Source organism: Segatella paludivivens DSM 17968 = JCM 13650 (assembly GCF_000373185.1).
Taxonomy (GTDB): Bacteria; Bacteroidota; Bacteroidia; order Bacteroidales; family Bacteroidaceae; genus Prevotella; species Prevotella paludivivens.
The window spans coordinates 1-57,671 of record NZ_KB890635.1 but is presented as its reverse complement, the minus strand read 5'-3'; the positions used below and the strand labels follow the sequence as shown (position 1 = coordinate 57,671).

35 protein-coding genes (1 of these 35 running past the window's edge) are annotated in these 57,671 nt (G+C 37.8%); 22 read left to right on the top strand and 13 right to left on the bottom strand.

All coding sequences use genetic code 11. The features are described from left to right. The 8 genes from B045_RS0104645 to B045_RS0104610 form a co-directional block, all read right to left on the bottom strand. On the bottom strand, positions 1-2,848 hold the 5' portion of the coding sequence (locus tag B045_RS0104645; protein ID WP_025883960.1) for a SusC/RagA family TonB-linked outer membrane protein. It extends 224 nt beyond the left edge of the window; 2,848 of the gene's 3,072 nt are visible here — the first part of the coding sequence; its start codon is at positions 2,846-2,848; its stop codon lies beyond the left edge, outside the window. A 41-nt stretch (positions 2,849-2,889) separates the two neighbouring features. Then, a complete protein-coding gene (locus tag B045_RS0104640) occupies positions 2,890-4,239 on the bottom strand; it encodes an NHL repeat-containing protein (protein ID WP_018463106.1) in 1,350 nt (449 codons plus the stop codon). Positions 4,240-5,039: 800 nt separating this feature from the next. Further along, positions 5,040-9,074, bottom strand: a complete 4,035-nt coding sequence (locus B045_RS0104635; protein ID WP_052328424.1) for a hybrid sensor histidine kinase/response regulator transcription factor — start codon at positions 9,072-9,074, stop codon at positions 5,040-5,042. Positions 9,075-9,527: 453 nt separating this feature from the next. Then, a complete protein-coding gene (lpxA, locus tag B045_RS0104630; protein ID WP_025883964.1) occupies positions 9,528-10,310 on the bottom strand; it encodes an acyl-ACP--UDP-N-acetylglucosamine O-acyltransferase in 783 nt (260 codons plus the stop codon). A gap of 100 nt (positions 10,311-10,410) precedes the next feature. Beyond that, positions 10,411-11,811, bottom strand: coding sequence for an efflux transporter outer membrane subunit (locus tag B045_RS0104625; protein WP_018463103.1), 1,401 nt, complete (start codon positions 11,809-11,811; stop codon positions 10,411-10,413). Between the two features lie 10 nt (positions 11,812-11,821). Then, complete coding sequence (locus B045_RS0104620) at positions 11,822-15,085, bottom strand: efflux RND transporter permease subunit (RefSeq protein ID WP_025883966.1); 3,264 nt, start codon at positions 15,083-15,085, stop codon at positions 11,822-11,824. Positions 15,086-15,111: 26 nt separating this feature from the next. Further along, on the bottom strand, positions 15,112-16,305 hold the full coding sequence (locus B045_RS0104615) for an efflux RND transporter periplasmic adaptor subunit (RefSeq protein ID WP_018463101.1): 1,194 nt from the start codon (positions 16,303-16,305) through the stop codon (positions 15,112-15,114). 255 nt (positions 16,306-16,560) lie between these two features. Next, the gene (locus B045_RS0104610; RefSeq protein ID WP_018463100.1) at positions 16,561-18,009 is read right to left on the bottom strand and encodes a CCA tRNA nucleotidyltransferase; all 1,449 of its coding nucleotides are present in this window, start codon (positions 18,007-18,009) and stop codon (positions 16,561-16,563) included. Between the two features lie 102 nt (positions 18,010-18,111). Here B045_RS0104610 and B045_RS0104605 point away from each other — a divergent pair, with 102 nt between their 5' ends. From B045_RS0104605 to B045_RS0104575, 7 genes are all read left to right on the top strand, one after another. Beyond that, the gene (locus B045_RS0104605; protein WP_018463099.1) at positions 18,112-18,519 is read left to right on the top strand and encodes a hypothetical protein; all 408 of its coding nucleotides are present in this window, start codon (positions 18,112-18,114) and stop codon (positions 18,517-18,519) included. A 79-nt stretch (positions 18,520-18,598) separates the two neighbouring features. Then, positions 18,599-19,147 (top strand): DUF1599 domain-containing protein, encoded by a 549-nt coding sequence (locus tag B045_RS0104600; protein ID WP_018463098.1) that lies wholly within the window; start codon positions 18,599-18,601, stop codon positions 19,145-19,147. Continuing rightward, entirely contained in the window at positions 19,134-21,245 is a 2,112-nt protein-coding gene (locus tag B045_RS0104595; protein ID WP_018463097.1) for a BT_3928 family protein, read from the top strand. Before B045_RS0104600 ends, B045_RS0104595 begins: the two co-directional genes overlap by 14 nt. A gap of 114 nt (positions 21,246-21,359) precedes the next feature. Further along, complete coding sequence (locus B045_RS0104590) at positions 21,360-22,079, top strand: SPOR domain-containing protein (protein ID WP_018463096.1); 720 nt, start codon at positions 21,360-21,362, stop codon at positions 22,077-22,079. A 26-nt stretch (positions 22,080-22,105) separates the two neighbouring features. Next, positions 22,106-22,699 carry a GTP cyclohydrolase I FolE gene (gene folE, locus B045_RS0104585; RefSeq protein ID WP_018463095.1) on the top strand — a complete coding sequence of 198 codons (594 nt, stop codon included), beginning with the start codon at positions 22,106-22,108 and terminating at the stop codon, positions 22,697-22,699. Positions 22,700-22,775: 76 nt separating this feature from the next. Next, positions 22,776-23,414, top strand: coding sequence for a DUF4840 domain-containing protein (locus B045_RS0104580; protein WP_018463094.1), 639 nt, complete (start codon positions 22,776-22,778; stop codon positions 23,412-23,414). A gap of 16 nt (positions 23,415-23,430) precedes the next feature. Beyond that, positions 23,431-24,183: an exodeoxyribonuclease III gene (locus B045_RS0104575; protein WP_018463093.1), complete on the top strand. Its 753-nt coding sequence runs from the start codon at positions 23,431-23,433 to the stop codon at positions 24,181-24,183. Positions 24,184-24,784: 601 nt separating this feature from the next. Here B045_RS0104575 and B045_RS0104570 read toward each other — a convergent pair. Further along, on the bottom strand, positions 24,785-26,170 hold the full coding sequence (locus tag B045_RS0104570; RefSeq protein WP_025883972.1) for a metallophosphoesterase: 1,386 nt from the start codon (positions 26,168-26,170) through the stop codon (positions 24,785-24,787). Between the two features lie 197 nt (positions 26,171-26,367). On the opposite strand from B045_RS0104570, the gene B045_RS0104565 reads away from it, so the two are divergent. Next, positions 26,368-27,447 carry a helix-turn-helix domain-containing protein gene (locus B045_RS0104565; RefSeq protein ID WP_018463091.1) on the top strand — a complete coding sequence of 360 codons (1,080 nt, stop codon included), beginning with the start codon at positions 26,368-26,370 and terminating at the stop codon, positions 27,445-27,447. Positions 27,448-27,739: 292 nt separating this feature from the next. On the opposite strand, the gene B045_RS0104560 is transcribed toward B045_RS0104565, so the two are convergent. Further along, positions 27,740-28,249: a toxin-antitoxin system YwqK family antitoxin gene (locus B045_RS0104560; RefSeq protein ID WP_025883974.1), complete on the bottom strand. Its 510-nt coding sequence runs from the start codon at positions 28,247-28,249 to the stop codon at positions 27,740-27,742. Positions 28,250-29,148: 899 nt separating this feature from the next. Here B045_RS0104560 and mgtA point away from each other — a divergent pair. Then, positions 29,149-31,833, top strand: coding sequence for a magnesium-translocating P-type ATPase (mgtA, locus tag B045_RS0104555; protein ID WP_025883976.1), 2,685 nt, complete (start codon positions 29,149-29,151; stop codon positions 31,831-31,833). Positions 31,834-32,073: 240 nt separating this feature from the next. On the opposite strand, the gene B045_RS0104550 is transcribed toward mgtA, so the two are convergent. Together B045_RS0104550 and B045_RS0104545 are read right to left on the bottom strand one after the other, a co-directional pair. After that, the gene (locus tag B045_RS0104550) at positions 32,074-34,515 is read right to left on the bottom strand and encodes a glycoside hydrolase family 95 protein (protein WP_026234336.1); all 2,442 of its coding nucleotides are present in this window, start codon (positions 34,513-34,515) and stop codon (positions 32,074-32,076) included. 102 nt (positions 34,516-34,617) lie between these two features. Continuing rightward, the gene (locus B045_RS0104545) at positions 34,618-38,157 is read right to left on the bottom strand and encodes a family 43 glycosylhydrolase (protein ID WP_044067621.1); all 3,540 of its coding nucleotides are present in this window, start codon (positions 38,155-38,157) and stop codon (positions 34,618-34,620) included. A 706-nt stretch (positions 38,158-38,863) separates the two neighbouring features. Between B045_RS0104545 and B045_RS15765 the strand changes: the two genes are divergently transcribed. From B045_RS15765 to B045_RS0104515, 7 genes are all read left to right on the top strand, one after another. Beyond that, on the top strand, positions 38,864-38,989 hold the full coding sequence (locus tag B045_RS15765; RefSeq protein WP_262502984.1) for a hypothetical protein: 126 nt from the start codon (positions 38,864-38,866) through the stop codon (positions 38,987-38,989). A 768-nt stretch (positions 38,990-39,757) separates the two neighbouring features. Continuing rightward, entirely contained in the window at positions 39,758-39,985 is a 228-nt protein-coding gene (locus B045_RS15590; RefSeq protein ID WP_018463085.1) for a hypothetical protein, read from the top strand. Beyond that, positions 39,930-40,808, top strand: a complete 879-nt coding sequence (locus tag B045_RS0104535) for a sensor histidine kinase (protein ID WP_238312161.1) — start codon at positions 39,930-39,932, stop codon at positions 40,806-40,808. The genes B045_RS15590 and B045_RS0104535 overlap by 56 nt, the downstream gene beginning before the upstream one ends. A gap of 28 nt (positions 40,809-40,836) precedes the next feature. Further along, on the top strand, positions 40,837-41,577 hold the full coding sequence (locus B045_RS0104530; protein ID WP_018463083.1) for a LytR/AlgR family response regulator transcription factor: 741 nt from the start codon (positions 40,837-40,839) through the stop codon (positions 41,575-41,577). Between the two features lie 77 nt (positions 41,578-41,654). Continuing rightward, a complete protein-coding gene (gene ilvA, locus B045_RS0104525) occupies positions 41,655-42,869 on the top strand; it encodes a threonine ammonia-lyase (RefSeq protein WP_018463082.1) in 1,215 nt (404 codons plus the stop codon). Between the two features lie 8 nt (positions 42,870-42,877). Then, positions 42,878-43,252, top strand: coding sequence for a RidA family protein (locus B045_RS0104520; RefSeq protein WP_018463081.1), 375 nt, complete (start codon positions 42,878-42,880; stop codon positions 43,250-43,252). Positions 43,253-43,437: 185 nt separating this feature from the next. Next, the gene (locus B045_RS0104515) at positions 43,438-43,731 is read left to right on the top strand and encodes a hypothetical protein (protein ID WP_018463080.1); all 294 of its coding nucleotides are present in this window, start codon (positions 43,438-43,440) and stop codon (positions 43,729-43,731) included. Between the two features lie 49 nt (positions 43,732-43,780). Here the strand turns inward: B045_RS0104515 and B045_RS0104510 are convergent, their stop codons facing one another. Beyond that, the gene (locus B045_RS0104510) at positions 43,781-46,603 is read right to left on the bottom strand and encodes a helix-turn-helix and ligand-binding sensor domain-containing protein (RefSeq protein ID WP_025883980.1); all 2,823 of its coding nucleotides are present in this window, start codon (positions 46,601-46,603) and stop codon (positions 43,781-43,783) included. Between the two features lie 253 nt (positions 46,604-46,856). On the opposite strand from B045_RS0104510, the gene B045_RS0104505 reads away from it, so the two are divergent. From B045_RS0104505 to B045_RS15495, 6 genes are all read left to right on the top strand, one after another. After that, the gene (locus B045_RS0104505) at positions 46,857-49,880 is read left to right on the top strand and encodes a SusC/RagA family TonB-linked outer membrane protein (protein ID WP_018463078.1); all 3,024 of its coding nucleotides are present in this window, start codon (positions 46,857-46,859) and stop codon (positions 49,878-49,880) included. 18 nt (positions 49,881-49,898) lie between these two features. Continuing rightward, complete coding sequence (locus B045_RS0104500) at positions 49,899-51,389, top strand: RagB/SusD family nutrient uptake outer membrane protein (RefSeq protein WP_018463077.1); 1,491 nt, start codon at positions 49,899-49,901, stop codon at positions 51,387-51,389. A 38-nt stretch (positions 51,390-51,427) separates the two neighbouring features. Then, entirely contained in the window at positions 51,428-53,509 is a 2,082-nt protein-coding gene (locus B045_RS0104495) for a family 43 glycosylhydrolase (protein WP_044067620.1), read from the top strand. A gap of 8 nt (positions 53,510-53,517) precedes the next feature. Then, positions 53,518-54,888, top strand: coding sequence for a glucoamylase family protein (locus B045_RS0104490; RefSeq protein ID WP_018463075.1), 1,371 nt, complete (start codon positions 53,518-53,520; stop codon positions 54,886-54,888). A 7-nt stretch (positions 54,889-54,895) separates the two neighbouring features. After that, the gene (gene bglX / locus B045_RS0104485) at positions 54,896-57,172 is read left to right on the top strand and encodes a beta-glucosidase BglX (protein WP_026234333.1); all 2,277 of its coding nucleotides are present in this window, start codon (positions 54,896-54,898) and stop codon (positions 57,170-57,172) included. A 267-nt stretch (positions 57,173-57,439) separates the two neighbouring features. Continuing rightward, positions 57,440-57,671, top strand: a 232-nt coding sequence (locus B045_RS15495; protein ID WP_044067617.1) for a hypothetical protein, incomplete at its 3' end; no start/stop codon positions are given.

The following is a 57,671-nucleotide window of genomic DNA, read 5'->3' as shown; positions in this document are numbered from 1 at the left end:
CTCTAAGCCAGAATGTTGAAGATTGGTCATTGTTATTGTTTGCACCATAAGAGAGTCTAGGGAATTTAGCATTTGGATTCTCTGTAGAAGGATCGCCAGAGATATCACGTGATGTCCATCTGTTTCTTTGATCCCCAACAATTGTAAGTATATTACCAGTCTCTTTATTTATAAATGGAATGTAACCAGTACCACCAACCATATAGTTCACTCTTGCAACACCTTCAAACAAGACACTGACATTCCAATGCTTATAATTGAATTCCTGTGCAAAACCATATTGTATCTGAGGAACAGAACTATATTTAAGAGGAACAATATCATCACTGTTAATAACACCGTCGCCATTGACATCCTTATACTTTATATCACCTGGGCGAACAACACTTTCAAATTGTTGTCTTGGACTCTCGCTGATTTCCTGGTCATCCTTGAACAAGCCCAATGCAATAAGTCCACGAGGAATACCATAAGGAACTCCTGTCCATCTCTGATATGGATACTTCTTTACTGTCTCTTCCCAATTGGTTACCTTGTTTTTAGACTGTGTAAAGTTTGCACGCAATACAAGATATTTGTCACGTCCAAAATCTTGCTTATACGACACGTGACCATCTATACCCCAACTCTTCATCTCACCTACATTAGCCCAAGGAAGAGATGGCAATCCCATTTCTGCTGGCGTACTTGCACGTTGTTGATAAATGCCCGAACGAACATCACGGTAGAAATCTACAGTCATATCAAATTTATCGCGGAACATTTTTAAATCTATACCTAGATTCACCTTTGTAGCTTTCTCCCATCTCAGGTTGTTTGAACCAATCTGTGTTTCAGTCAAACCTGTTCCTGAATTCCAAGGACCAGAACCTCCAGTGCCCATCAAATAAAGATATGGGAAACGAGTACTACCACTTACACGGTCGTTACCAACGATACCATAAGAACCTCTAAATTTCAAATAGGTTAAAAATGGCAAAGCCTTTCTTACGAATTCATACTGAGTAGGAATCCAACCACCAGAAATAGCTGGGAACAAACCAAAACGATGTCCTTTCTCAAAAGCTTCAGAACCAGTATATCCTAAGTTAAACTCAGAGAAATAGGTATCCTTATATGAATATGTGAGACGTGATGACAACGCTACATATCTTTTTGGGATTGCTGTGAGGAGAGACTTATTTTCTGAATTCGTATAATCTTCACAATAAAAATGAATCAAACCTGAAGTACGATGGTCCTGACCAAATACTCGGTCATAATTAAGATGTGCCTCGAAATAATATTTTTTGTCTGCACCAACGCTATTATCATATGCCTGTGACTGATAGTCTCTCTTTTTTATCAAGTCAAGAGTACCATCACGCTTACGCTGAGAAGCATAATACAATGTAGGCCATTTTGTTCTACTCTCGTTGATATAGGAATTTGCATCAAAGTTAAACAGTACAGAAGCCTTCAAACCTTTTGTGATCTTGCTCAAATCTTGGTCTATTGAAACTCTTATCTTAGTATTGTTTCGGTAAGTATTGCGATAACCAGTAAGATTAAGAAGCACGTAAGGGCTAATCTGATTGTTATCAGAACCATAAGCAGGATATTCACCTGAAGAATAACGCAAAGGAACAGTTATTGGGGTAAGATTTGAAGCTGCCTGCCACAAAGCATCCGTACTGTTTCCATAGCCAGGATAATTCTGAGTTACGATTGTTGTCTCTAATCCTAAATTAAGAATAGTAGACTTCGTCATGTTAACATCAATATTAGCCCTGAAATTATATTGACGATAATTCACGTTTGTGCTATATGGATTAACACCCTTTGCCTGCTTCATCAACGCTTCCTTGTTCAGAAAGCCCAAACTCATATAATATCGAGCAATCTGTCCACCACCAGATGCACTTAGATGCGCCTGCTGATTCCAAGAATGGTCTCTCAAAATTGTGTTGTGCCAATCTACATCTGGATGCAAGTCTGGATCAAGTCCATTCTTAAACAGCGCTAAATCTACACTGTTAAATATAGGGTCCATATCTCTTGATACAGCAGCCTCGTTGGCTAATGTAGCATAATCATAAGCTCTGAGATATTCCGGCATTCTTGGAGAATAAGAATAACCAACATTTGCCTTCGCGTTTATATTTAACTTTCCAGCAGTACCTTTCTTTGTTGTGACGATAACTACACCATTTGCACCACGTGTACCATAAACGGCTGTAGCTGAAGCATCCTTCAATATAGAGAAGCTTTCAATATCTTCAGGATCCAAATCATTTATATTACCTTCCACACCATCTATAAGAACTAAGGCACCTGCGTTAGCACCGAATGTACTGATACCTCTAATCCAAAACTGTGAAAAGTCATTTCCAGGTTCACCAGTTCTCAAGACAGAGATAATACCAGGAACACGCCCACCAAGCATATTGGCAACGGAAGTGGCTGGTGAATGAAGATCCTTTGTCTCAACAGTGGTTATAGCTCCAACGACAGATATCTTGCGCTGTGTTCCCTGACCGACAACCACAACTTCATCTGTACTTTTAACATCTTCACTCAATATCACACGCATTCTTTCATCAGTCTTTTTTACAGGCATATGTATTGTGGTAAAGCCAATATATGAGAAAGTAACCGTTTCACCTACCTTCAAATTATTTAATCTGAAATGACCGTCGGCATCAGTAACAACACCTACGCCAGGCTGTCCTTTTACTTGAACTGTAGCACCAATAACCGGTTCTCCATCCTTTGTCATCACCTGTCCTGCCATGGACACAACAGATTGTGCAGACATGGTACAGACACACGACAATAACAACACTATTAAAAACAATAGTTTTTTCATAAACTTAATATTTTATATGTTTTAGATGATATTATTCTTTTTCACTCAATAGACATCTTTCTTACTGTTCGATCCCATCCACCTGCAATATAGAAATTATCCTCACTGTCAACAGCAATATCTTGAGCAGAATTGAAACGTGCATCAGTAGGTTCAGTATCAGAATTAACCTGACCGCTATTACCCGGTTTACCAGCAACAATTTCTACTTGGTCACCAACAACCTTATTGATAAAACTACCTCCACGATTAATGACATATAACTCACCATCAGATGTACAAGCCATTCCATAAGGCTCTATAAATTGTGCATCTTGCAAACGATGTCCGGTAGCCGAACCACTTCCATTGAAGCCTGCATATTTTTCAATACGCCAACTACCATCTGAGGCCTGATAAACCTTGTAAATACCACTCATCTTATAAAAAGATGCAAAAAAACATTTATGATATTTACTATAAATCATTTGACTTCTATCCTCATCCTGATTTGGAAGGTCACCTGTCAATGATATCATCTTGTACGTCATATTATCCAAATCCACCTGACAGAAATGAGCTTGCGTATCCATAAGATACAAATATCTATTGTCTTTCTCTGTAAAAGCTCCTGACCATATCTGTCCTGGCATATCACTTTTCTGAATAACAATACCTGTTGATTTTTCTGCCCAACTGTCAGAACGAGAATATGACTTTATTGTACGATCCTCCGACCAATGCGATAAGAGATAGAACTTCTCACGAGTGTTATCTACAATAGGAGTTCCATAACTTCCAGTCTGCCCCAAAGTGATAACCTTATTATCATCGTTTGAAATAAGACTTACGCGATTGTTCCACCAAGATTCTACAGCAATAATATTATCACCTTTAGTACCCTTTACACATGCAATATTTGTTACTTCTTTGAATCTGGCTGCCGTGAAATCACCATCAGCATAAGATGAACTTCCAAAATCACCACAAAGTGTCTTTACAGACTTTCTTTGATTATACTTAAACAGCATTCCCTTTGGAGCAATACTATCTTTTCCAACAACAACCGATACTTGATTTCTACCAGCCATTTGTTTTGGAACTACACCTAGTATAGTTTTTCCATCTGTTGCAACAAGCACCGCCCTTTTACTTATTAATGTAGAGGGATCACTTTTATTCGTGTAATAGTTAAAATAAACTTTCATACTATCAACCGAACCTTTAAAATTACCTTCAATCACAAATGGTTCATCAATAATACCAAATGTAGGTTTTAGACAATCTACAGACATTCCCATCCCAGAATCGTATCTATTCGGTACTGTGGGATTTGTCTCAATGAATTCCTTATCTGTGCAGGAACATACTGCTAGACATAGAAATAAAATCAAAGATTTTTCATTTTTCATTTTTACGGATTATTTAGATTAAATTATTAAAAAGACTCAGCAAATATATAATTTGTATTAATGAAAAACAAGAACGCATGTTACATAGACTTCTAAATACGTTACATATTAAAAAAAATATTGAAATACAAAAATATCTTATATAATGTACGCGTACATACGCGCGCACATAGTGTTTTTCAAAATACCAGCGTCGAACTGGCGATAAATTGATTATCAGTAATTTAGATGTGATTTTTTCTGAAATGATGTGTCGTATTAAGTGTCATCAATTTTTTGAATTACAAAATCAGCTTTTCTTTCATAATCATCACTTTTCTATGAAAAATACATGTTTTTGCATAATAAAAATCGCCTCTGAATCATATCCGTTTTTACGTTTCATCGATAAAAAGCATAAAATGACGTCTTTTAGCTTACACTTCATTAACGCGAAAAAACGTTCTAACAAACTGACACACAGCCATTAGACACATTGACACTATTTATTTTTAAAAACTATAGGGGGGAGATTACATTAATCAGCAATAAACGCAAAAGAAACTAAGCACTACAAATCACATCATTATTTAAACAAAATCACACTTAAAATCACATTTTTGCTGTAGCAAAAAAGCGTTTAAAGACGATGAAATTCCATTTCTACGATCAAACGTTTGCGTTTCTACGACATAAAGTTTCCATTGCTACGATATAAAGTTTTCGTTTCTACGATATAAAATTTCCGTTTCTATATGGAAAAGTTTATACCAAGTCACCTAATTCCGTCAACGCATGTGATAATAGTAACCTAACTGATTTCATTTTTTACTTTTATTTGTCCCCGTATGCTTTGCATCCCGATATGCCATGGGAGAAATACCATACATATTCTTAAATAAAGTTGAGAAATTGGAGACTCTTGTAAAACCAGTCATCTCAACAACCTCTGAAACTGAATACTTTTTTTCACTTAATAAAGTTGCAGCCTGCTTCAATCTCACATTTCGTATGAAATCACGCATAGACTGATTGGTTAATTCTTTCATCTTGCGATAAAGGTGAACTCTGCTTATACCAACTTCTTGGGTAATCATTTCTACATTCAGATCAGGATTACTTATATTACTATCAATAACCTTCATTATACGATCCATCAACTTATCATCAGGAGATTTAGCCTCCAACTTTGTTATCTTATCTAGTTGTTCCTGCTTTCCAGTATAGGCATTTTTCAACACTTCCCTACTGCTTATAAGATTCTCAACCGTTTTTCTTAATAAGTTCATGTTAAACGGTTTTGTTATATAAGCATCAGCACCAAGTTCTAGACCCTCAATATTATCATCTACAGTGGTTTTAGCTGTAAGAAGGATAATAGGCACAGAATTGACATTAGGATTTTGTCTGATTTTTCTACACAATTCAAATCCGTTCATTTCAGGCATCATAACATCACTAATAATAAGATCAGGCTTTTTATCAAGAATTTTTTGATAAGCATCTTTACCATCTTCACTCTCTCTAGTATTGAATTCTGGTCGTAACTGATCACAGATATACTTTCTTATTTCTTCTTCATCTTCAACTACAAGAATATAATGTTTAGTTTTTCTCCGACTCTTAGAATCATCAACAACAACTTCAGGTACCTTAGATTCTATATTCTCTTGTTGTGGCATCGCATTATCTTCGATTTCATCGTTACGAAGATGCTTATGGCCTAATGGCAAATGAATGATAAACTTACATCCGGGACCATTTATGTTGTTTTCGGCATGTATGTCACCATGATGTAGCTCGACAAGAGAACGAGTAAGATGCAGCCCGATACCAGTTCCTACATTTGAATTATCCTGGCTTTTACGTATCTGATAAAACCGTCCGAAAATTCGTTCTATTTCTTTTTCATCAATTTTAGAACCACTGTCGGAAATTGATATCGCTGCCACATCTTTGGTCTCAACAGTTATTGAGATATTACCGTTTTGTGGAGTGAACTTCAAGGCGTTTGAAAGAATATTTACAATGATCTTATCAAAATTACTAGGATCTATCCATAGCTTTAGCGATTTCATTTCATGATGAAATTCTAATGATATATTCTTGAGTTTCATCTGCTGTTCAAAGTCGCCACAGACATTATCTATAACCTTTATTATATCATTCTCGCTGAACATTAACGTCATTTGTCCCTTATCAATTTTTCGAATATCCATCAGCTGATTGATGAGTCGCAATATACGCTGGGCATTTCTATTAATAATGCTATAATTTCTCTGTCGATCAGTATCTTTATCTTGAGACATAAGCTGTTGGAGTGGACTTATAACCAAAGACATTGGAGTTCTAATCTCATGAGCAATATTTATAAAGAATTGCAATTTAGCTTCATTAATATTTTCTGCCTGTTGTCTTTCTACCAATTCATGCTGCTTCTTATGACTGTCTTTTTTGAAAGCACGCCATTTCTTAAAAGCAATAAAAAACATTAGAATATATATTAGAATAGCCCACCATGACGCATACCACGGATAATGAATCACTATTGTGATATTCTTTATATCCGATGAAGCGTCTCCGTCTATAGACTTGATGCAGACATGATACTTACCTGGACTCAGATTGTTGAAAGTAACACGGTTTACACCAGCTCTCTGTATATTCCAATGACCACCATTAATAGAATAAGCATAAGAAATTCTTTCGGCGTTATAGAAGTCCATAGCCGACAATTCCATAGTTATGTTATTATCAGTATGTGCCAAATCAAATCTATCTGTTTCATATACAGCCTTGTCAGTGATAGAATAAATACCAGACTTCATACCTACGCAAACCGACTTGTCATTAATATAAAAGCCAACGAGTTTTATTTCAGGCTTCTTTGTATGCAGTTTCAATGTGTTTACGTTGAAATACGTTACACCATCAGATCCACCAAAATAGACGTTGCCCTTGTTATCAGCAAACGAAGAGTTCCTTACAAACTCGGTGCTTTGCAGACCGTCATTGGAATAAAAGTTCACAAACTTATTTATTGCAGCATTATAATGAGACAATCCATAGTCAGTACTTATCCAAAGTCCATTCTTACCGTCATCCTGAATGTCAGAAATAGCATCACTAGGCAAGCCGTTGCGCATTGTGTACATTCTGCATTTACCATTTTTGTTGTTAAGACGAATAAGGCCATTGGTTGTTCCTAACCACATACGACCTAGCTTATCTTTATAAATCACGTATATTATAACACCTGCTAGTATACGATTCTTTTTGAATGTATTTACGAAATTATCAGTTTTCAAATCAAGGCATCCCAATCCGTCACATGTACCAATATATAATTTCCCATTATAATATTTTAGTGTCGATATCCAACGTGAATGAAGCGCATTGTCGTTTACATTATTATCTTTCTTTCCGTTAAAACATCTTGCCGCAAACAGTTTGTTTTTACGCATATCCCAACGAAATACTCCACCTCCCATGACACCAATCCATAAATTTTTATGATCATCTTCAACTATAGACGTTACCCCCTTCATCTTTTTACCTTGATAATATATAGGTATATTGATGCATTTTCCACTAGAAGGATCGAAACGAAAAAGTCCGTCAACAAGCGACGCCACCCAATAAGAATGGTTAGAATCCTGTAATATTCCACTGACAAAAGGAGGCAACATACCTACAGAATGTCCACCTTTATAATGAGTAGAAACTCCTTTATCAGAAACCTTATATAATCCATCGTTGGCAGTACCTAACCAAAGATTGGAAGCATTATCTTTAAATATAGATATGATGCGATTGAAACCGATTTTGTCATTGTTTATTGAGTGTGATCCTATGTATTTGAACTGTCGACATTCCTTAGGTAACAATACAACTCCTGTGCCACTTGCACCTATCCACAGATTACCATAAACATCTTTAAGCATAGAATGCACCTCTGAAGTTCCGAAATCAAAAGTATTAAACTTTATCTTACTGTCAGCTATATCTCCAGTAAAAATATCATAAACTAGCACTCCCTTTCCTATAGTTCCAATATATAAATGCCTATCATCAACCTGCAACATGCAGAACACAGGTATTCTATTAGTCCATTTTTCAGGAACGACAAAACATCGCGCTTTTTTATTTAACTTTGCTAAACCAAAGTCAGTACTTACAACATAAATATTGCCGCGTAAATCTTGATATATATTATTTATACCAATATATCTATCATAGCCCAACACTTGGTAATCATAATTAATTTTATCGCGCGAAATATTTATAATTCCTCTATCTGAAGTGGCAAGCCATAAATCATGATTTCTGTCTTCAAAGATCTTATTAATAAATATGGCTCTTATATTATATTTTGACTTACGTAAAGAGTATGTATCGCCATTAGTAATAAGTGTATACATCCCATGCCCAGAAGTCGCTACTAATATTTCTCCATTCTTCCTTACCAAAATAGATGTCACGTAAGCTCCCATACTTTTTTCATTCTTAAATCCAAAAGTCACATTTATAAAACTTTCCGTAGATTTGTCATATATCTGTAAGCCACGAGCTGTTCCAATAGCAATCTTTCCCTTCTGTAGCTCAACTAAAGATAATATACGATTATCAACTAATGAATTTGTCACACCTAGCACATGTTTTAGTTTTCTAAACTTTGCACCATCATAACAGTTTAGTCCATCATCAGTACCTATCCAAATAAAGCCTGATTTATCTTGATAAACCAAGCTTATGTTACTATTTGACAAGTCTTTTTCTACAGTAAATACTTTTCCAGATTGTGCTATTGACATAATCGGGAATAGTAAAAATAGCAAATTTAGCAGTTTCTTCATTTTTAGATTATCATTTTTTGGCTCACTTTTATATTCCACCTCTATCTTAAATATCTATACATCTAACAAATATTTATGAGAACGCCTATGAATAAGATTTTTGCTTTGTGCGAAACTTAAAGATAACGTTATGCGATTCCGCTGTCATAATGGAAAATGATAAAACCGCCATAAACATTTTTAAATGTTGCAAGTTAATCACAGATATTAGTTATTTTAGCCATTAGAAGCCGCAAAGTAACGAAAAAATTGACAATAATAATAATTAATTTGTTACATAAACTTTTCCTAATGAAACATAAATAACAAATGATAGGTAAAATCTATGTGAATAAAAATATATTTATCGGTAAAAAAGGCAAATATATAACATTAAATAAAAACAAAAAAAGAAGGGCTTACCTCACGGCAAACCCTTCAACCTAATTATAGGGAAAAATGTATAGGTATGAATTACATTTTACTTATTATTCCCAATTTCGTAGCCTTAATAAACTCAACAATGTTGCGTATCTCGGCACTATCAGGAACCTGTTCGGTTATCTGAATTACAGCATCAAAGATACTAGTCTGTCCATGAAAGACAAGACGATAGGCATTGGCAATATGTTTTTGTACTTTCTTATCGATATTATACACATTCATCATAGTGGTATTCGGTCCACCATAAGTCACAGGTTTTCCGCCTGCAATGATATAAGGAGGAACATCCTTTGCAAATGTAGTACCAGCCTGAATCATTGAGTAATCACCGACACGTGTCTTTGAATTCTCTATTACACTAGAACTGAATATCACTCCATTTCCAATAATGCAATCACCAGCAACCTTTGTACCATAGCCAAAAACACAATTGTCTCCAACCTTTGTATCATGAGATATATGCGCACCCTCCATAAGGAAGTTATCATTACCGATAACGGTACTTGAACCCTCATGTGTAGCACGATTTACGACTACATTCTCACGTATAATATTGTTATCACCAATAATGAGTTGACTATTCTCTCCATGGAAATTGAAATCCTGTGGAAGAGCGCCCAATACTGCACCTTGAAATACTTTATTACCCTTACCCATTCTTGTACCGTTAAGAATACTAGTGAAAGGAAAGACAATACAGTCATCACCTATCACCACGTCATCCTCTATATACGCAAATGGATATATCTTGCAGTTTTCTCCAATCTTTGCTTTCGGAGACACTTCTGCACGTGGACTTATTTCACTCATAATATTACAACCCCTAATCTTCCCGAAAGAAGATGTCCAGATTTACTACGGGGTATATCTGGTTGTGTTATTATTCTTTTATCCAACGTTTATCTGTATGCTGCTATTTGGCACCTCCGCCAAGAGCATAATACAGATTCACAACAGCCTGCATCTTATAAAAATCATCGGCAACTTTTGACAATTCTACATTGAGCAGACTACTCTGTGCCGTTATAACTTCTAGATACGTACTTCCAGCACTTGCCATAAGATCCTTCGTATCTTCAACATTCTGTTTTAAGACTTCAATCTGCTTAGCCTCAATTGTTGATTTTTCGGCTGAAGAGTTATAAAGTACGAGTGCATTACTAACTTCACTTCCTGCAGTAAGGATAGAATTCTGCCATGTATTATATGCCTGCTGATATTGAGCTTTAGCTACCTTTAAACCAGCGACGAGCTTACCATTTTGGAATATAGGCTGAGTAAGAGATCCCACAGCTGTGAGCAACAAATTACCTGGATTTACTATTCCTAAACCACTATTATTAGTGAATGCTCCGCTGGCATTAATATTTAATGCTGGATAAAAACGGCTTCTTGCTGTCTCGATATTATAGAAACACTGAGCAAGTTTCATCTCTGCTGAATGAACATCTGCACGATTATTGAGTAACTGCACGCCAATTCCAGTAGAGAAGTTTGCAGGAAGACTCTGTTCGTCAATTTTTCCTCGGCTTATACTCTGAACCTGCTGTCCTAAAAGCAAAGACAAAGAATTCTCGGTTTCACGAATCTGTCGCTTTATGTCAGTTTTTTGAGTAAGAACAGAATAGTAATTAGACTCTGCCCTCTGTACTGCTGTAGAACGAACACCAATCACAGAATTCTTCTGCAACTTCATTATATCCCATGTATTCTTAGTAAGTCCTTCCATGTCGTTGACAATTTCGAGTTGTTTGTCAAGCATAAGAAGTGAATAATACATGTTGGCTATATTGGCAATGAGATTAGTCTGCACTGACACCTGATAATCCTTGCTCTGAAGTAGAGCTACCTGAGCAGAACGCTTAGAAGACAATAGGTTTCCAAAAAGGTCAGCACTCCAACTTGCATTTATTGGCAAACTGTAAACTTTAGTAGCCTTTCCACCATCCCATGAAGAAATAGTTCCCTGTGGAGAGAAAGTAAAAGAAGGTAGGAATGCTAGTTTTGCAGACTTTAACTGTGCCTCTGCCATCTGAACGTTCAAAGCAGCATTAAGGAGGTTGGTATTGTGAGCCAAACCTGTCTCTATCAATGATTGCAGATGCGTATCCGTAAACACACTGCGCCAAGGAATATTTGCGAAACTTGTTGTATCACGAGCAGCAAGAGAATCACTGTCAGACACTGCATCTCGCATGATGGCACTTGTGTTTATATTTGGACGCTCATACTTTCCATACAAGCTCTTGCAGCCACTCAAGGTGAGTGCTGCAAGACCAAGTAGTACAATACTGTTATATTTAATTTTTATCATACTCATTCTTCTAGTTTTTTGGTGAAACCGTTGACTTAGCATTTGCATACTGTGCTAGTTCAGAAGCAGCCTCAGCATTCTCCTCATCCTCAAACTTGAGTGGGGTGAACTTCTCCTGCAACCACTGGAACAAGGCAAACAAAGCAGGAACGACAAACACCTGACATAATGTACCTATAAACATACCTCCAACTGCAGCGGCACCCAAAGTCTGGTTACCATTCTTACCAACACCGGAAGCGAACATCAATGGAAGCAAACCCACAACCATGGCGAGAGACGTCATAAGGATTGGTCGCAAACGTGCTCCAGCTCCAAGGATAGCTGAGTATTTTATAGCCATACCTGTGCGTCGTCGTTCAAGAGCAAACTGCACAATAAGTATGGCATTCTTCGCCAACAGACCGATAAGCATAATAAGCGATATCTGCATATAGATATCATTGGAATGACCGAATATCAATGTGAAAATAAACGCTCCTGCCAATCCAAACGGTATTGAGAGAATTACAGCCAACGGAAGGATATAACTTTCATACTGCGCACTAAGAATCAAGTAAACGAATACAATACAAAGTACGAATATCAATGCCGTAGAATTACTACTTTCTGCCTCAGAACGAGTCAAACCTGAATAGTCATAACTATAGCCCTCCGGAAGAGTATTTTCTGATACTTCCTTAATTGCTTGCATAGCCTGACCTGAAGAATAACCTGTCTGCGGAGTAACACTCACATTAATTGATGTAAACAAGTTGAAACGTGATATATTTGATGGTCCATATATACGGCGCAACTTTACAAACTCACTTACAGGAGACATTCCACTAGGAGTTCTTACATATATATTACTAAGTCCATCAGGGCGCATTCTACTTGCAACATCTCCCTGAATCATTACACGATACAGTTTACCGAAGGAATTAAAGTTAGATGCATAGAGACCACCATAATATCCTTGCAACGTTGTCAACACATCAGAAGGAGCTATTCCAGCCTGTTTTGTCTTAGCAACATCCACATCCACCATATATTGAGGATAGTTAGGGTTATATGAAGTCTGAGCCATCTGTATCTCTGGTCGCTTATTGAGTTCGGCAATGAAATCCTTAGTTACATTATAGAACTTCACAATACTTCCACCAGTTTTATCCTGCATAGACAGTGTAACACCGTTCTGCATAGAGAAACCAGGAATCATAGGAGGACCGAAAGCCAATATCTGAGCATCCTTTATCGTTGCCGTCTGCTTATAAATCATACCAAGAACAGAAGTATTCTCGAGTGGGTTCACAAACAGAGCCATTATGTCGGCATTTTTGATTGCGTTCTTTATACGAGTCGTGAAACTTCCCGAACGTTCCTCAAACGATTTCAGCTTAATAATGAATGTAGCCTGATCAGAACCTTGTCCAGCAATAAAGTTATATCCAAGTATAGACTCTCTACGCTTTATTGCAGGGTTATTGGCTAGCATTTTATCAACCTGAGCAACAATCTGCTTAGTACGTTCCTGACTTGTTCCTGGTGCAGCAGATATAGTAACAAACAGAGTTCCTGTATCCTCGTCAGGTACAAGACCAGTCTTAGTTGTAGCCATTGTTATAACTAAAGCGGCAATACCTAATACGACAGCGCCACCAACAACCAAATAATGGTTGATAATCCATTGTACACCTTTCTTATACTTACTTGTAACCTTATCAAACTGATGATTGAATCCGTCATGGAAACGGCTTACGAAAGTTGTCTTCTTTTCGCTATGCTCATCGTCCTCATGAGGTTTCAGGAACATTGCACAAAGTGCAGGAGAAAGTGTAAGGGCGTTAAGGGAAGAAATCACGATAGAAATAGCCATCGTAACACCAAACTCACGATAGAAAGTTCCAGAAGTTCCACCCATGAAAGATACAGGGACGAACACAGCAGCCATTACCAATGTGATTGATATAATAGCTCCAGAAATCTCGTTCATCGCATCAATAGATGCAGCGAGTGCACTCTTATAACCTTGGTCCAACTTGGCATGAACCGCCTCCACAACGACTATGGCATCATCCACCACTATGGCTATCGCAAGCAGCAAGGCGGACAGTGTCAGTAAGTTGACGGAGAATCCAAATACCCACAGGAAGAAGAACGTACCTATCAACGCAACAGGAACCGCAATCATTGGTATCAACGTTGAACGGAAATCCTGAAGGAATATGTAAACCACAATAAACACAAGTGCCAATGTGATAAACAACGTGAATACAACTTCATGAATAGAAGCGAACAAGAATTCGGTTACATCCTGCTCAATAGTATATTCCAGTCCAGGTGGGAAACTTTTCTTTGCCTCTTCCAAAGTTTTCTTAACATCTGAAGCAATCTGAGTTGCATTAGAGCCGGCAATCTGATTAACCATACCAAGTACGGCAGGATGTCCATTATTTAGCAGGTTCACATTATATTGTAATCCGCCAAGTTCTACCTTTGCAACATCCCCCAACTTTAATGTCTGACCATTAGTTGAACTTGTGATTATGATATTCTCATAATCAGGGATTGTCTTCAAGCGCCCCTTATAGCGAAGAACATACTCATAAGCCATATCGCTGTTCTCACCAAATTTACCTGGAGCAGCTTCAATATTTTGTCCATCAAGAGCTTTTGTAATGTCAGAAGGAATAAGTCCGTACTGTTTCATCTTATCTGGCTTAAGCCATATACGCATGGAATAAGTACGAGTACCTGGAGTCTGAATATCACCTACACCATTGATACGTTTCAACTGAGGTATAACGTTGATAAGTGCATAGTTGGTAACAAACTGGTCATCATAACGACCGTCCTCTGTAGTAAGAGAGAACATTATAACATTTGATGACTGACGTTTAGACACCGTCACACCAGCACGAGTAACCTCGGCAGGCAACAAAGCCTGAGCCTGCTGTACACGGTTCTGCACATTCACCTGTGCCATATTGGCGTCGGATCCCTGCTTGAAGTACACAGTAATCTGTGCCATACCATCATTGGTGGCAGAAGATGTCATGTAGGTCATGTTCTCAACACCATTGATACTCTCTTCAAGAGGAGTAACAACGGAGTTAAGCACCGTCTGAGCGTCAGCACCAGTATAAGTGGTACTAACAGAAATAGTAGGCGGTGCGATATCCGGATACTGCTCTATTGGCAGCGATATCAATCCTATAGTACCCAACAATACAAACAAGATGGAAATTACCGTTGAAAGTACCGGGCGCTTTATAAAGTTAGTTAATGTCATATATAACTATTCTCTTTTTATTGTTTTTACTTGCCTTTCATAACATCAACAAAACCCTTTGCTGTACTCTGCTTTGCAGCAAGTTTAGCGGCATCGTCGATTTTCTTCTCATACTGAGCTTCTGTGATAGGCTTTATCTTCATACCGTCAGAAAGTTTGGCAATACCCTTTGTTACAATGCGGTCACCAACGCTTAATCCTGATGTTACAATATAAGTTTTTCCGTCATTCTGAGGATTGACTGTAATTTCTGTGTATTTCACCTTATTATCAGCTCCTACCTTATATACAAATATCTTATCCTGAACTTCAGAACATGCTTCTTGAGGAACCTTTATTGCATGGTTATCATCTGTAGGAATTACAATCTGTCCTGCACCACCACTCTTTAGAAGTTTCTCAGGATTAGCGAAATGTGCAATAAGTGAAACAGAGCCTGTGGTTGGATCAATAACACCACTCATCTTTACAACCTTTCCTGGATGATTGTATACAGTTCCGTCAGCCAACTGTAGTTTTACTATTGGCATAGAAGAAATTGCTGCTCTTACACTTCCTGCAGTTTTTGTCAGATTAAGTATCTCGCTTTCAGACATAGAGAAGAAGACTTCCATAGTACTGATATTAGATACTGTTGTAAGTGGCTGTGCATTTGATGAATTGACCAAAGCACCAACCTTGAAAGGAAGACTTCCAACTACACCATTTGAAGGACTCTTCACCTGACACCAACTTAGAGTTTCTCTTGCTGAAGCTAAAGATGCCTGAGCTACAGAAGCTCTTGCTGTAGCATAAGAATTCTGAGCAGTAGAAAGTTCATACTGTCCAATAACGTTCTTCGCAAAAAGTTTCTTATTATTTTCATAAGTAAGTCTTGCTGTGTTCAGTTGAGCACGTGCAGTATTTACACCAGCCTGTGCCTCACGAACAGCAGCACGATAAGTCTCACTATCTATTGTAAACAATACTTGACCGGCAGACACAGTCTGTCCTTCATGTACGTAAACATTAGTAATAAAACCAGAAACCTTCGGACGAACTTCGACATCCTGAATACCCTTAATAGTGGCTGGGTAAGTAGTCTGCAATGAAGCATCTGAAGCACCTACTGAAACTACAGCAAACTCATCATCCCCAAACTTTGGCATACCACCCCCTCCTTTACATGCAGTGAGAGAACTTGCGATTGCCAGAATAAATAAACAATTCTTAATCTTCATACCTATTTCTACAATTAAATTTATACATAGTTAATATTATAATGAAATACAGGGCGCAGAAAACTTTAAGACCCTTTATAGTTTTTACTTTGCAAAAGTAACAATAAATCAGTAACAATATCTTTACTGACACACACTTTTAACAATAATTAGTTTGATATGTCTATAACAGAAAGGTATTTTATCAATTATACGAAAAATCCGAGTAATTCGTCAAATCGGATTACTCGGATTTCTATTATAATAAAGAACTAGCTACACTAATCCCATGCTCTTTGCTTTACTCATAAGCAACTGCATCAAAGATTCGCGTTCATTCTCCACCTTATTATCAAGTACAGCATCTTTAAGGGTCTGTTTCAACGCTCCGACTTCACGACACGGAGTAAGATGGAATATCTCCATGATTTCATTTCCATCTATGCAAGGTTGCAACAATCGTTTGTAATCGCGTTCCTTAAGATCTGCTAGTTTTTCACGTACACTACGGAAGTTATCAAGGAAGCGCTGTTTCCTCACCTGATTTTTACTTGTAATATCAGCTTCGCAAAGAGTCATGAGATCATCAATATCATCACCGGCATCATTCATCAGTCTGCGCACAGCACTATCTGTTACTTCATCATCAGCGATAACAATAGGACGCATATGAAGATCAACCATTTTTTGAACATACTTCATCTTCATATCCATCGGTAACTTCATGCGACGAAAAATTCCAGGAATCATTTTAGCACCTACATAATTGTGATTATGAAATGTCCATCCTGCAACATTATCCCAACGCTTGCTACGAGGCTTACCAATATCATGGAACAATGCAGCCCAACGTAGCCACAGCATCATTTCACCATTATCATCTGATGTAATCTGCGACTTGCAAACATTATCAAGGACTTCAAGAGTATGGTAAAAATTATTCTTATGCGCTTTGCCATTTCTAGTTTCAACTAAATCCAGCATAGAGAGTTCCGGGATAATCAATTGTAGTAAGCCACATCTCTGAAGATCCACAAATCCTTTGCTTGGCGCATTAGTAAGCATTATTTTGTTGAGTTCGTCAACAATTCGTTCACCACTTATTATCTTTATTCTATCGGCATTACGCTCAAGAGCTTCAAATGTCTCATCGTCAATGATAAAATTCAACTGAGTAGCAAATCTTATACAACGCATCATGCGAAGTGGATCATCTGAAAAAGTGATATCTGGATCGAGCGGAGTACGAATGATACCGTCTTCCATATCAAGGACACCGTCAAACGGGTCAATTAGTTCACCGAAGCGCACCTTATTAAGACAAACAGCAAGAGCATTTATAGTGAAATCTCTCCTATTCTGATCATCTTCCAATGTACCATCCTCAACATGCGGCTTACGAGAATCATGACTATAACTCTCTTTCCGTGCACCAACAAATTCCACTTCTACACCACGATATTTCACTTGCGCTGTTCCGAAATTACGAAACACTGAAAGATGGGCTTTCTTTCCAAATAGGTTTTTCAATTCGGTAGCAACGCGAATACCACTTCCTACAACGACAACATCAATATCATTAGATGGTCTCTCAAGGAAAAGATCTCTCACATAACCTCCTACGACATAGCATTCCAATCCCAAAGAATCGGCAGCTTCTGAGATTTTATGAAAGATATCCTTATCCAGTAGTTTCGCCAAATCGGCATTTGTAATATTTCTCATTGTTACTTAATTTCTCTTAACTTGCTCTAAATTGCGTGCAAAGATACTAAAATTTAATGTCAGAATATGCAAGTTCAGTTAGTTTTTTATATTTTTGCACTCATGAAGAAGTATTTTTGGCTTTTTGCGCTTACAGCTATTATATGCAGCTGTGCCGAAACTCAAGACGAGAAGGCTACACCATTGATGTCTGACATAGAATCACTCTATGGTTCAGGTCAATATAAGCAAACTCTAGACTCAATAATGTCGCTAAGGAAAAATTATCCGGAAGCGATAGAATCACGTAAGCGTGCCTTAAAAATATGGCAAAACGCATCATTAAAGATGGCTCAGCAAGACATCGCACGTACAGATTCTGCACTTCAGGCAACACTAAAGGCGATTTCTTCTACTGGGAATATCGGGAAAAGAAATATGCTAGGCGTGAAGCGCGACTCCCTGAAAGCAAGATACGAAGCTATGTGCGGCGTAGTGAGAATGATTCATTATCGCCAAAGTATGAAATGACGTTATCTAAAGCATAAGCCAAAAAATTTGGTGAATTCATTATTAATAAGTAACTTTGCATCGCAAAGTTTTAAGGCTTATGAGCAATTTGAATACAGAGAAACAGTTTGAGAATGTGATGAAAGAATGTCGTGAACTCTTCAGCAAGAAGTTACACGACTATGGTGCTTCATGGCGCATATTGCGACCGTCATCACTAACAGACCAACTGTTTATCAAGGCAAAGCGTATACGTTCACTGGAGATCAAAAAAGAATCTTTAGTCGGTGAAGGTATACGCCCTGAATTTATAGCACTTATCAATTACGGAATAATTGGGTTAATCCAACTTGAAAAAGGATTCGTTGACTCTGTTGACATGACTGTGAGCGAAGCCATGACGTTGTATGACAAACATGCAAAGGAGGCTTTGGAACTGATGCTAAAAAAGAATCATGACTATGACGAGGCTTGGCGCTCTATGAGAATCAGCAGCTACACTGATTTTATACTAACAAAGATAGAAAGAGTTAAGGAGATAGAGGATATAAACGGAGAGACTCTTGTTTCAGAAGGCATTGATTCCAACTACATGGATATTATAAACTATGCGGTATTTGGCGCAATAAAACTGAATGGAGAAAAGTAGTACATATATTTCTACCAAAGCACGATTTATCGGAATACTGGTAAATTTATGCAGATTTGTATTGGCATTTACTTTTATATTCTCAGGATATGTAAAGGCTATTGATCCAATAGGCACACAGTACAAACTGCAAGACTATCTTGATGCCGTAGGAATGCCGGGCATTATGCCGGACTGGGTTACGCTAATTACATCAGTGGCAATGTCTGGGTTGGAGTTCTCATTGGGAATATTCATGTTGTTTGCCATAAGGCGTAGAATATGCTCTAAAATAATATTGGTATTCATGTGCGTGATGACTGCCATTACTATATGGTTGACAATAGCAAATCCAATAAAAGACTGCGGATGTTTCGGTGATGCTATCAAACTGACCAACATACAATCGCTGACCAAGAACATTATTCTCCTTGCATGTGCTGCAGCAGTGGTATGGAAGCCACTATCTATGGTGAGGTTTATATCTAAGAGTACACAATGGATAGTTATCAACTATACCATATTGTTTATTCTGTTGAGCAGCGGCTACAGTTTGTATTATTTGCCACAATTTGATTTCAGACCTTATCATATAGGTGCCAACATACGCGACGGGATGACTATTCCCAAGGGAGCAAAGCAACCTAAGTTTGAGACTTCATTTATATTGGAGAAGAACGGGGTTAAAAAGGAGTTTTCGCTTGACAACTATCCAGACTCAACATGGAAGTTCATAGATAGCAAAACTGTACAGATTTCAGAAGGATACATTCCACCAATACATGATTTCTCTATTGAGGATAAAAATACAGGGGAAGATATCACAAAAAAAGTTCTGGACTATAAAGGGTATACATTCCTGCTAATAGCTCCACATCTTGAACAAGCAGATGATTCCAACTTTGGCGACATAGACCAGATATACGAATATGCTCAACAACAAAACGTGCCATTCTATTGTCTGACAGCAAGTAACGATAAACCTATAAGAAGGTGGATAGACATCACTGGGGCAGAATATCCTTTCTGTACGACTGACGAGACTACCCTTAAGACTATAACAAGAAGCAATCCTGGATTGCTATTAATAAAGGACGGCAGGATAATAAACAAGTGGAGCCACAATAACTTACCTTCAGAAGAAACTCTGAACAAGCCACTGCAACAGACTGAAATCGGCAAGATGCCAGACGATACGGTTTGGGGAAAAATACTAGTAATTGTTTTATGGTTCATATTACCATTAATGATTCTAACCATAGCAGACTGGGTGCTAGCTTGGGGCAAATGGGTAAGAAATAAAGAAAAGGAAGACAAAGATAAAATATATCAACTGTTTAATAAAAAGAAAAATAAAATGAGAAAGAAAATCGTAGCAGGTAACTGGAAAATGAACATGAACCTGCAAGATGGTGTTGCTCTTGCTAAAGAGATCAACGAAGCTTTAGTTGCTGACAAGCCTAACTGTGGTGTAGTTATTTGTACACCTTTCATCCACTTGGCTAGCGTTGCACAGGTACTTGACCAGAACGTAATTGGTCTTGGTGCTGAGGATTGCGCAAACAAGGAAAAGGGAGCTTTCACAGGTGAGGTTTCAGCAGAAATGGTTAAGAGCACAGGTGCTCAGTATGTTATCTTAGGCCACTCAGAGCGTCGCCAGTATTACGGTGAGACTGCAGAGATCCTAAAGGATAAGGTACAGCTTGCATTGAAGAATGGTTTGAAGATTATCTTCTGCTGTGGTGAGACTCTTGAAGAGCGCGAAGGTAACAAACAGAACGAGGTCGTTAAGGCTGAACTTGCAGATAGCGTATTCAACTTGAGCGAAGAAGAGTGGAAGAACATCATTCTTGCATACGAGCCAATCTGGGCTATCGGTACAGGTAAGACTGCTACTTCTGATCAGGCTGAGGAAATGCTTGCATACATCCGTTCTATCGTTGCTGAAAAGTATGGTAAGGAAGTTGCAGAGGATACATCAATCCTTTACGGTGGTAGCTGCAAGGCTTCTAACGCTCCTGAGCTATTCTCTAAGCCAAATATCGACGGTGGTCTTATCGGTGGTGCTGCATTGAAGACTGCTGATTTCAAGGGTATCATCGACGCTTGGAAGAAATAATAAAAATATTGAAATGCAGGGATATTGTAATGACATGAGTATTATTTAATAACATTACTCTGTCGTGCCAATATCTCGGCATATTTTCAACATTAACACACATAACTAGAATATATGAATAAGTTCGTTATATCGTCAATAATTGCATTAGGTATTGCCGTCAACGCTGGCGCACAAACTTATCTCGACCATCTGAAGAAGAGCGTCGCAGGTAATGGTAACGTTACCGTTACTCAAAGCAAGGAAATTGATGAATTGGTTAACGGCAAGAAGATACAGACTCAACAAAAGGCTGACAACACCGTCAAAAAAGAAAAAAAAGCTGAAACTAACAGAAGCGAAATTAACCGCAACAGAAATAATATCAAACCACAAAACGTGATTGGTGACTCTGCAAAGCATCACAACTATAATTATAACAACAAGAATGAAAGTATAGTTAATAATGAGAAGAGTCCTGAGAAACGAGAAAATACAACTAAGCAGAAAAGCGAGCCAGTTAGGATTGACGACGACGAAGAGTTTGACATTCCAACAATTGACATGCGCAAAAAAGTGATGCGCGGCAGCAGAAAGATAACAGGATTCAGAGTCCAGGCTTTCTCCGGCGGCAACTCAAGAAATGACAGAATGAAAGCTGAACAAGCTAGAACAACGATAAAACTTAAATATCCCGAAGAACCTATATATGTGCATTTCTATTCTCCACATTGGATATGCAGAGTAGGAAACTATCGCAACTTCCAGGAAGCTAGGGCTATGCTCATGAAAATTAAGGCTTTGGGATACAGACAAGCATGCATTGTGAAGGGAACAATTTCCGTACAATACTGATATTATTAACATTAGAACGATAAGATATGAATCCGGAAAATGAATTTCGTGATGGTCTTGACGACCTAGCATTACATTATAAAGAGGTATTGAAAATATTGGGCGAGGATCCTGAGCGTGAAGGGCTTGAGAAAACCCCTATGCGTGTAGCAAAGGCAATGCAGATTCTTACCCGCGGATATACACAGGATCCGCACAAGGTTCTTACAGATGCTATCTTCAAGGAAGATTACAACCAAATGGTAATAGTTAAGGACATTGACGTGTTTTCACTTTGCGAACATCACATGCTGCCTTTCTATGGTAAGGCTCATATAGCCTACATACCGAACGGATATATAACAGGACTAAGTAAGATCGCACGTGTTGTAGACATATTCAGCCATAGACTGCAAGTGCAGGAAAGACTTACTCAACAGATAAAAGACTGTATTCAGGAAACCCTGAAACCTCAAGGCGTTATGGTCGTTATCGAGGCCAAGCACATGTGTATGCAGATGCGCGGAGTAGAGAAACAGAATTCTATCACCACGACAAGTGATTTTAGCGGAGTATTTAATTCTCTTACTACACGACAGGAATTCATGAGTCTTCTTCGTGGAGAATCTAAAAGAATATAAAAAAGTGAGCTATGGGATGCAAGATTCTTACATCCCTGGTATTTACCTTATACATAATATTAATTTAAAACATAATATGAAAAATCTAAAAAATGCAATCTTGATTTTGTTCTGCTCTGTTTTAGCAGCAACAACTTTTACTTCGTGCCTAAGCGATGACAACAACAACGACAACACCAATGTCATCACATTGACTGGTGCACAGCGTACACAAACTCTTCAGGCTCTTGCAGGTGATTATTCTGGTTATCTCTATTTTTACAATGACACCAAAAAGGATTCTGTAGAAGTAGACTGGATAGTATCAGCATCTGACTCGACATTTACAAGTTTTTCATTTCCTATTAGCTTCTTGCAGAACTATGTATCTACTAACTCTGCTATCAAAGATGCTGTTACAAATGCTGGAAGACAAACTCTTATAGGAGCTGTTAACACATATGCCCAAGCTTCAACAACATATTGGAATCAGAATTATTATTTCTATCTGATGACTCCTGCTAACAAAACACTTAAGTTTAATTACAACGGGAAGGCTTGCGAAATAACTTTCGCTGATTATATGGCTAATAGCTCTTATGGGTATCTGTATCCACAGATTCAATACTACAATAAAAAGAGCAGCATTAATTTCGTGGTTAAGAGCGTAAAGGTTGGCGACGATCAAATTGATGTAAACACAGTCTTCCAGGCTGTCGGGAAGCAAACAAACTAATTAAAACAGTCACAATATGAAATTTATCTCTTGGAACGTTAATGGTTTGCGTGCATGTGTTGGAAAGAATTTTGAAAAGGATTTCAATGCTCTCAACGCAGACTTCTTCTGTCTTCAGGAAACAAAGATGCAGGAAGGACAACTTGACCTGCAGTTTCCAGGTTATGAATCTTATTGGAACTATGCCGAAAAAAAAGGATATAGCGGGACAGCTATATATACTAAGCATAAACCACTTAGCATTAAATACGGGATAGGAATTGAAGAGCACGACCATGAAGGTCGCGTAATAGCTCTTGAATATGATAAATTTTATATTGTAACTGTTTATACACCAAATTCTCAGGACGGACTTCGTCGTCTGGAATATCGCATGAAATGGGAAGAGGACTTTCAGGGGTTTCTTCATGAACTTGACAAAAACAAACCTGTCATTGTATGCGGTGATATGAATGTAGCACACGAGGAAATAGATATCAAGAATCCAAAGACTAACCATAAGAATGCCGGATTCACTGATGAGGAACGAGAGAAAATGACGATATTGTTAAACAATGGATTCATTGACTCTTTCCGTACTTTATATCCAGAGCAAGTTACTTACAGTTGGTGGAGCTATCGTTTTCATGCTCGTGAAAATAATACTGGCTGGCGTATTGACTACTTTCTTACTTCAGAACATATAAAAGATAATATCGAAGATGCTAAAATACATACCGAAATATTAGGAAGCGACCACTGCCCTGTTGAACTAGACATCAACTTATGATATATAGTAATTATCTATCTCACACCAGAAAAAAGTTTTTTTGATGAAATAATTGTCACATCGTCACTTTTGCCCTGTTTAAAGGGGTTTAAGAGTGACGATTAATTCAAAATCGCACCTGCTTTTGGCGATTTTTATCCAAATATGCAATACCAATATTGATATTCTTTATTTCTAAAAGTCCATAAGTATATTGGGAATTCTCAATATTATAATATAATTGCCTCTGATAAAAATTAAATAACCCATGTTGGGTTATCAGATTACCCACGTATAGAATAATAATATTATAACATCACTATTAGTGATCAAAATGAAAAGGGCAATGAGAGAAGATACACACATTATATATCACTCCCTCACTGCTTTTCATTTCTCATTTTATTTACTTGATTATTCTTTCTACATGATTGTTTAACAACAGCACAATTATATTATCTTTTGAATAAAGGAAACATTTTCAAGTGAACTTAAATTCGATAAAGCATCTGCAATTGATGCAATCACTATATGAGACTCATCTGTTCTATCGCTAGTACAAGAAGCAATAACCATCACATATCATTATTCTCTGTTATATTTTTACAGAATAGCTACACGACTACAAAGAAGAAGAGCTTAAAGAAAGATCTACATCTCTACTATCAACAACGCTATGTTTACCATAAAAATATTTGTACAACTTTATATTCAATAATTTCTTATTTGTTTTATTTGGAGTAATAACCACAAAATTCATATTTATGGTATCTTGCTCAATAACATCACTTTTATTGCGAGTTTTCCTATCTTCCCAAGTTCCAGTATTCGCATAAACACATGGGTTTCCATCCAAATTATTATAAATCTTCATCATTGTTTTATGAGTGTGTCCAAATACAACAACACGAACAACCTTTCTCAATGGATTCGAGAAATACTGACATAAAGATTGTTTATCAATATATGCTGTCTTCAAACTTCCAATAAGAGCTGAGTCAATAGGTGTCGAAACAATTACGTTATTAGCCTTCAGACGACTATCCCAAGCTATTTGAGTAAACAAACCATTATACATATTCATTTGTATACTACCATCAGCACTATTATGAGGAAGAATGTCATTAATTGAATAAGTCTTCGTAAAATTATCAATATTTGTTGTTATTATCTTATCATCAAATTTATCATTAACATATATAAGATTCTCTAAAACTAACTTCCATAAAATATAATAAAAATACTTACTAACTTGTTCTGGATTATTCTTATCATTTAATACCACATTAGGTACCATGGTTGCATTAATAATTGAAGTTGGATTTACAAATGAATTAGCAGCAATACGGGCAAAGAAATATCCTGGGGCAAAAGTTGTACCCTTAACATTTGGATCAGCTCCATCGTTAGTTATATTGCAGAAAAAATCATATCGATGTCCATGCTCTATTGCTATTTCTGGGTAATTATCTGGATAATAAGTTCCTATACCATATTTTTCTTTGCTATCACGAGCTTGATTCACACCAGTCATTGCTAAGTCTATACTCTCTGGAGTAAACCCCATATCATGATTACCAGGAATATAAGTTACCTTAATCTTCTTATCACTTATAATACCGTTAAGTACATCAAATATGCTTTTATTTGCTGCTACGGTCTTGAGAATAAAATCTTTCTGGCTTTTGTTTTCATAAGTATTTGTTCGTGTAGGAATATACCACTCATCAAACATATCACCAGCTATAACCAGTTCTTTTATTGTACTAGATGCCCTTACTTCATTAAGAAACTGATTTAGTCGATTAAGATGTTTCATATTTTCGGAATAAGTAAGATCATTCCCTAAATGTAAATCACTAATAACAACTATCTTATTTCTCAGAATACTATCAATAAGTTCGCTTGTCGGGTCAAATGGATTATCAACCTTCGCAACATAATCATCTGAGCCACAAGACACAAACAAAGAAGCAAACAATAAGAATAATAAGGATAGCTTTTTCATTGCAAATTAAATATAAATATTTTTTTTATTTGATTATTTTTATGAAAACGGATTATGACAATAATTCACATGGCAAAGTTAATCAATCATTTATATTTTCATGTCGCATTATCACAATTTACATGTTGCATTACTACAATATATTATGATTTCTAGTTAAAATATTTATTTTTTTATTAAATTTGCAAACATAAAATATGCAAAATTTATATTTAGCCACCACATTTGCCGCAGCTATAGCATGCTTGCTTACATCGTTGCTTATATTCGCCCGTAGAAAAAGTGGCGAACGATCTAGGATTATTCTTGGATGTATTATATTATTCTCTGTAAGCAATTACATAACAAGGTTCTATGCTTTATGTAACGGAAAACAACCAGAACTAATAATTTCTGTACCGATGCTATTACTTGCTATATTTATGGTGATATCTTACATCATGTATCCTATAGAAGTAATATCACCAGGATATCTAAATACATGGCGAATTATAAAGCTATATAGTCCCGTACTTTTTTTAGCGCTAATTTATAATGTATTAAGAATATTTGGAGCAACATTCCCTCCATACCATTCTTTATTAGAAATGCTACCACATTTTTCAAGGATTGATGTTTGGTCTAGAATTTTTCTTGCAATATTGGCATTCACTCCAGTCTTTTTAATATTCACTATACCATATACTAGACGTTACAACAACACAGATAGAGTATGGATGATGAAGTACACCATGTGTTTCATCGTAAATACTATTGCGTATATTGTTATACTTATATCAGACCACCTTATTATAAAAACACTCTATTATTATGTTAGTGCAGGATGTAGCATCTATATTGCATACATGGAATTATTTGAGAGGCTGATAAAGCAACCAGAATCAAATATAGCAGAAAACATTTACGAAGATAGCAAAGAAACTGAATACATTGAAGAAACAGAAGAGAAACCAAATTCTCTATGCGAAAGAGTGGTTATACACATGAGACACACGTTAGACTACAGAAATCCAGATATCTCACTAAACTCTATGGCAGCATCTCTATACACCAATAGAACTACACTCTCAAAAGCTTTGAGAGAGCTGGGATATACTAATTTCAATGCGTATATAAATTCTTTACGTATTGAAGACTTTATTAATCGAGTAAAAAATGAGCGGATTTATAACTATCAAGATATATTCTACAATGTGGGATTCCGTTCTAGATCAACTGCTATTCGTAACTTTAAACAATATACTGGTAAAACACCATCAGAATATTTTAGCAAATAGAAACTGGAAGAATATGATTATTTAATATAAGTGCTTGATATATATATATATGAATTGTACAATCCTCAAATATATGAACTGACCAGATAAGATATAAAGCACCTAGAAAGAATAGAATAAGATCATTCTAATCGGAAGTTCTAGCTTCTTATCGTATGAATAGCAACAAAACGCATCAAAAAGTATAAAACGAAAATGCCCGCTTCTCACGAAGCAGGCATTTTCTTCTTGTTTATTGTTTAAATAGAGACTTTTGTAATTTATCTTTTTATTAAGAGAGAAATCGAAATTCTTACATAAGAGACTTCAAATCAGAGATAGGACGTTTCTCCATTGTGCCGTCAGCATTTGTTATTGTGAAGTAATCATGAGCTGATTTACCATTCAAAAACTGAACTACTGCAACACCACCCTGACGCATCTGCATGGTGAAATATCCATCACGCTTTCCATTTACATACTTTCCGTGCCATTTCTCCTTACCATTTTTATAATAAGTAGTAATCTCACCGTCGAGTACTGTATTTGTATCATTACCAAGATCAATAAAACTGTAAGAACCTTCTGCTCTCAAAGTTCCATTCATATAGAAGTCTTGGAAGACATTTTTCTTACTAAGTCCTTGACCTTGCTTCATTAGCAATCTGTAATAGCTTGCTTGTCCACTAGTAGCAACATTCATCATGTTTTCTGCATAATAAATAGTGTCAGCTACAACAACTGCATTTTCGGCGACATGTTTGCGACCATAACTTACGATGGTCAACATTGCCATTACTGATATCAAAAGGAATCGTCTCATAATCGTATATTTTTTAGGTTTTTATTCTTTTCTGATGCAAATATATATAATTAATCTGATACCGCAATAATTTATTAACACTATTTTATACATATTTTTCTACTATAAATTAGTCGTAATTTAACCACCCACTTTCAATTTGAAACTTGCCAAAAATAGGGCAAAAAACTTTCAATTTGTAAAATAGCCCTATTTTAAACCCATACTAACTAACGATTTAGTTACTTTTTGCACATTCGTAAGTGAGAAATGAGCTGTTTACGCACACAGCAAACACAAGCTAGTTACAATTGGTATTGTAAATTATTTTTATATATACCAATTTGAAACAGTTAACAACTTGATATATATCAAGTTGTTTCATTAACAGTGTCCAAAGTGACACTTTGAACGGATTATAAGCATATATATTACATGAAGAAAACCTCACATTAATTCTATCGCTAATAAAACTCTATATTACTTTATTTTAGATTAACATGGCATTACATTAATGCTTTATATATATAATGTACGAGGGAACGTTTTTACATAAAAGTAACTGTGGACTTAACGATTCGATAGTAACACGTATACAGGATCATATGTAAGCAAGAAACAAAAGCAACAACTGCTCTAATCATTATAAAGTTTGGTTTTAAAACATATGAGATATAATGAACAAACTTGTTGTTTAGCAAAGATTAGAAATCTCTAATAAATAACTATTTTTATCATTCGATAGTCTGATTTTGGAATATTATAGACTACTTTTGCGGAAAATTATAAATTAGAGTTCATTATGGACGATAAATCCGATAGTCATATTAAAAATAAACCCGATGTTATGAAGGTTGATTAGGATATAATACGTCCTGATTACCTCCGTATACGTCATAACATTCATGGAGGTAATTATAATGAAATTTAAAAAAAGACCTCAATTGAGACCAATTAATGGTTTCAAAGACCAAGCAGAAATTCTAAGGAAAGCAAGTTGCTGCAATGAAAACGAATTATATGAGCAGACAGCAACAACAAGAAACGGATTAGATGATTCACAGGTAAAAGACCGCCTTGAAACATATGGATATAACGAAGTAAGACAAGAAGGTAAGGTTTCCTGGATAAAACAACTTATCAGCGCATTCATCAATCCTTTTATCGGAATACTTATTTTTATTGCCATAATATCTGCAATAATAGATATCTGGTTACCAAAGATTTCCGACAGAGACTATTCTACTGTCGTCATGGTTTGTATTATGGTAACTGTAAGTGTAGCCCTAAGATTTATTCAAGAATACAGAAGCAACAAAGCAGCTGAGAAGCTGAAAGACATGGTAGAGACTACCGCTACTGTTGAAAGAAATGGGGAAAAGTATGAAGTTGATATAAAAGATATAGTTCCAGGAGATATCATTCACCTATCAGCAGGAGATATGATACCAGCAGATTGCAGGATTATAAATGTAAAAGACTTATTTGTTATTCAATCTGCACTTACTGGAGAATCATTACCAATTGAAAAGAATGCTACATGCTATGGAAAACAGGATGCAGAGAAAAGTCCGATTATAGATTTACAAAATATATGCTTCATGGGTACAAATGTCATAAGCGGCACAGCAACAGCGGTTGTTGTGACAACCGGTGAACATACTTATTTTGGCTCTATCAGTAAGACTGTTACTGGCAAAAGACAGGAAACAAGTTTTGACAAGGGTCTGAAGCGTGTAAGCTATCTGTTGATTTCATTTATGGCAGTTATGGTTCCTGTTGTATTTATTATAAATGGTATAGCTAAGGACAATTGGGTAGATGCAATGCTATTTGCTGTAGCAATAGCTGTAGGTCTCACTCCGGAGATGCTTCCTATGATTGTTACAGCAAACCTTGCAAAAGGAGCTGTTAACATGAGTAAGAATAAGGTTATTATAAAGCGCCTTAATGCAATACAGAATATCGGAGCAATGGATACTTTGTGTACAGACAAGACCGGTACCCTTACACTTGACAAGGTTGTATTGGAGCGCCACCTTAATATATATGGAGAATCAGACGAAGAAGTATTAAAGTGGACTTATCTAAACAGTTATCACCAGACAGGATTGAAAAGTCTGTTAGATGTAGCCATTCTTAACCATGTTGAATTGCATGACTCACTAAAAGCAGACGAAGCCTATAAAAAAATAGACGAGATTCCTTTTGATTTCCAACGTCGACGCATGTCCGTTATACTTGAGCGTTCAGACGGTAGTCATCTATTAATATGCAAAGGTGCTGTAGAAGAAATGCTGCAACTATGTTCACGAGCATACGATCCTGGTGAAGACAGACAATTGCAGATTGATACCGACGAGATCCTGCCAATGGATGAAAAGACAAGGGAGCACATCATAAAGATGTCTAAAGAATTAAATGAGGACGGACTTAGGATACTTATAGTTGCAGTTAAGACTTTTGATAATAGAGACCCTACATATTCTGCAGAAGATGAAAAAGATATGATTATGGCTGGCTTTGTGGGCTTTCTTGATCCTGCAAAACCTTCAGCACAGACGGCACTTTCTTCTCTTCAGCAATTGGGAGTAAACGTAAAAGTACTTACAGGTGATAATGAAATCGTAACTAAGAAAATTTGCAATGACGTAGGCATTAAGTTCGACAAGATTATGCTTGGAAACGAATTGGAAATAATGGATGATAATGAGTTGAAAGAAAAACTTGAAGAAACTGTTATTTTCGCGAAACTAAGTCCTATGCAAAAATCAAGAATTGTAACTCTGCTTCAGGAAGAGGGACATACCGTAGGATTCATGGGTGATGGAATAAATGATGCCGCAGCACTAAAGACAGCTGACGTTGGTATTTCTGTAGATACTGCGGTAGATATTGCCAAAGAAAGTGCAGACATTATTTTATTAGAAAAAGATCTCAATATATTACGTACTGGTGTAGAATATGGAAGAATTACATTCGGTAATATTGTAAAATACATTAAGATGACCACCAGTAGTAATTTCGGAAACATGCTAAGTATGCTAGGAGCAAGTATTCTCTTACCATTCTTACCGATGCTTCCTATCCAGATATTATCCCAAAACATGTTATATGATATCTCACAGACCGCAATACCTTGGGATAATATGGATGAAGACTTCATAAAGAGTCCAAAAGTATGGCATACCAAAGGTATATCAAGATTCATGTTTTATATGGGACCAGTAAGTTCTATATTTGATTATATTACATTTGCATTAATGTACTTTCTCTTTTCTGCATGTGTACCATCATCTCAAAGTCTGTTCCAAACAGGATGGTTTGTTGAAGGGCTGCTATCACAAGTACTCGTGATCCATATCATACGCACTGGTAAAATACCTTTCATACAAAGCTGTGCCGCATCACCTGTAGTATTTATGACATTAGTTATAGCAGTGATAGGACTTATAATTCCTTACACATCGGTAGGAGCGGCTCTTAAAATGACTCCATTGCCTATAATGTATTATCCATTTTTACTGGCAATCTTGTTAGGTTACGGAGTTCTCACACAAGTAGTGAAAAGATTCTTTATAAGGAAATATGGACAATGGCTATAACAGTCATTCAAAAAAAGATCATCCATAACACTGTTATTATGATCTTAGTCTAAACAAAAGGGATTACATCGTATACTGATTTTCAGAACGATGTAATCCTTTTTTCACAAACTAACTACTAAGTTATATTACTACAAAATATTTGTTTGACGAGTAAATTCGATAATTTTCTAAATCATCAGAAAATCAGCCGAAGTTCTTACTTGTATACTCTACCATATTCATTTTAAATAGGACTTTTTATTTTGCGTACAATTTATATTCTTTCCCAGCTTTAGTCATTATATCGTATTCGTAGGTTTTCATAAATTCAGGGTGTTTAAGCTTTGCCTCTGATGAAACAACAGGTTGCTTGCCTGATACGATATCGTATAAATGGTTGGGATTGACACCCTTCGCAACTTTCAAATCCTTTCCTGTCAATGGAACATACGAACGCAGACGAAGATTACCACCTATGGTTGACTTTACCTCTATTTTTTTAACCTTATTGTCCTTCCATTGCATAGCTACTTCAAATCCACCTCTAGCTTTAAGTCCCTTCACATCACCCGAATGCCACTCGTCTGGTAAAGCTGGTAATACATGTACTGCTCCATCATGACTCTGTAAAAGCATTTCTGCAATACCAGCAGTAAAACCAAAATTACCATCAATTTGGAATGGAGGATGCGCATCAAACAGATTAGGATACATTCTACCATGAGGGTATTCTCTTGCCATATTATCAGAAGGCAAGATATCTAGAAGACATTTTATAAGTTTATAGGCGTGATTTCCATCGAGGAGTCGAGCCCATAGATTTATTTTCCAACCTATACTCCAGCCTGTCGCCTCATCACCCCTTTGCAAAAGTGTATTCTTAACGGCCTCGAAGAGTTGCGGAGTACGGGTTGCCGAGATCTGACTGCTTGGGAAAAGTCCGTATGCATGAGATACATGACGATGATTATCATGTGGATCATCTGCATCTTCTAGCCATTCCTGCAACTGACCATATCGTCCTATCTGCATAGGGGCAAGCTTTGTTAATCTATCTTTAAGACTGTCAATGTATTCCTGTGGTTCTTTCAAAATCTCTGAAGCCTGCAAAGCATTACTTAATACATCGAAAGCTATCTGATTATCCATTGTACAACCTGCTACTACAGATGATGCTCCATGTGGTCCATGTTCTGGAGATATACTAGGACAAGTAACCATCCAACCATACTTAGGGTGCTTAACCATTGCTGTTAAATAGAAATCGGCTGCACCTTTGAGCTGAGGATATACATTTTCAAGATATTTTTTATCACCATTGAAAAGATAGCGTTGCCAAAGATGAGTACTCAACCATCCTGCTCCATTAGGCCATATTCCCCAAGTAGCACCGTCAACCATTCCTGTAGAACGCCAGATGTCTGTATTGTGATGAGCAACATAGCCCTTTGCACCATACATTTCAGCAGCAGTTTTCCTGCCAGTAACGCTAATATCCTTTACCAACTGAATTAAAGGAAGTTCCGTTTCTGAAAGATTAGTGGTCTGTGCTGGCCAATAATTCATTTCTGTATTTATGTTGATAGTGTATTTTCCATCCCAAGGAGCATTAAGGTTATCATTCCAAAGACCTTGCAAATTAGCGGCTTGACCACCTGGCTGAGAAGAAGAAATCAAAAGGTATCTACCATATTGAAATACTAAAGAAACAAATGAAGGATCATTATCTTTATTGAAATCAGCAAGTCTCTTGTCTGTTGGCTTATTTATATCGGCAGTACATGGTAAATCCAACGACACTCTGCCAAATTGTTTTTTATAGTAGTCTACATGGTTTACGATAGCCGTAGAGAAATTCTTTTTCATTGCATTCTTAAGCAATGTCACCGACTTTTCTGCTTCATCACCGCTAATATCATGATAGTTCACGAAATTCGTGGCGGAAGATAAATACAGAACTACATCCGAAGCATTTGATACAATAAGTCTTGAACTTGTTAATTCCGTTTTTCCGCCTTCATTCTTCACATCCAAAACAGTCTGCATACGTATTTTTCCTTCTACGCCTTCATGTGACAGACATTTACCTTTCAAAACCAGTCGTCCGTCTTCTAAACCCACAGTATGTGGAAGCGGAGAATCATAACTTGCATTAAAAGATATAGAATGCGGTTTACTTGCTGAGATGTGAATTATAACAACGTTATCGGTAAAAGAAGATATGACTTCTCGTTTATACGTTACTCCATCAATATCAAATTTTGTAGTAGCAACAGCTTTCCTAAGGTCCAACTCACGTCGATATGAAGTTGGTTTACCAATAAATGGAGCATCTATTAGCAGACTTCCCACTGTCTCATACGGCATACCATGCTGACCTGTCATGAAATACATGTTAATCATTTGCTCGGCACTACGTGTGTCCCCAGTAAAAATGAGATTACGTATTTTTGTTAGGGTATCAGGACTTATAGCCCTGTAATTATTATAAGGAGAACCTCCCCACACAGTGTTTTCATTAAGCTGAATTCGCTCATGATTAACACCTCCATAAATCATAGCCCCCATACGACCGTTACCAACAGGTAAAGCTTCCTGCCAAATTGCTGCTGGTCGGCTATACCATAAATTCAAGTCTGCTGAATAGGTATTCAAAGACATCATTGAAAACAGCAATGGAATTATTGTTTTAGCATTCATATTCACAATTTTATAACTATACAATAACTTTAAAATTGTATGCAAATTTATACAAAATAAATGGTTTTTCAAAATTTTATTTATTACTATTTATATTAAACATTATTTTATAACAACACATTTGCCCTCAATTATGTATACTCCTTTAGATAGTTTTTTCAAAACATCCCCCTTCGTTAACTTTGAATAAAGAAGCATGCCAGAAAGGTTATACACATCAACAGACTTATCAGTTTCTTCGATTTCATGAATACCTGTAACAGGAGTCTCTCCGTCGTTGCTGAAAAATATATTCTTTATAGAGATATCACCGCCACCATAAGACCAGAACCCTGCTATATAGATATGTGATAAGTCTAACGAAGTTGTAGTTCCATTTTTCTGTAACTTTGCTAGTTCTATTTTTACCGTCGTGCTGTTGCCGATATCCGTCATAGAAGGTTTGCTCCAATAACTATTTTCATCAAAAAGTCGAAAAGATGCACCATTACTTTGTGCTTTATTCAATTCTATTACAATGTACTTATAACCTGAGAAGTTTGCTCCATTGGCATATTCCCAACCTCCAAAACCATATTGTCCAGTAACCAATGTATGTGTAGATTCATCAAACGTACCACTTTCATAAATAGAAGGATTAATACCGGCAGCCGTGAGAGGAAATGCACTTACAGATATATTAATATCTGTAGAAACAGTATTACCAAGTACATCATTGTAACTTGCTGTCACCACAGCATTTCCTTCACTATAAGATGTTAGTCTCCCATTCTTGACACCGACAACCTTATCGTTTGAAATCTTATAATTAGCACTCGAAGTTATATCTTCTGTATGCCCGTCTTTATATGTAGCAGTAAGGATAAACGATTTCGCTGAATTTGTAAGCAACGAATAAGAAGGCTTGTCTGCCGATATAGAAGCTACGGTAAGATAGTTTTCGGAATATGCCACCGAAGACTTATCATAGAAAGTATCTTCAGAAAAGTCCTTCTCTGTTGAAAACCAGTCCACGTCTACACTTCCACCAAGTTCCTTTGTAGCGTAGTTGAATATACCGAAACGATTTCCTACAAATACAGATAAATTATACTTCATATCCAAGTCTTGTCCAAACTTAGTATATGTAACATTATCAAGACTATAATAAAATGTAGCTTTGGATGTAGCGATATCGGCAACGGCACGTAAGTATATCACAGAATCACATGCTATCGCATTTGAATAAACCTTTTTATCTGCCGTATTACTCTGCACAAGATTAAGAATACTGCCCTGCTTGTTTATTGCTATATAAGCATACGGATTCTGAAATACAGCAAGTCCAGCCATATCCCCGTCGTTCATCTTGCTTATGTTCATTCTTATAGTGCCATAAGAAGGTTTAGTATTGTCCCTATATCCGAAGATGCGCTGTGTAAGCATATTGCGCGACTTCTGTAAAGAATCGGTTACAGATGCTGTGTAAAGACGCAATCGACCTGGATTCTCAAGCAAAGACCATTTAGACTTGTCTTGATTATGATTCCATTGCCATTGGCTACCCAACAGATAATTTTTGAAATTATCATTTGTCGGCATATACTTTCTATCATAGTTCACACCAACATTCGGCTTAGTGTATGTTCCTGCATCTACACCATTATTACCTATAACTGGCCAATTAGCATTCCAAGTCACAGGCAGCAGATAAGGCATTCTGCCGAAAGCACCACAATCTCTCATTAGCATTGTCCACCATTCACCGCTTTGAGTCTGTATCATCGCTCCCTGATGAATATCGTCACTGTTAAAGACTTCCTTCTTCTCATAAGGTCCAAAAACGTTTGTTGCCCGGAAACACCACTGTGTTGCAGGCCATGCACAACAAGTAGAATATATATAATAATACCCATCTTTCTTGAAGAAATGGCTTCCTTCAAGTCCATCAAAACCTCCGTCTACATCAGCTTCATTCACAGGAGCGAAGTTATCATCCAACTGAATAACCTTTAGGTTTCCGTTTCCACATACCACGTAAGTCTTACCGTCATCATCTGTCATAAGTCCTGAATCATAATATCCACGTGAAAGACGTGTCATTGTCCAAGGACCCTCTGCATCTGTAGCCGACAAAAGATAACCACCAGCATCATCACCATTGCCAAAAGCATTGAAAAGTATATAGAATTTACCATTCTTGTACATCAAACTGTTAGCCCATGCACCTTTGGAATAAATATTTTTACCATCTTCAAGATTGTATTCTGCATTAGCCGACATCTTTTCAAGAGGATTACAGCAATATTCCCAATTCACTAAATCTTTTGATTTAAGCAGGGTACAACCCGGAAAATTATGCATTGTGGTGGTCACCATGTAATATGTATCACCAACCTTCTGAACATCTGGGTCTGGAAAATCAGCCTGAATCACAGGGTTTGTGAATGTTCCATCTCCATTATCAGAACATGATTTAAATGTGAAATCGGCATGTGGGTATTGTTTATTTGCATAATCCTGATACCAATGATAAGCCGGCCAAGGACATGCTTCATTATCAGTTAGGAAAGTATCGCCACTTCCCTGTTCATCCTTGAACTGTGCTAGAAGATCAGGAGTTGTGAATATCAGCCAACTTACATTTCCACAATCGTCAGTTATCTTCTTAAAGTTTGCTCCAAAGCCTGTTCCACCAGCAGTTCCTGTAACACCTTTACCAAATGAGGAATTATACTTTTCTGGTGCCCAGTCCATCTCTGTAACAACTATAGGCGCCAAGTCTGATATTGGTTTTATCTGTTTGTTCCAACCATCATTAAACAATTGATAGTTTACGTCAGGTGTATTTTCTGATCCACTATTATACCATCCTGGATAACAATGCACAGCATAACCTACATTTTCGCCCTTTATCGGATAGTCCGCAAAACCTTCATAGTTTGCTTGATAGCTCAATCCTGGCACCAAAACAATATTATTACAATTAGCACGAATCGTATCCGTTATGGTTTGGAAATATTCGTTCAACTCCTTGAAACCAGCCTGCTTACCATCAGACCAGATACGTACAGGTTCATTGGCTAGTTCAAACATGATATTTGGATTATTCTTGATATATGAGTCGGCGGAAACATAATTCCAAACCTTGATAAGATACTTTTGATATGCATCGCCCACAGCTATAGAATCTGGGCATACACCAGGTGGACGCATAATAACATAAAGTCCATGACTGATTGCATATTTAGCCATTGGCACGAAAACACTTTGAAAATATGTCTTGAAACGATCGTAATCAAAAGCCGAAATATCATTCTCGCCCTTTGTTCTTACACCAGGAGTATTAGACCAATAAGGATCCATATGCAAACGCATAAAGTTCATCTTCCAGCCGGCTGCCATAATTTTGTCTATCAAGCCTTGATTATAACTTAGACAGCTATTGACATCATAGTTATCCCATTTGGTACCACGCTCATTAAACCACGGACTATAAGTCTGTGCAAAGCCATGTAAGTTTACTATGTTTCCATTAGAGTCCTTGAAATACCTGCCTTCTACATGCAGTTGTGGCATAGCCATTCCATCCCAAGCAGAGGCTGTTATTGAAGAGAATAACAAGATTATATACAATATAGTCTTTAAGGATTTATTTCTCATAACAAATAATAGATTATTATTTATGCAGCCATACATTATTTTAATTCGACATGCTGCATCTTGATTTTACAAAAGTAACATAATAAATTATAATACTATTAATGGCATATTACATATACTTTTCGTGGTGTAACAAATTAAGTTTTTATGAATATAATAATCTAAAATCTAATCTTTACTACAATTATAGGCACAAAGAAAGGCGGAGAAAATTTTATCATTCCCCGCCCCATTGTTCTTGTTCTGATTATAAAATCAGATAGTCATATTGTATGACTAAAAGAAATTAGGTTGACCATCCTCTAACGGATTGGTTCCTATTTGATTACGCTTCAAATATATGAAATAAAGAAATACGTTCCAACTAAATTCTTCATTATTTTTTGATTTTAACATTGTAATCGCACACAAAATTAGAAGGATAAATATCACATGCGATTTTGAGATTTGTTTCGTCTATTTTAGGCTTCTGCCATAACTTTTCACCTTATATTATATATAAGCACACGCTTAACACATTTGTATTATTCATTTCGTGCATGTAATCACAATGTAAGGATTTCATAACTTCAAGGCAATGCTATTGAAACATTTCCCACCTATCTTTGCAATGTCTAAGAAAGACAAACTAAAGATTTAAAAGAGGAACGGTAGCATACAATCTTTTTATAAAGAAGATATCGTATTAGACTAAAATATTGACGGCGTGCAATCTTCTTCAAATGAGCTTGATAACACAACAAGTGTGGCTTTGAAAGAAGACGAACAACAACTGGGCGAAGTTACCATTACAGCGGTAGAGCGTAAGAATACAGAGGTGGTAATGGTGTAACTTGCCAAAAACAGTTCCGTCATAGTGAGCAACATATTAACGGTCGGTTTACGGGTAAGCATACTATTAGCAGCGATGCACTTGACTGGAGCATAGGCTATGCGTATGCCAACCGTAACTTTCCAGACCGTCACAGATATTTAACAGATGATGCTTTGGAAAGTGGCACATCATTCAGGGGCATAAACTCTTGGGGTACTCAAGTATCATATCTCAGTGCACAGGGCACTGGTGATACAAGACATAAGGAATAACAAACTTTATCTCACAAAACACAGACTATTAAGTAGTTATATAATTCAACATCTGAGGTGCATCACTATAATAAGTGATGCACCTCTTTTTTTGTATTCCCGTTTGCTGAAAAAAATGCGGTGTTGGCTGATTAATTTTTAAAAGAATATAATATGTGTTTATATTTGCAGAAAGTCTATTTAAACCAAAATAATTATGAAACAGCGTATAAACTTATTGGCAATATTTGATATTGCTATTAAACTTATTACCCACGCAACACTCTATAGCACGGAACATCTGCAACAGCTTAGGAGTTATGGGAGTTGTAAACTATTGATAAAAAGCATATCATACAATTTTTAGATAAACATTACGTTATAAAAAAATGAAAATGAAGTTATCCACTTACAAGGAAAATCTAATATATCTAGCTTTATGGTTGATATTATTTATCGCGCCCGCATTAAGTATGTATATGCGGGTACAGAATAGTTCAACCATGGCAATGGACTGGTCGGAAATTTTCCATGTATGGAATTTATACGCGGCATACCTTATAATATTCCTTATACACAATTTCATATTGGCACCTTTGTTGATATACAAGAAAAAGAAACTAATTTATTTCCTCACCACAATATGCCTCATCACGATTTTTGTCATCTTCCAATACTCACTGAGACCAAGAAATTTCAGAAAGAAGATGGAAATGCACAGAATGGAATTCATGACAAGAGACTTGCAGATGCATGGATATAAGGTAGAAAAACCACCACATGTATTTGACAGAGCTGATAACAGACCTGAAGGAATGAACATGGGACCGGATATGAAAGACAGACATCCGGATATGCCTATGTTTATTGGAGAAAAAAATATAGTGTCATCAGTAATACTGGTATTAATCATCGGTATGAACCTTGGTGTTAAACTGTATTTCAAGAATGACCAAGACTCTAAAGAGATGCAGCAACTGGAGAAGCAAAACCTTCAGCAGCAACTGGAATACCTGAAATACCAGATAAACCCGCATTTCTTTATGAACACGCTTAACAATATACATGCACTTGTAGACATAGATCCAGAGAAAGCAAAGACTACTATTGTTGAACTGTCGAAGATGATGCGCTACATACTGTATGAAGGTAATAAACCGCTTATCCCTATCGTGCGTGAGATACAGTTTATCAAAAACTATATCACGTTGATGAAACTCAGATACACCGACAAGGTAAAAATTTCACTTAACATACAGGATCCAATAAACGACAGCGGAATACCTCCATTGATGCTGATCACATTCATAGAAAATGCTTTCAAACATGGTGTAAGTTATAAACAAGAGAGTTTTATAATTATCAACATAAGTTTCATCGACAAACGCCTATACTTTATTTGCAGCAATAGCAAAAAGCCAGAAGACAATGCCGAGAAAGAAGAAACAGGACTACCTAAACAAGGTGGCGTAGGACTAGCCAACGTAAAACGAAGACTGGAGCTCATCTATGGCGACAAATTTACATTGGATATTGATGACTACACCGATACATACAATGTAAAGTTGGACTTGCCTATCGCATAACAGTATATAAACGAACAACTCAAAATATATGATTAAATGTATAGCTATTGATGACGAGCCACTTGCATTGCAGCAACTCGTTACATACATCAGCAAGATTCCGTTTCTATCTATTGTAGGTCAATGCCAGGGAGCGATTGAGGCGAAACAGATAATGGAGAACGAAGTTGTAGATGCTATATTCTGTGACATCAACATGCCAGACATCAATGGTATGGACTTCGTGAAGAGTCTTGCATCTCCTCCAATAATAGTCTTCACGACAGCTTACAGTGAGTATGCCGTAGAAGGATATAAGGTTGACGCAGTTGACTATCTGCTTAAACCATTTGGACTAGACGAGTTCCAACGTGCCGCAAATAAAGTTAAGCGCGTTTATGAACAGATTAACGACAGCGATTCGTCTTCAGCTCAAAGTGTATCTGAGGGATCAGAAGATGCCTCTACCCTATTCTTTAAGACTGAGCACAGAATCGTCAAAGTTGACATCGCCGACATATTATATGTTGAGGGCATGAGTGAATATATGAAGATACATCTAATCTCTCAGCCTAAGCCACTCATCGTTTTGCTAAGTATGAAAAAGCTTGAAGAACGCCTGCCTCCAAACTTTATGCGCATTCATCGTTCATATATTATAAACCTAGATAAAATTGTTGAAGTAAACAAGAATCGTGTCATTATTGACAAAGATGCGTATCTGCCAATAGGTGATTTATATAGGGATACTTTTAATAATTATTTAAACACACGTTTTTTGGGAAAATAAACTGATTCGTTTTAGCGATATACAAAAAAATCATTGTAACTTTGCAATGAGTATTGCTAACATAAAACGATGAAAAGATGCTGCAGTTAGACAATTTTTATAAAGCACGCTATGTCTTGAGCAATGTAATCCGCAAGACAGAATTAGTGCATACCAAAAAGATCAACCCGGATGTAGATGTTTATCTTAAACCGGAATGCCTGCAAAAGACAGGCTCGTTTAAAATTCGTGGAGCTTATTACAAGATTTCACAGCTGTCTGAAGAGGAAAAGGCGAAGGGTGTTGTTGCCTGTTCTGCCGGAAACCATGCGCAGGGTGTGGCACTAGGTGCTACAGCTATGGGAGTAAAAAGCCTAATCTGCCTGCCAGAAGGAGCTCCAATAAGTAAGGTAGAAGCTACACGACGGCTAGGTGCAGACGTTTGTCTTGTACCAGGAGTTTATGATGACGCATATCAAAAGGCACTGCAGCTACACGACGAAAAAGGTTATACTTTCGTACACCCTTTTGATGATGAGAATGTAATCGCCGGTCAGGGTACTATCGGACTTGAACTCATGGAACAGTTACCTAGCCTTGATGCAGTTGTTGTTCCTGTTGGTGGTGGAGGACTTATCTCTGGAGTGGCATTTGCCATAAAGAGCCTCAACCCAAAGATTAAGGTTTATGGTGTTCAGGCAGAAGGTGCACCAAGCATGCAGAAAAGTCTCTGCGACAAAAAAAGAGAATGTCTCTCATCTGTATCTACCGTTGCTGATGGTATTGCCGTAAAAGAACCAGGCAAACTTACTTTTGAAACTTGTTCAAAATATGTTGATGAAATTGTTACTGTCAGCGAAGACGAGATATGCGCAGCCATACTAAAACTCATTGAATCAGAGAAGATGGTTGCTGAGGGTGCAGGTGCCGCAAGTGTTGCCGCAGTCATGTTTAATAAAGTTCCTGTTAAAGGTAAGAAGACCGTGTGTGTTGTGAGTGGAGGAAACATCGACGTTACAATTCTCAATAGGGTTATCAACAGAGGACTTGCAAAAAGCGGTCGTCTGTGTACTCTTGATATGCAACTTGACGACCAGCCAGGCAAACTTGTTGATGTTTGTATGGTTATAGCTAACAAGGGTGCAAACATTACAAGTGTACATCATGACAGAACAGGAAACCGTAATAAGGTTAATGCATGTATACTACGAGTTACTATGGAGACAAAGAACCAGGAGCATATTGATGAGATTCGTAAGGCTCTTGAGGAAAAGGGAATAACAATAACGAATAATTCAAATCTAAAAGTATAATATTAATTATGAAAGCTATTCACACAAACAATGCGCCTGCAGCTATAGGTCCTTATAGCCAGGCTATCGAGGTAAACGGTTTTGTCTTCGCTTCAGGTCAGATTCCTATAGATCCAGCAACAGGCGACTTCGTTGAAGGTGGTATAAAGGAACAGACAAAGCAGGCCTTGACGAATGCAGGTAACATTCTAAAAGAAGCCGGAACTGATTTGAGCCATGTTGTAAAAACAACAGTCTACATGGCAGATATGGGTGACTTCGCTGCTATGAACGAGATCTACGCTCAATTCTTCAATGAGCCTTATCCTGCTCGCTCTGCCGTTGCGGTTAAAGCTTTGCCAAAAGGTGCGCTAGTAGAAGTTGAAGTCTTGGCTGCAAAATAAATACAAAAAGCTCTGGAATATATGTTCCAGAGCTTCTTTATTTTCTTTTCATCAAGATAAAGAAACTCTTCAAATGCCGATTATATAATTAGATTAGCTACGTGCAACATCTTAATTATATTCTTAGACAGAATAATATTTGTATGTTAATAATTACGTCTGCATCAGCATATTAATTATAACAAATGGCTATTAAGAAGAAATACAAATGCATTAAGTGCGGATATGAAGCTGACATTTACGAAGGTGTAGGCTTTATGGGACAGCATATTGTCACCATGTCTTGTCCAGACTGTCATACACTGCAACCTCTTGTTGTAGGAGGTGCAATAGGAGATGCTGCTCCATCATTCCAATCAGAGGCTGGACGCCTGTGCCTAAATTGCGGAAGCGACAAAATATATAATTGGGACGGGAAAACGTGTCCACAATGTGGCGCAACTATGACCGATTCCCAGCAAAATGAGTTCTGGACTTGATAGCGTTTTAACTCCCTCCCACCAGAAAAAGTTTTTTTAATGCCACTAATTACTCAAATTCAATTAGGAAATCTGTTAGGGACTTGTCTGCCGCAATATCCATTTTTTTGCGTAGACGATACCTTGCACCTTCTACACCACGTATTGTAAGATTAGTGAATCTGGCAATATCCTTCGTGTTGAGATTCAGACGTAGAAGAGCACAAAACCTTAAGTCAGACGGAGTTAGATTTGGATATTTTTTGTGCAGATTACGGAAGAAATTCTTATGTATAAGATCAAAATTATTTTGGAATACAGACCAGAACTGATCAGTATCATTGTTGTCTATCATACAAAGCATTTTATCTATGTCTCTTCTACTTAATGAACCCGTTCGTTCCTTTTCACGTAATGCATCCTTTATAGCTTCCACAGAGTTCTTCCTTGCTACATTAGCCAGGGCCAGACTGGCCATTTCTTTCCCTTTCACCTCTATCTCGTTTTCAAGCAACAACTTTTGCTGTTGAGCTATAATTTGTTCCTGCTCCAATACTTTTAGACTCTTGCGCATAAGTTCATCATTGGCTTTTTCTTGATTTATACGTATCAGTTTGTTCGAACGCCAGTTAATGTATATGTGAATGATAATGTATAGTAATATAGCATAGAATATAAAAGCAACCCAAGATAATAATAAAGGTCTGTTATGACTGAACCTATATACCGTTTGTCCCAATACCTTACCCGATACAGAACAAACAGTAGCTGTAAACTTGTAATCACCATAATTTAAACTGTTGTAAACCACATTTGGTGATTCCGACTGTGAGTTTATATTCGTTCCCGATCCTTCCAATTTATATTTGAATATATACTTTTCATTATTATAATTTGGGTAGGATAGAGCAATCGAAATATTGTCGTTTGTTGATATGCCCTCCACTTCATCATTACAAGATAACAGATGCAATTTATTGTCCGAATCATAATTACCAACCTTTGTTATTTTAAGTATGTATTTAGTGTTCTTGCTGTATCCGGAGTTGCTTCTGTAACAACCTATTCCATTGTTCATGAAAAAGAACGCATCATTACCATTAACGTAGATAGGATTACTGCTAGTATTACATTCCAGACCGAATATGGCACTTGGTATGAACACCTCAGTACAATATCTGTGTCCATTGAAGTGAACCTTCGAGTATCCGTTTTCATCAGCAATCCAGAATGTGTTATTATCGATATTTATTGCCGAGATAACACCTTTTTTACAGATATTATCTAGTTCATGATATTCGATTATACGCTTTTGTATATCATCATATGTATAAAGTTTATATCCATCAGAGAATATTACACGACCTCTAATATTCAGTACATGCATCTTACCCGAATATACAGTCCCTGGCATAGATTTATAGTAGTGCCAGTGAACGATTCTCTTTAGATCTTTAGACAATTCTATCTTAAAAAGTCCTTTGCTCATTTGTGCAGCCCATATCACGCCGCTATTGTCAATTTCAAATTCACTTATAGGCATAGAAAACCCTGTTAAGGAATTTGAGAATATCCATTTATCACCAGCTTTTCTGTATACTCTGAATAAACTGTATGACGATTCTATGAGAGCTGTTTGTCCGTAATAAGAGTATTCTCTTATACTAGTGCTTCCATTTATAGTCCCCGGCAACTTAACACTCTCGTTACCATTTATTAACCTGGTACCCAAGTTATTTCCTGCAAATATTTCTTTGCCGAATCTCGCTACATACCAGTTTTGTCCATCAGTTTTTTTTACCTGATTTATTATTCCTCTTGCTATATCATACCTCCAAACAGAAAGATTAGTTCCGATATATGCATTATTGTTGACAATGCTCATTCCATAAACCATTCCAATAGGTTGGTTGAAATTGTCAGTACGTAATAATGTAAGAGGGATTCCCGTATGTATAAGTGATATACCTATATCCAGAGCCGCCCATATATTGTTTTCCCTGTCAATGAATAGTCGTAATACTGTATTATCATATAGTCGGTTTTCTATATTATAATGCCATTTACTGCGTCCATTATTATCTATGGCATATATTCCGTTTGATATAGTTCCTATTATGATTGTGGATTGTCCTAACATTACCCCTCTGTTTACTTGGTATTTCATCAGGTCATTATCAATCTTTGTTCTCCATTTTGTCAGTTTACCTTTCGAGAAAAGAAATATACCGTTATGGTCTGTTAAAAGTAATATTCTATTATTGCTATATGGTAATACAGCTACTACATTATCATCCCCATAAGATTTCCTTTCCAGAAGATGTACAAACCTATTATTACGAAGCAAGTAGAAATCCCCATTAATCATTTGTACATATATCTCCTTATTTAGCGAGAAAAAGTAAAGAGGCATATTCTTAGAATCGAAATGAGATGTTATTTTACCTCTGTAATAGTCGAACCAAGAGCAGAACGATTGGAAATACACATGTCCGTTTGGCGTTTTTATGATGTTCCATATCTCATCGTTATGCGCCTTATAGTTTTTCGGCCATAGCGAAGTATACACATATTGTCCATATAAGTTTTGTTCGAAATATCCGAAATCAGTATACGACCCGGCGTATATTCTATTTCCGTCTGCCATTACCGATCTTACAACACCGTTTCCCGGCATAGGAGTTAGAGTCCAGTTGTATCCGTCAAACGAGAGTAGTCCTTTATTATTACCGAAGAACATTCTTCCATATACATCTTGCGTGCACGACCAGTTTTGCAAATCCCCATTATATTTGGATGGTGCAAAGTTTGTAACGATAGGCATTAGTTCAGATGCGTATGAATTGACAGATATTATTATCAGTAATAAGATTACAAAATAAGATTTCTTCAAATTTAAATGCATAACATGGTCTAATAGTTAATGAATTGCAAATATACATTTTTATTATCATTCAACAAAAAAATATTTCTAAAAATATTATTTTTGTTATCTATTGATAATTAATTAGTTACAGATTATGACGTACTAAAATAGTAGTGACATTATACGGCGTCGTAGTCGTAGCGTATTTTATTTTTTGCTATTAAAGGATAATATTACTTCTTTTGCAACGTGAAACAATTATTAACCTAAATACATTGATATGAAAAAAAAGTTTTATTTATTACTCATCTCATTTTTTATTATTCAACTGAGTTTTGCTCAGAACAATATAATAAAAGGAACTGTAGTCGACAAGGTGAATCAGCCTATTGTTGGAGCTACAGTAATGGTTGATGGTACAAGTCACGGATCGGTGACAGATATGAATGGTGAGTTCACTATTAAAGATGTATCATCAGGTGCGACAGTAAGTTTTTCATTTGTTGGAATGAAAACTAAAAAGATTAAGGCATCGTCGGATATGAAAGTAACATTAGAGGACGATATGCAAAATCTTGAAGACATTATTGTCATTGGTTACGGATCTGCAAAAGCAAAAGATTTAACATCACCTATTACAGTAGTCAAATCAGCAGATATTAGTTCTGTTCCTTCTACGTCACCTATGACTGCAATACAAGGCAAGGTAGCTGGTGTAAATGTAATAAGCAGTGGTACTCCTGGTTCAGGACCAACTGTCAGAATACGCGGAGCTGGTTCATTTGCCAACAGTTCACCTCTTTATGTAGTAGACGGTATGTTTTATGACGATATCAATTTTCTCAACAATGAGGATATTGAAGAAATGTCAATATTAAAAGATGCCTCTGCTGCAGCTATTTATGGTGTAAGAGCAGCCAACGGAGTTGTTATTGTTACCACAAAAAAAGGAAAGAAGAACCAGACAGCAAAGATTACCTATGATGGATATGTAGGTTTCCAGAAAGCGACCAATGTTCTTAAGATGGCAAATTCTCAGCAGTACGCAACAATGCTTCTTGAGGCAAACTACGATGCTTATTCTCCAATCATAAAATCGTCAATAGATAAATATGGTGGTAACTATTCCGGTTCAGATTTTCACAATTGGGCTTTTGGCAGTGATACAGACTGGTATAAAGAATTGCTTCGTACAGCTATTATCAGCAATCACAGCCTTGGTATCACAGGCGGTAGCGAGAAAGCCACTTACTCTCTAGGTATGAGTTACCTCTATCAAGACGGAGTTATGGATGTAAAAAACAATTACAAACGTCTCAACTTCCGTGCTGCTCTTGATTATGATGCCACATCATGGTTGAAGGTAGGCTTTAGTAGTGTGGTTAGCATTTCCAATCAGGTATTGCCTAATAACAGCGCATGGCAGCAGGCTTTTAATGCTCCGGGCATTTATCCTGTATACGATGCTAATAACACAAGTGCATTCCCTAACAAGTATGCATCACCTTCAAGTGTTGGTTTTACTTCCAATTTCTACAATCCTGTAGCTACAGCTAATTACTTTAACTCAAAGAACGATTCTCATCAATATCTTACAAATCTTTATGCACAGATTAATCTGATACCTGAGAAACTTAACGTAAAGACGAGTGTAAACTATAATTATCAGAGCATTAACGGAAAGGTTTTCACACCTACATATTATGTTAGTAGCTGGCAGCAGAATACAACAACTAGTCTGACTAAGAGTACCACAAGCTATGACAACTATATATGGGATAATATCATGACTTATCGCGACAGTTATGGTCAGCACAACTTTGGTGCCATGCTAGGTATGTCAATGCGACAGGAGAAATATCGATTTTTAAGTGGAACAGCTGTTAATGTACCTGAGGGTAAAGAAGAATACCAGTATCTCAGTCAGGGAAATTCAACAGGTATCACTCTATCAGATAATGGATCAACATATCGCGGTCTGTCGTATTTCGCACGTTTGAACTACGATTATGCCGGAAAGTATTACCTCATGTTCACAATGCGTGCCGACGGTTCATCTAAGTATCAGGACAAATGGGGTTATTTCCCATCTGTAGGTGCATCATGGGTCGTAACCGAAGAGCCGTTTATGAAGAATCAGAGCGCAATAGAATATCTTAAGTTACGTGCCAGCTGGGGACGTCTTGGTAACGACCACGTTGCAGCAAGTGATGGATTCGCAAGCATAGCAACAGGTAACGGTTCATCAGGCGTATTTGGTAACACTACACTGCCCGGATATCAGAACACATCATATTTCAGTTGGCTACAGTGGGAAGTTGTAGATGAAATCAACGCAGGTCTTAACTTCTCTACCCTCCAAGGCAGGTTAAATGTAGATGCAGATTATTTCCACCGCATGACCAAACATGCTGTCATCTCTCCTAAGATAGCCTTCAGCAATCAAACACTTGCTGGCAATTATGGTAAGATTTTAAACGAAGGATTTGATTTGTCTGCTACATGGTCAGACCGTGTAGGCAATGACTTCAAGTATCATGTTGGAACTAATATTTCGGTACTTAAAAACCGAGTTAAAGACCTTGGTGGACCAAGTATAATCAAAGGTGGCGAAACAGTAAATATAGTAGGTGAAGAGATGAACTCATTCTATGGATATAAGGTTATCGGCATTTATCAAACAGCAGCCGAGTGTGCAGCCGATCCTACAGCCGTAAAGAATGGTCTGCAGCCTGGTGACTTCAAGTATGAAGATAAGAATGGCGACGGTATTGTTGATGGCAACGACCGTCAAGCACTTGGCTCTTATATACCTAAGTTCACTTACGGCATCAATGCAGGCTTCTCATGGAAGAATCTTGATTTTGAAGTAAGTACATACGGTCAGTCAGGAGCTAAGATGTATAATCGCAAGCGCGCTCTACGTTATGCTCAGAGCAACTACAACTTTGATTACGACCAGTTTAAGAACCGTTGGACGGGCGAAGGCTCAACCAATAGTTATCCATCAGCCGCTGCACTTATCCGTAGTTGGAATATATCCGATCAGCGTGTTAACTCATTCTTCGTAGAAAGTGCAAATTATTTCCGCATCCAGAATGTTACGTTAGGTTATACATTCAAAAATATAAAGATGGGTAGTTACACACTTCCAAGCATACGCCTCAGTGCTACAGCCGACCGCCCGTTCACAACCTTCTCAGCTAATTCATTCACACCTGAGCTAAGTAATGCACAAGGTTGGGATACAGAGGTCTATCCTATAACTGCAACTTATACATTTGGTATTCAAATACAATTCTAACGCATAAAATTTAGTACAATGAAAATTAATAAATATATATCAGTTATAGCTGTTGGCACATTATTGCTTGCTATTACTTCATGCAGTAGTTATCTGGATAAAGATCCCGAAAACAGCGTGCCAGAAAAAAACGTAGACTTCACAGATGTGTCTAATATGTACCAGCCTGTGTCAGGTGTATACGCAAAACTCCGTACAGGTGGTATGCACTGGGTAATATGGCCGCTTTCTATCATCCGCGATGATGATGTATGGTCAGGACGTATAGACGATCAGGCTATTCTGAATCAGTTTGGAGGAAAAACCGATGATCCTACAGGGTACAATTATGATAATACCTTCTGGGGACTTAATGAGATGTGGAATCAGTATTATGGTATGATTAAGGTTGCCAATGCAGCTTTAGAATCACTCAATAATTACGCGGCAAATACCACAAATAGTGCAGTCCTTACAACAAACAAATCGTATCAAGGAGAGGTTCGAATACTTAGAGCCTATGCATACTGGCGTCTTACACAGGCCTTTGGTCCTGTAACCATTCTTAGTAGCAATAGTCAGACAGACCTCACCCGTTCTACGGTGAAATCAGTGTACAATTATATTCTTGGCGATTTGCAGTACGCGATAGACAACTGTCCCAAAGTTCGTCCCAACGAGATGGAGCATGTCGGAGCAGCTACCGCATATACCGCAGAGGCTTTGGCCGCAAAGATCTATCTTAACGAAGGCGACTATGCTAAAGTAGAAGATCTCACCAACGACATCATCAATAGCAATAAATTCCATTTATATCCCGACTTCTATGAGCTGTTTAAGATACCTGGAAAACTGTGTGATGAAAGTTTGTTAGAGTGTCAGTGTACAGATTTTGGTTTAGGGTCTGGTGATATGGTAGATGCCGATCAGTGGTTTGTATTCCAAGGTCCGGCCAATGATGGAGATATTTCAGGATGGGGATTTATCGGCCTGTACAAATCATTCCGCAACTGGGCTAAGGATAGAGGCGAAACAGTTAGATACACCACATCATTCCTAGAAGCAGGAACAACAACTCCAAGTGGTGACGTCATCCGTCCACTACAGAATCCTACCCAGACAGACTGTTGGAACGGTAAAGCTTATACTCCAAAGAATGAGTTAACTTCAGGACGTACCAAATACGGTTCAAATAATAATATCCGTATACTTCGTTATGCCGATGTACTCCTGATGAATGCAGAAGCAAAAGTTCGTCAGAGTAAGAATGGTGATATACCATTCAATCTTGTAAGAACTCGTGCCAAGATGCCAGCTATAACAAATGTTAGTGTCGACCAGATTCTTGACGAGCGCCGCATGGAACTATGCTGCGAGTGGGGAGAACGTTACAACGACTTAGTCCGTACCGGAAAGGCAGCTTCCGTTTTAGGCAAGTATGGATGGACCGAAGCCAAAACATATTATCCTATTCCGTTCGATCAACTTTCAGACAATCCTGATTTGAATAAAGAACCAATAGATAAGTAATGACAAAAACTAACTATATCATACTATTCATATTGTTAATGCTTCCTGCTTCGGCAAGGAGCATTAACTCCTATGATTTTTCAGATACTATAAAAGTAGTAAAAGGACAAGTAAGTAATTATTATATTCCTGTACACGATACTTATCAGATTACAGGCCGAGTTACCGATACAGATGGTAAACCCCTTTCGGGTGCAACAGTCATGTTCTTCGCCAGTCCCAGTCATTGCAATACCAATACCGATGGTGTATATCATCTTACTGCAACTGACGCAGATTTACATCTTTATGTATATTATCCCGGTAAGGATTTCGCTAATGTCATCAGAAAACGAAGCGATCGCAATATAGATATTACGATGATGCAACGAAAGGATACATCCGTTTCGTTACCCCGACGCAGCGCTCAGTCCACACCCTGGTACGACCCTTATCATACAGGCACGACCACGTATTGTAACCCACTCAACATTAGTTACAACTACGAGTCGTACGATGATAATGTTAAGTCGCAAGGTTCGTTCCGCTCTTCAGCAGATCCGATGGCACTTACCTATAAAGGCCACTATATGCTATTTTCGACCAATCAGGCAGGCTTTCATTATTCACGTAATCTTAGCGATTGGGATTTCTGTACAGCCTCCTTTCAGCGTTTTCCCACGGACGATGATCAGTGCGCCCCCGCAGCTTATGTATCAGGTGACACACTCTTCTATACAGGCTCTACTTATAGAGGCTTACCTATCTGGTATACGCTCGATCCATGGTCAGGACGTTGGCGTCAGGCTGTAGAATGCAGCACACTTCCATCATGGGATCCGTGTCTTTTTCTCGATGATGACGGCAAATTGTATCTTTACTATGGTTCCAGCAACGAATATCCCATAAAGGCAGTCGAATTGAGTCGTGACAATTTTCTACCTATAAGCAAGATTCACGATGTAGTAATGCTCGATCCCAGGCATCATGGCTGGGAAAGATTTGGTATGAACAATGACGACGATACCACCTTAAAGCCCTTTATGGAAGGAGCCTATATGACGAAACATGACGGCAAGTACTATCTTCAATATGGCGGTCCTGGTACCGAATTTAAAATATATGCCGATGGCGTTTATGTAGGTGACAACCCCTTGGGCCCTTTTACTTATCAGCGGCATAACCCGATGTGTTACAAACCCGGTGGTTTCGTTCAAGGTTCAGGTCACGGTGGAACTTTCGCCGACTTGAAAGGCAATTATTGGCATGTCGCTACATGTATGCTTTCTTTGAAGTATAAGTTTGAGCGTCGTATCGGCCTTTATCCTATGGCTTTTGACAGAGATGGAGTGATGTATTCTAATACTGCCTTCGGCGATTATCCATGTTGGAATGCCGATAAAGACATCAAAGATCCATCACACCGTTTCACTGGTTGGATGCTTCTCTCTTATGGCAAGAAAGCAACTGTGTCATCCTCCGACAGTATCTATGTAGCTTCCAGTCTTACAGACGAGGACATGCGCACATATTGGACAGCCAAGACTGGCAATCCGGGCGAATGGGCACAACTTGATCTGGGTACTGTAAAGAATGTTAAGGCAATACAACTCAATTTCTATGATTACAAGACCGTACAGAACAATCGCGCTAACGACCTATACTATCAGTATCGTATCTGGTCAAGTGATAACGGCACAGACTGGCAACTCGTTGTAGACAAGAGTGATAATGATAAAGACGCCCCACACGATTATGTAGAGTTGAAGTCAGTATTACGTACAAGGTATATTAAAGTGGAAAATCTACATATGCCCTCGTCAGGATATTTCTGCTTGTCAGAGATAAGAATATTTGGAAATACAGACGATAACAGACCTTCAGCGGTAAGACAATTCCGCGTTATCCGCTCAGCCAAAGACACACGCAACGCATACCTCTCATGGAAACCATCTGCAGGAGCTTACGGCTATAACATCTATTATGGTGTAGCACCTGATAAACTGTACAATAGTATTACCGTGCTAGGCTGTACATCTTATGATTTCAGAGGCATGGATAGCGGCAGCCGCTACTATTTTGCCATAGAGGCTTTGGGAGAAACAGGGCGTTCCGAATTATCTAAAACTATTATAAAATGATTTTGTATATGATAAAGAATAAACTATCAGTTTTGTTACTTCTTGCAATGACCTTTATATCATGCAAGGCAGGCGAGACTAATGAAAGCCCGGCGCAACCGGCACCCGAAACAGCAAGTAGACCTACCTCATTTGCAAGTGACGATGCGATGTTAGACTATATAGAAAAGGTACATCTCAACTATATGTGGGATGGTGCTGACCCCACATCGGGTATGGCTTACGAGAGGATACATCTAGACAATAATTATCCCGAGAACGACCGTGATGTCGTAACCCTTGGTGGTAGTGGTTTTGGAGTGGCAGGCCTTCTTGTCGGTATAGACCGAGGTTTTATCAGTCGTACAGACGGTGTAGCCCGTTTGACCAAAATCGTAAATTACCTTTCTACTGCAGATAGATTTCATGGCATGTGGCCTCATTGGCTTTATGGATCTACTGGCAAAGTAAAACCGTTCGGCACAAAAGACGACGGTGGCGATTTAGTAGAAAGCTCATTTATGATGCAGAGTCTGCTATGTGTACGTCAATACTTCAAGGATGGCAATAGTTCAGAACGCGCACTATCCGATAAGATAAATACCTTGTGGCGTAGTATGGAGTACGATTGGTATCGCAATGGAGGCAAAAACGTCATATACTGGCATTGGTCACCCGATTATGCATGGGATATGAATTTTCCCCTGCAGGGATATAACGAATGCCTTATCGCCTATATCCTTGGAGCATCATCACCTACCCATTCTATCCCCGCCGAGTGCTATCATGAAGGCTGGGCACGTAGTGGTGCCATCAAGAGCAGCGCAGCCCCCTTTGGTTATCCGCTTGAGTTGAAACATAATGGCGCCGAACAACTTGGCGGTCCCCTTTTCTGGTCGCAGTATTCTTATATTGGCCTATGTCCTAAAGGTCTTACAGACGAGTATGCCAATTATTGGAATGTTACCCGTAATCATGCCATGAGCGATTATGAATATTGTGTCCGCAACCCTAAAGGATACAAAGGCTACGGTAAAGACTGCTGGGGGCTCACCGCAAGCTATTCCATTGATGGATATTCAGCCCACTCACCCGGCAACGATTTAGGCGTAATTACCCCGACGGCAGCACTATCATCATTCCCGTATACCCCACAACAATCTATGGCTGCTCTAAAATACTTTTGGAATAAAGGCTCATGGATATGGGGAAAGTACGGATTTTACGATGCCTTCTCCGAGACAGCCAATTGGACAGAGCCCCATTATCTGGCAATAGACCAACTCACCATTGCTCCGATGATAGAGAACTATCGTACAGGTTTGTTGTGGCATCTGTTTATGAGTTGTCCTGAAGTACAGTCAGGTCTGCAAAAATTAGGATTTACAATAAATAACTGATAATATGATGAATAAGAGAAACATATTAGTAATGGCATTCGCCGCATTTACATTTTGTGCTAGTTCAGCCTCCGACGATCCAAAGATGGATACATTCATAGACCGTTTGATGAGTAAGATGACCCTGAGAGAGAAAATAGGTCAACTCAATCTGCCTGTTACCGGCGATATAGTCACCGGTCAGGCAAAGAGCAGCAACGTGGCAGACAAAATAAAAAGAGGAGAGGTAGGCGGACTCTTCAATCTTAAAGGAACCCAAAAGATACGAGAAGTGCAGAAGTTGGCTGTAGAACAGAGCCGTCTTAAGATTCCGCTTATCTTTGGTATGGATGTCATTCATGGGTATGAGACCGTGTTCCCTATACCATTGTCATTATCATGTAGCTGGGATCTGAACGCCATCAAAGAGAGTGCCCGCATAGCAGCCATCGAAGCATCCGCCGACGGAATATGCTGGACGTTTAGTCCTATGCTTGATATAAGCCGTGACCCACGATGGGGCAGAATGTCAGAAGGCAATGGTGAAGACCCCTACCTTGATGCACAGATTGCCAAAGCGATGGTTCAGGGCTATCAGGGCAACGACCTCAAGGCCAACAATACCATTATGTCGTGCGTAAAGCATTTTGCACTCTACGGAGGAGCAGAGGCCGGTCGCGAATACAACACCGTGGATATGAGTCATTGGCGTATGTTCAATGATTACATGCCTGGTTATAAAGCAGCTGTAGATGCCGGCGCAGGTAGCGTGATGACATCATTCAATGTCGTAGACGGAATACCGGCCACAGGCAACAAATGGCTTCTTACAGATGTACTTCGTAACATGTGGGGCTTTAAGGGTTTTGTAGTAACCGATTTTACAGCCATATCTGAAATGATAGCTCATGGTATGGGCAATTTGCAACAAGTATCAGCACTGGCTTTGAATGCAGGTACCGATATGGATATGGTATCCGATGGCTTTATTGGTACACTTGAGAAATCATTAAACGAGGGTAAAGTGTCAATTCAGGCTATCGATCAGGCGTGCCGTCGTATATTAGAGGCAAAATACAAGTTAGGTCTGTTCAACAACCCATACAAGTACTGTGATGCTAAACGTGCAGCCAAAGAAATCTACACTCCCGAACATCGTGCAGAGGCACGTCGTATAGCAGCCGAAACATTTGTCTTGCTTAAGAATCAAGACCATCTTCTTCCACTTAAACCAACAGGCAGAATAGCCCTCATAGGTCCATTGGCAAATACCAGTGCCAACATGCCCGGTACGTGGAGTGTAGCAGCCCGTGCGGATAAGTACAAATCGCTATATCAGGCTATGAAAGATGCAGTAGGCAATAAAGCCCAAATCTTATATGCTAAAGGCTCCAATCTGATGTACGATTCAGTAATGGAGAAGAACGCAACTATGTTTGGTCGTGAAATGCGCGATAAGCGTTCTGCTAAGGAGATGCTTGATGAAGCATTAAAAGTCGCAGCCGATGCCGATGTTATAGTAGCCGCAGTGGGCGAATCGTCAGAAATGAGTGGAGAGTGCAGCAGCCGTAGCAATCTGGATATGCCAGATGCACAACACGATCTTCTTACCGCACTCAAAAATACCGGCAAACCTATCGTACTTCTTAATTTTGCAGGTCGTGCAACAGTCATGACATGGGAAAGTCAGAACTTCCCTGCCATACTTAATGTCTGGTTTGGAGGTAGCGAGGCTGGGGATGCCATCTGCGATGTACTCTTCGGGGCGAAGTCGCCCAGTGGAAAACTTACCGTTACCATGCCTAAGAGCGTAGGTCAGATACCTATATATTATAGTCATCTCAATACAGGGCGCCCACTTGAAGAAGGTAAATGGTTTACCAAGTTCCGTAGCAATTATCTTGATATCGACAATGCTCCCCTGTATCCATTCGGTTACGGATTGTCGTATACCACATTCTCATATGGTGAACCCAAGTTGAGTAGTGACCATCTTAGTGAAAACGGAGAAATAAAGGTATCGGTAGATGTTAGCAATACCGGCAGTTATAATGCTGACGAAGTAGTTCAGATGTACATCCGCGATCTTGTGGGTAGTGTATCACGTCCTGTAAAGGAGTTGAAAGGCTTTCAGCGCATATCCCTTAAACGTGGAGAGACCAAGACCGTTACATTCACGATAACTCCCGACGATCTGAAATTTTATAATCAGAATCTTGATTACAAGTTCGAACCCGGTGATTTTGATATTATGATAGGTAGTAGCAGTGATGATATTAAGACTTTAAGGTTTACATTAGATTAGTTTGTTATTTATTGCTGTCCGATAAAATAAGGAATAGCATATGAATAGTTCCCGAAGCTCTTTAAAATAGCGCTTCGGGTTCATTTTTTTACAGAACAAGTCCCCTCAATCAAAAAGTAAGGGTTCCGGCGGACTATCAACCTTCTCTTTCAGATATGTTTTCCTATCTTTTTCGGGATTGTTGAATAGGCTATAAAAATCATATTTAATAAACTTTTCCGCATATACTGTCTTATAGCAGAAAAGGTTTACACTAAAATGTAAACTATGGATAATATAATTAGAAAAAGGCGTCCTTATGAACGCTGTGAAGCAAGTGTTCGAGAAGCAATTCTGCATGAGATTTCGACAAGTAATTTGTCAATAAAAGCGATATCAGACAAGTACTTCATTAATCCGCGTAATGTGCGAACATGGCTTTATCGTATTCGCAAATCTCAAGAAAAGAGTGTATCTTTGTCTTCAGAAAGACATGAAATGGAAAATCAAGCCATTTCTG

Coding starts and splice junctions, on each gene's coding strand:
- B045_RS15590 (WP_018463085.1), top strand. CDS start 39,758: ATGGAATTTATACGCGGCATACCTTATAATATTCCTTATACACAATTT.
- B045_RS0104515 (WP_018463080.1), top strand. CDS start 43,438: ATGGCTATTAAGAAGAAATACAAATGCATTAAGTGCGGATATGAAGCT.
- B045_RS0104565 (WP_018463091.1), top strand. CDS start 26,368: ATGCAAAATTTATATTTAGCCACCACATTTGCCGCAGCTATAGCATGC.
- B045_RS0104535 (WP_238312161.1), top strand. CDS start 39,930: ATGGAAATGCACAGAATGGAATTCATGACAAGAGACTTGCAGATGCAT.
- B045_RS0104595 (WP_018463097.1), top strand. CDS start 19,134: ATGGAGAAAAGTAGTACATATATTTCTACCAAAGCACGATTTATCGGA.
- folE (WP_018463095.1), top strand. CDS start 22,106: ATGAATCCGGAAAATGAATTTCGTGATGGTCTTGACGACCTAGCATTA.
- B045_RS0104495 (WP_044067620.1), top strand. CDS start 51,428: ATGCTTCCTGCTTCGGCAAGGAGCATTAACTCCTATGATTTTTCAGAT.
- B045_RS0104580 (WP_018463094.1), top strand. CDS start 22,776: ATGAAAAATCTAAAAAATGCAATCTTGATTTTGTTCTGCTCTGTTTTA.
- B045_RS0104640 (WP_018463106.1), bottom strand. CDS start 4,239: ATGAAAAATGAAAAATCTTTGATTTTATTTCTATGTCTAGCAGTATGT.
- B045_RS0104560 (WP_025883974.1), bottom strand. CDS start 28,249: ATGAGACGATTCCTTTTGATATCAGTAATGGCAATGTTGACCATCGTA.
- B045_RS0104615 (WP_018463101.1), bottom strand. CDS start 16,305: ATGAAGATTAAGAATTGTTTATTTATTCTGGCAATCGCAAGTTCTCTC.
- B045_RS0104520 (WP_018463081.1), top strand. CDS start 42,878: ATGAAAGCTATTCACACAAACAATGCGCCTGCAGCTATAGGTCCTTAT.
- B045_RS0104590 (WP_018463096.1), top strand. CDS start 21,360: ATGAATAAGTTCGTTATATCGTCAATAATTGCATTAGGTATTGCCGTC.
- B045_RS0104505 (WP_018463078.1), top strand. CDS start 46,857: ATGAAAAAAAAGTTTTATTTATTACTCATCTCATTTTTTATTATTCAA.
- B045_RS0104550 (WP_026234336.1), bottom strand. CDS start 34,515: ATGAATGCTAAAACAATAATTCCATTGCTGTTTTCAATGATGTCTTTG.
- B045_RS0104625 (WP_018463103.1), bottom strand. CDS start 11,811: ATGATAAAAATTAAATATAACAGTATTGTACTACTTGGTCTTGCAGCA.
- B045_RS0104575 (WP_018463093.1), top strand. CDS start 23,431: ATGAAATTTATCTCTTGGAACGTTAATGGTTTGCGTGCATGTGTTGGA.
- mgtA (WP_025883976.1), top strand. CDS start 29,149: ATGAAATTTAAAAAAAGACCTCAATTGAGACCAATTAATGGTTTCAAA.
- ilvA (WP_018463082.1), top strand. CDS start 41,655: ATGCTGCAGTTAGACAATTTTTATAAAGCACGCTATGTCTTGAGCAAT.
- B045_RS0104635 (WP_052328424.1), bottom strand. CDS start 9,074: ATGAAGAAACTGCTAAATTTGCTATTTTTACTATTCCCGATTATGTCA.
- B045_RS0104600 (WP_018463098.1), top strand. CDS start 18,599: ATGAGCAATTTGAATACAGAGAAACAGTTTGAGAATGTGATGAAAGAA.
- B045_RS0104570 (WP_025883972.1), bottom strand. CDS start 26,170: ATGAAAAAGCTATCCTTATTATTCTTATTGTTTGCTTCTTTGTTTGTG.
- B045_RS0104605 (WP_018463099.1), top strand. CDS start 18,112: ATGAAGAAGTATTTTTGGCTTTTTGCGCTTACAGCTATTATATGCAGC.
- bglX (WP_026234333.1), top strand. CDS start 54,896: ATGAATAAGAGAAACATATTAGTAATGGCATTCGCCGCATTTACATTT.
- B045_RS0104500 (WP_018463077.1), top strand. CDS start 49,899: ATGAAAATTAATAAATATATATCAGTTATAGCTGTTGGCACATTATTG.
- B045_RS0104610 (WP_018463100.1), bottom strand. CDS start 18,009: ATGAGAAATATTACAAATGCCGATTTGGCGAAACTACTGGATAAGGAT.
- B045_RS0104620 (WP_025883966.1), bottom strand. CDS start 15,085: ATGACATTAACTAACTTTATAAAGCGCCCGGTACTTTCAACGGTAATT.
- B045_RS0104490 (WP_018463075.1), top strand. CDS start 53,518: ATGATAAAGAATAAACTATCAGTTTTGTTACTTCTTGCAATGACCTTT.
- B045_RS0104530 (WP_018463083.1), top strand. CDS start 40,837: ATGATTAAATGTATAGCTATTGATGACGAGCCACTTGCATTGCAGCAA.
- B045_RS0104545 (WP_044067621.1), bottom strand. CDS start 38,157: ATGAGAAATAAATCCTTAAAGACTATATTGTATATAATCTTGTTATTC.